We start from the raw sequence: 57,671 nt of genomic DNA, 5'->3' as shown, positions 1-57,671 counted from the left end.
GAAAACGTATACCCGAACGAATTGTCGGGCGGCATGGCTCAGCGCGCCTCAATCTGCCGTATGCTGATCACAGAACCAGCTGTACTTTTGTTAGACGAACCATTCAGCGCGCTGGACGAGCTGTCACGCGACATGATGAATATGGAACTGCAGCGGATTTGCCATGAACAGGATGCGACTGCTTTTCTTGTAACGCACTCTATTCAGGAAGCCGTGATTTTGTCCGACGAAATCGTCGTGTTGAAACCACGCCCGGGCAGGATTGCCGAAATTGTGAAGGTCGATCTGCCACGCCCACGCACGTTGGATATGATGACCACACCCAAGTTTGGCGCTATTGTAGACTACATTCGCGGACTCCTGGATAAGGGAGAAGAAATGTGAGCGACGTTCATAACTACTCACCTGCCCTAAAAGACGCCGACACCGCAGAAGACACGGTATGGGAACAAAAAGTTCACTTTATCGACTCGGTCCCACGCTGGCTGGCGATGACCTTTGTCTTCGTGGTTTTCGTCGGCACTTGGCAAATTGTTACGAGCCTTAAGCTGGTTTCCCCAATCATTCTGCCTACACCGTTGGAAACCCTGAAAGATATGATCTTCGTGGGACAAAATCTATTGACTGGCGGCTACATGCTTGGGGCGCTGTGGATCACAATCAAAGAGGTTATCTATGGTTTTGCACTGGCAATCGCGATCGGATTTTCGCTGGGCGTGTTGGTGGGGGAAACGGCATTTGGTGAAAAGGCAGTGATGCCTTACCTGGTGGCGATAGATACCATGCCAAAAGTGGCATTTGCCCCACTCTTTGTAGCGTGGTTGGGCTTTGGTATTGAATCAAAGGTCGCACTTGCTGCCTTTATCGCGACATTTCCAATCGTGGTCGGTACTGCGGCTGGGCTTCACGCCGCCGATGAAAACGCGCGTATGCTTTTCAAGACGATGGGCGCAAGTCGGATGCAGACATTGTTCAAGATGAAACTGCCGACTGGCCTGCCGCAGATTTTTACCGGCCTCAAGATCGGAGCAGTCGGCGTTATGGCCGGTGCGATCACAGGAGAATTCCTAGGCGGTGGCAAGGGATTTGGCGAACTTATTCGGGTTGCCGCCTCGCAGCTCAACACGCCGCGCGTCTTCTCGTTAATCCTGTATCTCAGCCTTGTCGGTCTGGTCGTATTTGCGTCCGTGGTTTGGACACAGCGTAAATTGGTGTTCTGGCACAAGGAACAGGTGGGAAGAGATGACTTCTGAGCCTTTGAAAATTGACTGCCACACCCTGCGTGAATTTGTGGCGGCCGCACTCGAAACTCGAGGTGCGCCAAAATCAGATGCGGACAAGGTGGCCTCGACGATGGTTGAGGCCGACATTTATGGCTATGGCACGCACGGTGTTTTTCGCCTGCGACAGTACCTGGCCCGGCTGGCGGGAGGTGGCTCCAATCCTACGCCAAAAGTCACGGTAGTACATGAGACCGTTGCAACCGCTTTGATCGACGGAGATGACGGCCTTGGCCATCTGGCTATGTCGGCGGCTCGGGATCTTGCAATTGAAAAGGCAAAAGAGGTCGGCATCGGATGGGTTGGTGTTCGGCGCGGCAATCATGCGGGACCACTGGCACTTTATGTACGTCCACAAGCCGAGGCAGGGCTGCTTGGTATGGCCGCGGCAGTGGGCAGCGCGAACCACGTCCCGCCGTATGGCGGTAGCGACTTGCTTCTTGGTACCAATCCCATTGCTTTTTCCGCCCCCGTCGATGGCCCCGACCCGTTTGTGTTTGATATGGCGACGACCGTAGCGGCGATGGGTAAGATCAAAACCCTGTTGCAGCAAGGCAAGCCTATGCCCGAAGGCTGGATGGTTGGGCGTGATGGAAACCCATTGACGGACCCCGCCCTCAAGTCAGAAGGGTTTCTTTTGCCGATCGGCGGTCCGAAAGGGTTCGGTCTTTCGGTGGCTATCGGGTTGATGGCCGGGGTCTTGAACGGCGCGGCCTTCGGCTCTGATGTGGTTAACTTCACCTCAGACACAACGTCGTCCACGAACACAGGGCAATTTGTAATGGCGCTTGATACGGCAGCTTTTGGATTGGACAAAGACTTTGCTTCTAGCGCAGCCCGCGTGTTTTCTGAAATGCGTGCATCTCCCCCCCTGCCTGGTCATGATCCCGTGCGCCTGCCGGGCGAAGGCAAAACGGCTGCCGCTGAGGCTCGCCGCAAAGACGGCGTTAGGCTCAACCCGGCCCTATGCCGGGACCTCAACAAACTTGCCTTGGACTGTGGGCTGACGCCCCCGTTTCTTGGTCTAAAGACTGACTAGCGGCGTATCCGAGGGTAGCTGACAGGCGCATTCGACCAGTCTTTAACTAAGCGTCTCATCCTCAGCCTCCAGCGCTTTCACAAGGGCCGAAAGTTTGTTCATCATGTGAAGTTTCATGGACTTTCCAAGCCCATCTGCATCTCGGTCCCGGAGCAACCCCATCATGGCTTCATGTTCGTCAATGGCCTGTGCCCAGCGCTCGTCCGACAAGTTGGCCATAAAACGTGCGCGGCGGACCCGTGCGGCCAACAGCTTGTGGTGGCTTTCAAGGATATCGTTTCGCGCTCCACGTATCAGTGCCTGATGAATGTCCTGATTGGCCTTAAAATATGCCTGTCGGTCATGTGAACTATAGGCTTTCAGCATATCGGCGTGGCGACTTTCGATTAGTTCAATTTCAGCGGAATCCATGTGCTGACATGCCAACTCTCCCGCCAGTTGCTCAAGCGTCGCAAGCACTGGAAACGTATTCTCCAATTCCTCTCGCGTGACACTTGCGACGCGGGCCCCCCGGTTGGCTTGAAGTACCACAAAGCCTTCTGATGCAAGCACCTTTAAAGCTTCTCGCAAAGGTGTCCGAGAGACTCCCAACGAGTCGCAAAGCTGTTTCTCGGGCACTTTTTCACCCGGCTTTAAAACATCTTCGACAACCAGGTTACGCAGCCTTTCGACTAATTCTTCGTGAAGGGTCGGGCGATTAATGCTGTCCGTCAGGTTCATTTCCATTTCCTAAACATCAAGAACCATATCCAAGAGGCGCGCGACGTGCACAGCTTGATGCTGCGTACCTTCCGCGATTTGATGGCGGCAAGATGTCCCGTCTGCCACGATAACTGCATCTCCGGGCGCTGCTTCCAATGCCGGGAACAAGTCGAGTTGTGCCATCTTTATCGAAACATCGATAGTGTCGGGCGAATATCCAAATGCCCCTGCCATGCCACAACAACTGCTTTCAATCATGTGAACTTGTGCCCCTGGAATACGCTTCAAAAGGTCAAGCATCGGTGTGACGGCATCGTGTGCTTTCTGGTGGCAATGCCCATGCAAATAAATCGGGCGGTCCAACGGCTTCAGGGGCAAGTCCGGCTGATCGGCCAGAAATTCCTCTAAGGTACACGTTGCGTTCGACAACATCTCCGTTTCCGGCCCCGGGCAAAGCGCTAAAAATTCATCCCGGAAAGTGAGGATAGAGGAAGGTTCGAGCCCGACCACTGGAACACCTTTTGCAACCGCCTCTCGTGTCGCGTCAATCACGCGTTGTGCCTCGTGTCGCGCGTCGTCCACGCACCCCATAGCCAAGAGAGTACGTCCGCAATCCAAAGCACTGTCAGATCGATCGTCTCGCGCCACGGCCACCCGAAATCCTGTTGCCCGCAAAACCCGGACGGCAGCGCGCAAATTTTCCGGTTCGAAATACCGGTTGAACACATCGGCAAACAGCAACACCTGCGGATCATTGTCCTGAGCCTCGACATCACGGAACGGAGCAGAAGACCACACTGGCAGATCGCGTCGCGCTGAAATACCAGTCGGTCCCTCCAATAGCTTACGCGAGAGTCCAATTTTGTTTCGTAAATTCACAAGCCACGCGACTTTCGCGGCTTTTGGCGCATATCGGGGCAGGTAAGCTATCAATTTGTCTGCCAACGTCAGCCCATCTTTTTTACGCTTTGCTGACAATACTTCGATTTTCATTCGCGCCATGTCGACGCCAGTCGGACATTCCCGAGCGCAAGCTTTGCAGGACACACAGTACTTCATTGTGTCCAACATGGCATCAGACGACAAACCGCCCGGCATCTGCCCGCTAATGGCAAACCGCAACGAATTTGCCCGCCCACGTGTAGCGTCTCGCTCGTCTCGGGTCGCTCGGAAAGAAGGGCACATAACGCCGCCCTTGAGCTTGCGACATGCACCATTATTGTTGCACATCTCGACGGCGCCCTGAAACCCTCCTCCGACACCCGGCCAAGCAGACCAGTCCAGCGTCGTTTCGAATTCAGGAATCGAATAGTCCTGGCCGTAGCGGAACAGTCGGCGGTCATCCATGGCAGGCGCGTTCACGATCTTGCCGGGATTCATCACCCCGTCGGGATCAAACCGGTTCTTAACCTGCTCAAACGCAGAAGCGATACGTTGACCGAACATCTTTTCATGAAATTCTGATCGTACGATCCCGTCACCATGTTCACCTGAATGAGATCCTTTATATTTTTTGACCAGATCAAATGTTTCTTCGGCGATCGCCCTCATTGTCCGGACGTCTTTGTCTTGCCGCATGTTCAGCACAGGGCGCACGTGCAAACACCCCACCGAGGCATGCGCGTACCATGTTCCCTTTGTGCCATGCCGGGCAAATATTTCGGTTAGGCCAGCGGTGTAATCGGCGAGGTCGGACAACGGGACGGCGCAATCTTCGACAAAAGAGATCGGTTTGCCTGCCTCTTTCATCGACATCATGACATTCAACCCGGATTTTCGGTACTCGGCGATAGCATTCTGCAAAGAGTTGTCCGTAACAGAGACAACGCCGCCCCACCGGTTTTCCGCACCGCTGAAAGCAAACCCGAGATCTCCCATCAGTTGCGAAAGCTCGACTAGTTTTGCAGCATTGGCCTCGGCGCTGCCCTCGGCGAATTCCACCAGCAGCAGGGCTTCGGGATTGCCTTCAACAAATGCATTAATCGTTTCGCGAAACAATGGGATTTCACGCCCCAAGGCAATCATGGTGTCGTCGACCAACTCTACCGCCTGCGGGTTGAGTGTCACGATGTGCTGGGTGGCTTCCATGGCAGCACGGAATGTCGGGAAATGGCACACACCGGTAACTTTCGCGCCCGGCAGATGAGCCAGGCTTAATTCCAGTTCTGTGAAATAGGCCAATGTGCCTTCTGACCCCACCAACAAATGGGACATGTTAATGTCGTTACCTACGAGCGCGTCGATATTGTACCCGCCCACACGGCGCTGGACTTTAGGAAAACGAGCGTCAATTTCAGCAGCCTCGCGACGCCCAAGAGCGCGCATATCACCAACAAGATCCGCATAATCGCCTGATGCGGCCGTATCAGCGCTGAACCGCGCTTCCGCGCCGTCAACCGTGATTGCGTTTATCGCACGGACGTTGTCTCGCATGATCCCGTATCGGAGAGACTTTCCGCCTGAAGAATTGTTTGCCGCCATCCCCCCAAGAGTGCAACGGGACGCTGTTGAAGGATCCACGGGAAACCACAGGCCATGCTGCTTCAACGCTTGGTTCAATTGATCCAGAACAACACCGGGCTGAACGCGCGCAATACGCTTCTCAACATCTACGTCTAGAATACGATTCAAGTGTTTTGTGTTGTCCAGCACAACACCTTGATTGACCGTTTGCCCGCATTGCGAGGTGCCGCCGCCGCGAGGCAGAACCGAACTTCCCTCGTCCCGCGCAATGGACATTACAGCTTGGACATCTTCAGTGGACCGAGGGATCACCACGGCGTCCGGTGTCATCTGATAGATTGAGGCATCTGTCGAGTATCGAGCAAGCGATGCTGGATCTGACATCACCTCTCCCCGTACATCAGACAACAGTCGGCGGTACAACGACCCATTCTCCACCATCAGGTTCGCCTTCCCTTCCCTTCACGTCTTATAAAACGCTTCACTTCACCGTTGACTGAATAATGAATTCATAATTAACTTTTGCAATAGGTAATAGCACCTCTCTATTGGCACCAGCGTAAGGATGAGTTCAAATGCGTCAGGCGGGCAGACACTTTTTGCAGATTCCAGGGCCGAGTTCTGTGCCAGAGCGCATCCTGAAAGCCATAAGCACGCAGACCATTGATCATCGAGGACCCAATTTTGCAGAAGTCGGGAACAAGGCCCTCGATGGCATGAAATCAATTTTCAGGACAAAACAGAACGTCTTTATCTATCCTACATCCGGCACCGGTGCATGGGAAGCCGCACTTGTGAACACGGTTTCGCCTGGCGAAAAAGTTCTGATGTTCGAAACAGGGCATTTCGCCTTCATGTGGTGCAACTTGGCTGGAAAACTAGGATTGCACCCAGAGCTGATTGAAGGGGATTGGCGTGGCGGCGCGGACCCCAATCAGATTGAAGACCGTCTACGTGCGGATGAGCAGCACGACATAAAGGCGGTTTGCGTCGTTCACAACGAAACGTCCACCGGGTCAGTCTCATCAATTGAGGAAGTGCGCAGGGCCATGGACGCAGCAAAACACCCCGCACTTCTAATCGTGGACTCCATCTCCGGCCTTGCGTCGATTGATTTTCGGTTCGATGACTGGGGGGTCGATGTGTGTGTCTCCGGCTCGCAAAAAGGACTGATGTTACCGCCTGGTTTGAGCTTCAACGCCGTGAGCGATCGGGCTCTGAAACACTCACAATCCGTGACCACGCCGCGAAGTTACTGGGATTGGCAAGATATGGTCGGACCAAATCAGAAGGGGTTCTTTCCTTACACCCCCGGCACCAATCTTCTCTATGGATTAAATGAGGCCATCGACATGTTGCACGAGGAAGGGTTGGACAACGTTTTTGCCCGTCATGCCCGACACGGAGCCGCGACACGGGCTGCCGTGCGCGCCTGGGGTCTTGAGGTTTTGTGCACACATCAAGGTCAGGAATCGGGCGTCTTGACTGCGGTTAAGGTCCCAGAAGGTCACTCTGCCGATGCGTTTCGTGCTACGGCGCTGGAGCACTATGACATCTCACTAGGAAATGGTCTGTCCAAGGTAGCCGACAAGGTGTTCCGCATTGGTCATTTGGGCGACTTCAACGACCTAATGTTGATGGCCACCCTTTCTGGCGTAGAAATGGGGCTAGCCAAGAACGGTATGCCTCATAACAGAGGCGGCACTCAGGCCGCCTTGGAGCATCTAAAGGCTGCGTGACGTTGGACTGAATTTTTAAGAAACTCAAACCAATCACGACCCTATGATCTGACGATTTCTCACTTTCGACCACCAACTCATCGGGAGATTCACCATGACTCGCATGACGGCAAAAGACTTCGACCAGGAACTTTTGGACCTGTACGATTTTTACGCGCACGGCAAGATCACTAAGCGTCAGTTTCTGGATCGCGCAGGTAAGTTCGCGGTTGGCGGTTTATCTGCGGTCGCGTTGCTGAACATGCTCAGCCCGAATTATGCATTGGCCGAGCAGGTGTCATTCAACGACCCCGATATCCATGCAGACTACATCACCTATGCCTCACCAAATGGGACCGGCGACGTACGGGGCTACCTTGTCCGGCCTGCCGGTGTGGACGACCCTCGCCTGCGGTGTTGGTAATCCACGAAAACCGCGGCCTTAATCCCTACATCGAAGATGTGGCGCGACGCTTGGCGAAAGCAGGCTTTATGGCTCTGGCTCCAGACGGTCTGACGCCGGTTGGAGGATACCCAGGCAACGATGCTGATGGGCGTGAGCTGCAAAAGACGGTCGATAGGGTCGAGCTGATGAATGATTTCTTCAATGGCTTTGAATACCTATTGAACCGAGAAGACTGCACCGGGAAGGTTGGCGCTGTGGGTTTCTGCTATGGCGGTGGTGTGGTCAGCGCAATTGCGGTGGCCTACCCGGAACTAGCGGCGGGCGTGCCGTTCTATGGCCGTCAGCCAGCAGTTGAGGATGTGGCCAAAATTCAGGCCCCGTTACTAATTCAGATGGGAGAGCTTGATGACCGCATCAACGCAGGTTGGCCAGATTTTGAAGCCGCCCTGCAATCCAACGAAAAGGTTTATGAGGCCTACATCTACGAAAATGCCAACCACGGTTTTCATAACGACAGCACGCCTCGTTATGACGAGGAAATGGCAAACCTAGCCTGGGACCGCACCATTGATTGGTTCAACACTTATCTGAAGTAACTACCGCGTACGGCGAAGCGAGCATTGTGTTTTCATAGCTTCGTCCCAACCCAAGGTTCATCCTGGCCAAGCCCTCAGTGGCCTTAGAAATTTGACTTTCGCAGACTGCGTTTCCGCGACCAGGTCTTGGCCTACTATCCCAAACATTGGATGTTTTTTGGTGTTGAAACGATTGGAAAGTAATGTCGAAGCAGATTTAGGTGAAGCGATCCATCTTTAGGTGTTCAGCTCATCTGCGGGTTAAGCACACTATCACTTTAATGCCGCTAATAGCAGCCATTGATCATGTGTTCGGAGAAAGGCTCCTCTTAGATTGAATTAACCAATTCTATAATCACCAACCGCTACCAGATTTTTGATCGAGGTGCCCAGTCAGTTCTGTTTGAAACTCGGCTGGGCTTTTAAACAGTCACAGCAGATTGGATCGGATAAACGTGGACAACTGCTATCGTTTCTATGCGTAGTTAGCCGTTCTTTTGGTTCTTTTCGGCATCCCGAAACCGCCGCACGAGATAATCTACGAACGCGCGGGTTTTTGGTGCCAGATTCCGTCTTTCGGCAAACATTACGACAATATCTGTGCTGGGTGGTGCATACTCAGGCATGACGTGGACAAGTTCGCCGGAGCTAAATTTAGTGTTTGCCATATAGCAGGGCAGCCGTGCGATCCCGATGCCAGCAAGAGCGGCTCGAAAGACGACATCGGTGCTGTTTCCCTCAAAACTTCCCGTTGCTTCAAATTTTTCGCCTGGGTTCGGTTCGATGCTGTTCCAAGCGTTCCGTTGGCTTCTCCCAGCAACTCTCAAGCAATTGTGCTCAGCCAATTCGGCAAAACTCGACGGTGTTCCAGAACGCTCAAGGTATTCAGGTGAGGCACATAGCACCCTTCGACTCTGCATAATGCGCCTGATGACCATATCTGGATTCTTGCGTTGTTCCGCAAAGCAGATCGCCGCATCGAACCCTTCACTCCGAAGATCAATTTCTCGGTCGGTCAGATCCAGAGACATTTGAACCTCTGGGTTCTCATTCATGAACTCTGGCAGGGCAGGAATCAGTTGGGACTTACCGAATGCAACAGTCGACGCGATCCTGAGTTCTCCACGTGGGACACCGTCAAAGCTGTGGATCATCGCTTTGGCTTCATTGAATTTGTCAGCCATTGCTTTGCATTTTTCATAGAAATCTTGGCCTTCTCGCGTCGGAGAGACACCCGTTCTGGTGCGATTGAGAAGGCGGTAATGCACCTGATCTTCAAGTAACCCGATCTGCTTACTTACTGCCGATGGGGTCTGCCCCATTGATCTAGCAGCCGCAGAGATGCTGCCCTGCTCGACAACCGTCGTAAAGATTAGCATTTGCGCAGAAATGTCCATGTCGTGACCTTTGCTGTTCCAATATGGCATGTGGCCTTTGCCAAATTGTCGAATTGTGAGCGCTACCAAATACCCTTATCTCTGCATTGCAGCATAAATACTGCATTGCAGCAACGGACGAGGCAATATCATGGCAATTACTCGATCAAACAGCGGGCTAGATGTCGTTTTTGAAGCTGGGCGCACGTTCTTTCATCAAAAGCTGGACACGATACGCAGGGCACAGGCCAAACGCAGGGTTTATCGCGCAACGTATTATGAGCTCTCGGTGCTATCTGACCGCGACTTAACAGATCTGGGTATTCCGCGCAGTGGCATCAAAAGACTTGCTATGGAGGCTGCGTATGGCTGCTAACACCGAAACGGCTGGTACAGATCGTGGTCACGCCATCGGCCTATCAATCAGCTTCTTGGCGTGGATCGGAACCACGGCAAATGCTGCCTTGAAGGCGCTTCAAATGGCCCGGATGCTCTCCACACTTTCGAATATGAACGACTATCAGCTCGCTCAGATCGGAATTTCGCGATCCGATATCCCGGAATATGCCGCGAAATTGATGGCTGACGAATAGAGAAGTAGACCCTCAGGATAGAAGATTGCACGAAATTTGCTGGTCCTCGCTCCTCCCAGAGTAAGCCAGCAAAAGCGGCGGCGAAAAAGCCAACAGGGAGCGCCAACGCAAAGGGCCAGCATTTTCACCTCCTCCCGAAAATGCTGGCCCAAACCACCCTGCCAAGCAGGAGCCGCGAAAAATGAGAGGTAGGAGAGACATCATAATGGTCAGGATTACCGTCACCACCGAGATGAAGATGTGAAACCGGAAGGCGTATGTGTCGCCTCAAACCATCCCGCTGGTGTCCACAATTTGTTGAATTCAGTGGTTGTCTCGAGGCAGTGACTTACGCGCGATGTCGCGATAGGCGTCAGCATTGCGTAGGTTCATACCCTTGTCAAAAGGTTGCACCAGATCACGGAAATACTGTTGCCAAGGAGATTGGCTTTCGGGCACGGGATATCCACCGTTGTGGATTAACAGTTCCTTGCGCCGCTCAAGTTCCGCATCGGAAATCAGAATGTTGACTGTGCAGGTGTTAAGATCAACGCGGATCCGATCCCCTGTTTGCAGAACTGCTAGGCCACCATTGTCGGCGGCCTCTGGTGCAGCGTTAAGGATTGATGGCGAGCCAGAGGTGCCAGATTGGCGCCCATCACCTATGCAGGGTAATTCCTGAACGCCTTGCTTCAAGAGATAAGATGGCGCACGCATATTCACGACTTCTGCTCCACCGGGATACCCTTTGGGGCCGGTTCCGCGCATAACGAGAATGCAACGGGTATCGATATCCTGAGAAGGGTCGTCAATGCGCTTGTGAAAATCTTCGGGTCCATCAAAAACAACTGCACGACCCTCAAACGCGTTGGGATCATCGGGATTGGAAAGATAAGCTTTTGCAAATTCTGGCCCGATGACACTGGTTTTCATCAACGCGCTGTCAAATAGATTGCCCTTTAGATTGATAAACCCTGCCTTGTCTTTCACCGGGGCATCAACAGATTTGATGACGTTGGAATTTGTGCTGCGCCGGCGCGTGCAGTTGTTGGCTATGCTGTGCCCGTTGACAGTTTTGGCCTCTGCATGAGGTAGGCGACCAGCTGCAATCAGCTCTGCGATCACGGCAGGAACACCGCCAGCGCGGTGGTAATCTTCACCGAGATATTCGCCTGCGGGCTGTAGATTGACCAAAAGTGGCACATTGTGCCCCAAAGCCTGCCAGTCATCATTGTCAAGCGACACACCTAGATGGCGCGCAATTGCATTTAGGTGAATAGGCGCATTGGTGGATCCGCCAATGGCGGAGTTAACCACGATAGCATTCTCAAAGGCCGCGCGCGTCATAATGTCAGACGGGCGCAGATCCTCCCACACCATTTCAATGATGCGTTGTCCGGTCTCATAGCTGATCTGACCGCGTTCGCGGTATGGGGCCGGAATGGCCGCCGCGCCTGGTAGCTGCATGCCGAGTGCTTCGGCCAAGCTGTTCATGGTGGTGGCGGTTCCCATGGTGTTGCAGTACCCCACCGAGGGAGCAGATGCTGCGGCGGCATCCATGAATTCATCAGCAGAGATTTCTCCGGCAGCAAGGCGTTCGCGAGCTTTCCAAATAACAGTGCCAGACCCTGCACGCTTCCCCTCGTGCCAACCATTGAGCATCGGCCCCACAGACAGAGCGATGGCTGGAATGTTGACCGTTGAAGCTGCCATCAGAAGTGCCGGTGTCGTCTTGTCACAGCCAATCATCAACACCACGCCATCAATCGGGTAGCCGTACAGCGTTTCAACCAAACTCAGGTATGCCAGATTACGGTCGAGCATGGCGGTGGGTCGTTTGCCAGTTTCCTGAATGGGATGGACCGGCACTTCGATGGCTGTGCCTCCTGCTGCGATGATTCCGTCGCGCACCCGTTTGGCGAGCTCCAGATGGTGGCGATTGCAAGGGCTTAGGTCGCTGCCCGTCTGTGCAATTGCGATGATAGGTTTACCGGATTGCAGTTCTTCGCGCGTGAGCCCGTAGTTGAGATAACGTTCCAAATAGAGCGCGGTCATTTCCGGATCGCTCGGATTGGCGAACCATTGACGTGATCTGAGGTTCTCGGGCTTAATACGCGACATGCGTGCCTCCTAAGTCTTGGTCGTGTGTCGGTTAGATCTTTCGACTTTTGAACATACCAAACAGCGCAAAGGCGGATCCTGATATTGGAGCCGCGCACAGTAGCGGAAACTTGTCTGGCTCCACGTTTTTGAAACGCGCTTCCCAAAGTTCACCGCCAACAGACTATGACAGTCCACCACGCACCTGGGCCAAAGCGTCTTTCGAAGCAGCAGCCATCAAACGGGCATCCGACGCGATTGTGACGAACTGGAACCCCATTTCGATGCGCTTCAAAGCGTATTCCGGTGTTCCGTTATGGCAGCCAGCGAACTTCCCATACTCTTTTGCCTTGGCGGCTATCAGTTCAATGGCCTCGGCCACGGGGGGCTCGACCTCATCGAATACCGGGCGGCAACCTAAAGCCAGGGAAAGATCGGAAGGTCCGATGTACACGGCATCGAGCCCTGGAACCGACAGTATGTCTTCAAGGTTGTCGAGACCTTGCAGAGTCTCGATCATCGCAAAGACGACGATCGTGTCATTGGCATGCTGCGGGTAGTCTGAACCTCCGTACAAGAGGCCTCGGGTCGGCCCAAGACTCCTTGTTCCGTTGGGCGGGTAGTGTGTCCACGCCACAAGATTCTCGGCATCTTCGCGGTTATTGATCATTGGGCAAATAACGCCGTAAGCCCCGGCATCGAGCACCTTCATCAAAATACCGGGCTCGAGCCACGGCACGCGCGTAACTGGGACGGTATCGGTTGTCGAAATTGCAGTGAACATCTCGACCGCCTTTTGGTAGTCGATTACGCCATGTTGGATATCAACAGTAAGCGTGTCCCATCCCTGATGCGCCATGGTTTCGGCCGAGAAACCGCTTGGGATCGCCAGCCATCCATTAACTACAGGCCGTCCGGCGGCCCAATGCTCTCTAATTTTGTTTGGTCGCATCAGTTTACCTTTTCAGAATGTCCACCCTTATGGGCTGATCGGATTGGAGCTATTCTTCAAGAATGCCCTGACCACAGAACTCTCCGCCCTGATAAACTGCGGAAACTTCGTCTTTCGCAGGTGGGGTGCATTCGGCATCGATACGGGCGCGAAACGTCTCGGAGTTGTCTTTTGGCTTCCAGCCCAGAAAGCTTGTTTCACGATTGTCCCACCAGGATGCGTCGTTGTTCGAAGCACCGTAGACAATCGGACATCCCAAGCGCGGAATAGTGAAAACACTCTCTATAAGAGATATCAGATCATCGTAACTCAACCAGGTTGCAAGCATGCGATGGTTCTTTGGTTCCGGAAAGGATGAACCGATGCGGACCAATGCCGTCTCGATCCCAAACTTCTCAAAATAGAGCCTTGCGAGAGCTTCTCCGAAGACTTTTGACACGCCATAAAGACCATCGGGCCTTACCTGTGCATTTGCATCAAGCCGCGTTGTCTGTTCGTGAAAGCCAATCGCGTGATTTGAACTGGCAAAGAAAATCCTCGGCGTAACCGACGATTTTCGGGCCGCTTCATAGAGATTGAATACACCGTCGATATTGGATTGTTTTATAGTTTCCCAAGGTGCTTCGATCGATTGCCCCCCCATGTGAACAATCCCATCGCACCCTTCAACCATGGCCTCAACCGCATCTTTGTCGCCCAAGTCGCAAAACATAATTTCTTCATTTGCACCGGCGGGGCCCACATCCTCCCGCGCGCCAAGGCGAATCGTGGTAGCGAGGCCGTGTAAGCGAGACCGGCAAACCGACCCTAGTTTGCCGTCCGCGCCCGTAATCAAAAGTTTGTTTAGCATATTGAATATCTCACTTTTTGCAGGCGGCGATCACGTCGCTACAGATTGGAAACCGTATAGTTCTTCGGCGTTTTCTACGAGAGCGAGGTGACGCGCGCGGTCGTCTGGAAACCATTTCAGAACCGTGTCGAGCAACGCGGCGTCGTTAGGGTAGTCCGAGGTTTTTGTCGCCGAATTGTGAGGAAAATTCGTTCCCCACACAATGCGCTCGGGGGCATGGGCTGCCATGATCCTCGAAACTTTAGCTACATCTGAATAATGCGGTTCGCCTTCGATGGAGGACTCATAGCAACCAGCAAACTTGAACCAGCATCTACCGCCGTCGACAAGGCGTTTGAGCATTCCGACTTCATCGCCATCAGACGCGAGACCCCTTAAGAATTTCCCATGGTGGTCCAAAACCCATCTGGACCGTAGTTGTAAGAGCCTCTCAACATGGTCCGAAATATCTGAGCCATCGAACTGAATCGCAATCATCCAGCCCGCGGCAAAAGCACGGGCATCGACCTCTTCGAGCTGGTTGAGACCAACCGCGCCCCCTGGCAGATCCACGATACGCGTCCCAACGGCCCCTCCATCCTTGAGCATTTCAAGTTCTGCGTCAGAGGTCTCACCGTCTATTGCGGCGACCCCGCGTGCCTCCCCCCTGGTTTCATTGAGCGCTGCCAGCAAATTTGCATTGTTTGTCTGATGTGCATTTCCTTGCGTGATGACAAACCTGTCGATGCCAAGCCAGCCCATGACTTGTCGGTACTCTGATAACCCAGGCTGGCCCTCTGGTAGGCCGGGACCATTTGGCAGTGCTGGAAACCCGGAAAGATAGACGTGAAGGTGTGTATCAATGGCGCCTGCAGGCAGCTTGATCTCAGGGGTACGGCCAGAGAAGCTGCGTTCGATCATTCGAGGTCTCCTATGGCGAACTCTGCCAATGCATTACGGTTTATCTCAATACCCAGACCCGGTTTGTTCGGAATTGCGATTACACCGTTTTCATGTTCGATCGGGTGGGTGACTATCGCCTGCCTGAATGGGTTGTGCGTTCGATCAAACTCAAAAATCGGTTCGATTGGATTGCGTCGTGGCGGGTCTGGTAGTAGGGCCGAAACAAACTGAAGGCTCGCAGCGATTTGCACCGCTGTTCCCCAAACATGCGGAACAACACGTACGCCGTGAAGAGCCGCCATATCAACGACCCGGCGCATCTCCGAAAAACCACCAGTGCCACACAAGTCTGGCTGGGCGATATCGATACATCCTGTTTCCAAGGGCTCACGGAACGCAAATCTGCCATGCCAAGTTTCGCCGCCAGCAACCGGAATAGGTTGACCGGCGCGAACACGACGGTACGCGTCAAGTTGTTCTGGAATGACCGGTTCCTCGAACCAATCGATATCGAACTCTGCCGCACGGTTGCCCAGAATGATCGCTTCTTGGATCGAGTACCCGTGATTTGCGTCAATCATCAGACGAGTATGCGTTCCGATCGCTTCACGCACCGCCTTGATGACTGCAAGATCTTCTTCCACCCCAAAGCCAATCTTGATTTTAACTGCGTGGAACCCTGCAGCGACATGGGCTGCGCATTCCTCGGCATTGTCCGAAATACGATCGACCCCGTCGCGCCGAAATGACCCGGTCGCATATGCCTTTACTGTGTCCCGAACACGTCCCCCGAGAAGCACCGAAACCGGAACGCCAAAGTGGTGACCCTTGATATCCCACAAAGCGACATCAATTCCTGAAAGTGCGGTCATTGTGAGACCGCGCTGCCCTTGGTCTCGTAGGAGATTATACAGGCCTTGCCAGAGAACTTCCGTATCCAGCGGATTGCGGCCAATTAAATTGGGCGCATAGGCCTTTACGATCGCAGCGTTTGGCTGCGCTGGCCCCAAGCACTCGCCCCAACCCGTTGTTCCGTCGTCACAGATAATCTCGACCAAAACATGTTGGCGTCGCGTGAAACGAGTTGCTGCGCTCTCGAAGGCGGTCTCAAGCTTGTAGTCAAGAAGATGTGTATGAACCTCGGAAATCTTCATTTACACATCTCCAACTGGGCCGCGTCCCGAGCCAGAGTTTCGATACCCGCCCAATCACCCACGGCGATAAGATCTTTGGGCGCCACCCAACTGCCTCCAGCACAAACCACGTTCTTCTGCGACAGATATGAGCCTGCATTCGCCGCGCTGACCCCACCCGTAGGGCAGAAGGAAACCTGCGGCAAAGGCCCGCCAATAGCCTTGAGTGCCGATACCCCGCCCGAGGCCTCGGCTGGAAAGAACTTGAGCATATCATAGCCTCGCGCCAAAAGACGCATCGCCTCAGACGCAGTCGCGGCCCCGGGCAGGAGCGTCAATCCTTCGGCTTCACAAGCCGCAAGAATTTCATCGGTTGCACCCGGAGAGACACCGAAGGTAGCGCCGGCCTCTTTGGCGGCCCTAACATCTTCGGGGGTTTTCAGTGTGCCAGCCCCCACATGTCCACCCGGGACGCCGCTCATGACCCGAACGACCTCGAGAGCGGCAGGGGTGCGCAACGTGACCTCCAGCGCGGGCAAACCGCCTGCGATTAGTGCCTCGGCCAATGGTCGGGCTGTTGCGACATCATCAACCACCAAAACCGGTACAATTGGCGCGAGCGAACAGATTTCTCGGGCCCGTAAACTCGCTGCCTTTGGAGAAACAGTCATCTGGACAAATTATCCTTTAGGTGGTTGCATCGTGTAACCGATCCGACTGTGAAGCGGTACGAGTTGCACAGCGCGTTTTCTAAGCCAGACGAGACAGTTAAAATTTTGGCGGCGGTCGCCGAGTTGTCAAGCAAGCCGGATCCCGTAAATTCAAACGCTGCAACAGCTGTCTCTCTCGGCGACCCGAATTCTCTGTTAATCCGTTTCTGCCCCAGTTCATTGCAGTAATTTAAGCCCAACGCGACGATCCTCTTAGCGGGTGAAACCTGAGGGGAATTGAATTTGTCCCTGTTTTGGACAATGCGTGGCTGCGATTCAGACATCAGTCAGAGAGCCGTGCGCGCCAGACCTCAAATCGTTCAAGAACGTCTGGGTCGGTTGCAGGATAAAGCCCGATTACGGAGGTGTTTTTTCGCACCTCTTCCAGAACGAAGCGTTCGAACAGCTCCATTGGGCCTGCCTCGATCGCAATGTCATCTGCAAGGTGACGAGGGATAATCATGACACCATCGCTGTCACCCAGAACGATGTCACCGGGATAGACCGCCACGCCGCCACACCCAATTGGCAAACCGATATCAACTGCATGATGTTTCGTAAGGTTGGTCGGGGCAGACGGTTTTGCAGCAAAGACTGGCATCTCAAGTGCTGCGGCACCGTCGGCGTCGCGAATGCCACCATCCGTGACAACGCCCGCTGCTCCGCGCATTTCCAGTCGCGTTAAAAGGATCGAACCTGCCGAGGCCGCCGTGGCGTCCTGCCGACAATCCATTACCAATACAGCGCGTTCAGGACATGTTTCCACGGCCACGCGCTGCGGGTGATCTGGCTCACGAAACGCCTCGATCGGATCGGTGTCTGGCCGTGCAGGAATGTAGCGCAGTGTAAAAGCCGGGCCCACAAGGGTGGGCTTGCCCTTGCCCAATGGGGCAACGCCTTGAACATAGGCGTTTTGATAACCGCGTTTGTAAAGCAGCGTTGCCACGGTTGCCGTGCTGACCTTTGACAAGCGATCAAGCGTATCCAGATGCAGTTTGATTGTTTCGGCAGGCTGAGGGTTCGGCATGGGCTGGATCCTTCTGCTAGGGCTGTAGGCAACTGTCGAGCAGGCTTTGGTTGATGGGAACAAGTGCACCTTTGCCTTGCACGACATGCCCTGCCAGTTTGCAGGCCAGCGCTATGCTGTCAGGCAAGGGTGTGTCCGTTGCCAGCCCCGCCAGAATGCCAGCGTTGAAACTGTCGCCTGCAGCAGTCGTATCCACAACCGAGGCCAGAGGCGGAACATGGACTGAGCCCTCTGCGCCGCCGGTACGATACAGGACCGTTTCTGCGCCATTCTTGACAACGATCGTTTCCGCGCCCGCCCTTGCATAGCGCTGCAAAGTGGCCGCGGGTTCCTGATCGCTGAACCAACGTGCCTCGTCCTCGAACGATGGCAAAGCGATATCGCTAACTGCGGCGGCCTGCATGATGTTCTCGGTCATCTCAGAGGGACTGTCCCAAAGATGCGGGCGCAGATTGGGGTCGAAGGCAATCCGTTTTCCGGCGCGCCGCGCTGACTGAGCAACGTCGAGCAAGGCGGCGCGCCCTTCAGGGTTCAAGATTGCCAGAGTGATGCCCGAGAAATAGATGAGATCTGATTGCGTCATGGCGCGGGCAAGTGCTTGCTTGTCTTGGGCCAACAGGCGTGCGGCCGACTGGCCGCGCCAATAGGTAAAACTGCGTTCCCCGTTGTTTAGCGTGATAAGATACAACCCCACTGAACGGTTTGGCACGATCCGCACCTGCTGGGTGTTGACCCCGCTTTCGCGCATCGCATCCAGCATACGGGACGAGATGGCATCATCTCCGACGGCGGTAAAATAGGACAAGGGCGTTTCGGGTGTGAGTTGGGCCAGATACCAAGCTGTATTGAACGTGTCTCCGGCGAACCCCATTTGATACGTGCTTGGCGCGTCAGTTGGGGCCATTTCGGCCATGCATTCACCTATCGCGAGAATTCGCATATTCCGGTTTCCAGTACTTCGAAGTTTGACAAACGGTAGCGTTCGACAATTAGGTAACCTGTTCTGCAGTGGTCACGAGAACAGCATCCCACCATTGATATCGACATTGGTCCCGGTCAGATAAGCCGAGTCCTCGCTTGCCAGAAACGCCACGAGGTTCGCAACGTCCTGAGACTGGCCTTGCCGCTTGAGCGGCGCAGCGGCTTCTAGCCCCCGACGGCCTGCATCGGGAGTATGGATGTTATGGAAATCCGTGTCGATCATGCCTGGGCAGATTGCGTTGACACGGATATCAGGACCCAGTTCTTTTGCAAGACTACGGGTGAGCGTCATGACCCCGCCTTTTGACGTTGCATAAGCCGACGCACCCGGGCCACCACCGTCGCGACCCGCCTGACTGGCGATGTTTACAATGGCCCCGGATTTCATATGCAGCAGTGCCGCTTTGACCATAAGAAACGTGCTGGTCAGGTTGAGATCCATGACAGCCTGCCAATGCTCAAGCGACATCTCGGCGATTTTCTTGCGCGCGATCAAACCTCCGGCATTGTTCACCAGAATGTCCAGGCTGCCATAGGTATCGACCGTCTTGGCGATCAACGCATCGACCTCTTCGGGTTTGTTCAGGTCGCCTTGCATTGCAAACGCCTGTCCACCGATCTTTTTGATCTCGGCTACGGTTTCCTCGGCGCCGGCACTACTGGCGAAGTAGTTCACCGCGACATTCACCCCTTCGGCGGCGAGTTTGACAGCGCAGGCGCGCCCGATATCGCGGCCACCACCCGTGACAATTGCGGTCTTACCCTGAAGTCTCATGGTTGCTCTTTCCCGTTCAATTGGTGCTGCTATGCGTGACTGATGGATCTGACGCTAAAGCTTGGCAAAATAGTCGAAGATTTCCGGCACGTTGCCGTCGCCCATGCCTGCGTCCGCGGCTGCCTGAAGGTTGTTCGCGGTTCCTTCAGCGATCTCGGCACGAGTGCCCACGTCCTCGGCCAGCTTCAGGAAGTATCCAAGATCCTTGTTGGCGTTGTTAATCGAAAACCCCAAATCGCTGACACCATCCACCGCGTAGTTCTTACAAAACTGCATAAAGGGGGAATTGGACGGTCCAGCTGACATGATGTCAAAAAGCTGCTGTTTGTTAACCCCTGAGCGTTCAGCCACAGCAAAGGCTTGGCTCATGGTGCAAGCTGTCGTCATGCCCATATAATTATTGATGAGCTTGGTCACATGGCCCGCACCCAGTTCGCCGAGGTGAAAGACATTTTCCCCCAGTACATCCAGGACAGGTTTCACCTTCTCAAAGGTGGCTATATCGCCTGCTGCCATGATGTTCAGCAAACCATCCTTGGCGTGCGCGGGTGTGCGTCCCAGCGGCGCATCAATCATACCAGCACCTTTTGCGGCCAAGTCTGCGCCGATTTTGCGTGTGGACGCTGGGATCGAAGTTCCAAAGTCAATGACCACAGCACTATCTTTGATGCCTGCCAGGATGCCGTCATCTCCGTAGATCAGGCTTTCGACGACATCGGATGTTGTTACACAAAGCATCACGATATCGCTGTTTTCAGCAAGCTCTCGTGGCGTTTTAACCTCTACAGCACCGCGGTTGACTGTGGCTGCGACGGCTTCCTTGTTCCGACCCATAACAACCAGATCAAAACTGTTGTTTTGCAGGCACTCTGCCATGTTACCGCCCATAAGACCGAGGCCGATGAAACCGATGACGGGTTTTGTCATATCTGACTCCTTAAACTCTTTCCAATTGGGCTTCGCAGAGCGCCGTGACCCCTGCCTGCGCAACTTCGAGATCCTGAGCTGGCGAGCCCGAGCTGACACCGATCCCGCCAACCACCTGTCCGTCGACGGTCACGGGAAGGCCACCTGCAACGGTCACCATTCGTCCGCCGAGCGTTGAGGAAATTCCGTGTGCGGCCATGCCAGGCTGATTTGCTTCACCAAGAGCATCGGTTCCTTTTTGGATACCGGTTGCAGTGAAACTCTTGTCGATGGCCAAAATGATGCTGGTAATCTTGCCACCATCCATCCGCTCAAACGCGATGAGGTTGCCGCTTTCGTCTGTAACGGCAATACACATCGGTACACCGATTTCCTGCGCCTTGGCTCGCGCTCCTGCGATCAACTTGCCCGCGTCATCGATGTCCAGGCGTCTTATTGTCAGCATCGCCTCATTCTCCTTTGATTTAGGGACCAATGATCAAGTTCGGCAGTGTCAGCGATATTGCCGGTACAAAAGTGATCAGCATGAGCGCGGCAAAGATGGCGAGGTAGAAAGGCCAAATCGTTTTGACCGCTTTCTCCATCGGTAGTTTTCCAACAGCACACCCTACAAAGAGACAGGTCCCGACAGGTGGTGTGCAAAGACCAAGACCGAGGTTCACCAAAAGGATCATGCCGAACTGTAGCGGGTCGATGCCCAGCATGTTCATCACCGGCAGGAAAATCGGTGTGCAGATCAGGATCAACGCGGCCATGTCCATGATCATCCCCAAGAGCAACAGCACAGCGTTGATCATCAACAAGATTAGGATCGGGTTTTCTGTGATACCCAACAGGAATTCGACTGTTTTTGTCGGCACCCGGTTGAACGTTAGCATATAGGCAAAGGCACCGGCGCAGGCGATCAGGATCATCACCATAGACGTTGTGCGCACCGAAGAGATAACGGCGGTTTTGAAGTTTTTCCAGGACAGGCTGCGATAGACAATAAGCGTCACCACAAAGGCATACATTGCCCCGAACGCGCCGGATTCCGTGACCGTAAAGACGCCTGACAAGACCCCTCCAACAATGATCACGGCCGTCAACAAGCCAGGGATCGATCCAACAAAGGCGATGGCCAGTGCGGTCCAACCCGGAAACTGTTCGGCCTGATAGCCGCGCTTGACCGCCACGACATAGGCGGCAATCGCAAGGCAGCAACACATAAGGACACCGGGCACAACTCCGGCCAGGAACAGTTTTGAGATTGAAACTGCACCGCCTGTTGCAAGGGCAAAGATGATCATGTTGTGGCTGGGCGGGATGATGATCCCGGCAATTGATGATGTCACTGTGACGTTCACCGCATAATCGGCATCATAGCCTTTATCCTTCATCACCGGGATCAGGATCGACCCAAGCGCCGAGATATCGGCAATTGCCGATCCGGAAATGCCTCCAAACAACATGGACGAGAAGACATTGACGATACCAAGCCCACCGCGCACAGCGCCTACGGCGGCCTGCGCGAACCGAACCAACCGGATCGCGATACCACCGTGAAACATCAACTCGCCCGCAAAGATGAAGAACGGGATCGCCATTAGGGAAAAGACGTTGATCCCGGACACGATACGCTGGAATCCAACAAACATCGGCAATCCTTCAAACCAAAAGGAAGCCAATGCAGCGATACCAAGGGCGTATGCTACTGGCGCGCCGATGATGACACAAAGGGCAAAAACCCCCAACAGAATCATGAGTCCCATGACTATCCCTGATCTATGTTGTCTTGGCGTTCGTCTCGGCCCAGAAACAGGCGGATCAAATGGCCAGTGGAAAAAAGGAACACCAAAGCGCCGCTGATTGTCAGAGGCAAGGAGCGCAAGCCTTCTGACCATTGGATGAGCGGGATCAGGGTGTTCCATTTGAATATGGTCAGCTCGATCCCGTACCAAAACATCATGCCACCGAAACCTGCCATCAGGACATCAGTGAGCACGACGAAAACCGTTCGCACAGAGGGTGGGACTAAATTGCGGAACACGACAACAGAGAGGTGCGTGTGATTGTGCACGCCCGCAGCCGCACCGAGAAACGCGATGACCATGACCAACAGCAGTGAAACCTGCTCGACCCAAGTGGGCGTGTTGTTCAGAACGTAGCGGCCAAATACCAGCCAGGCAAAGATCGCTGTCATTACAACAATGGCAACGCCAGACAGCAACATGCAACCTCGTGCGAGCAGATCAAGAATCCTGTCCATGTTGCGCATGGCGGCAGGTGGGGTATCGGGCTCTTGCATTGGATTTCCTCTGAGACAAAACGCCCGGCATCCAATTGGCGGAGCCGGGCGCTCAAAGTTGGACTGTTACGACAACTTATTCAGTGGCTTGCGCCATTTCTACCAACGCTTTCATGTCAGGATTTGCAGCCAAGTAGTCTGCATAAACCGAATCCATTGCGGACTGGAATGAGCCCTTGTCGGCGATTTCATTGACGGTGATGCCGGCCGCTTCAACATCTTTACGCGCTTGTTCAGAGCCAATTGCCCAAAGCTCACGCTGGACCAATGCGGCTTCTTCTGCGGCACCGCGCACAGCGGCTTGCAATTCAGGAGACAGCGCATTGAATTTGGCCGTGTTCACGCAGATGCACTCGGGGATAATCAGGTGCTCGGACAAAGAATAATTTGTGGTCACTTCATAGTGACCGACATTCTTGAACGACGGGAAGTTGTTCTCCGCACCATCAACAACGCCGGTTTTCAGCGCTTGCTGAACTTCGGAGAATGCCATTGGAGACGGGTTACCGCCCATAGCTGAAATCATAGATGTATAAAGATCGTTGTTCATCACACGGATTTTCAGACCTTCGACATCTGCGGGCGTGTTGATCGGCTTTTGGCTGTAGAAAGAACGCGCACCGGCATCAAACCATGCCAGTGGCAGAACGCCTGCTTCACCCATCGCAGCTGAAACAACCTCACCGGCGTCGCCGTCCAGCACGCGGAACATGTGCGGCACATCTTTGAAGATGAAAGGAAGCGATACAAGGTTAGCTTCTTTCACCATTGGGCCAATAGGACCGAGGTTGAAGTTACCGACCTCGATTGCGCCGATACGAACCTGTTCTAGGGCATCCGGTTGGGAACCAAGAACACCACCGTGGAATACATCGACGGTAACTTCGCCGTCTGTAGCGGCGTCAACCAGTTCGGCAAACTTGTCCATTGCAGCCGTGTTGGGATGGCCGTCGTTGTGGATATTCCAGGCTCGCCAGTTTTCGGCTGAAGCTGACGTTGCAATGAATGCCACAGCGGTCGCAGTTGCAAAGAACGATTTCGTGAAAGTCATGGGTTCTCCTCCCCGGTTATTTTTGGACAGGATTTGGCTTTCATGGAATTTCAGAGACCGTAAGCCACGTAGCTTTCGATTTCCCCCAAGAACCAGAATCGCTGCTGCCCTTAAAGGGACACTAGTATCCAAGTTATGTCAACTGTAGGCTTTTAGTATGTCAGATTGCTTGACAGTCGAAAGCGCAGGGCATTTGATAGGTGACAGGCCTACATTGGTTCACTCAAGCAAAACAAAATAGAATATTCTATTTGTTTCAATGCCATAACAGTGGATCTGTAATTTGAAACGTGACTAAGACAGAGGGCGCAAGCAACATACCGTGGAAGAAATTGTCAGACGAACCACAACCGATGCGGTCTATGAAGCGCTACACGACGAGATCGTTTCGCTTGAAATTCTTCCCGGTACAAAGCTATCCGAAACAGAGGTAGCCAGCCGATTCGGCGTATCACGCCAACCTGTTCGCAACGCATTCACAAGGCTCGGCAACGAAGATCTGCTCTTAATACGACCACAAAAGGCGACCGTAGTTCGAGGGTTTTCTATGGAGCGTGTGGCTCTCGCGCGATTGGTTCGAATGGCGGTGGAGCTAGAGATCGTCCATCGAGCAATGGAAGTTTGGGACGCAGCAAGTGAAGCAAGACTTGAAGAAAATCTCGCCTTACAAGAGCAGGCGATCAGTGACGGTGATCTATCGGCGTTTCACTCGCTGGACTATGATTTTCACAAACTGATCTACGTGCTCAGCGGCAATCCGATGGCATTTGATGTAATGCTAGAATCCAAGCAAAAGGTTGACCGGCTTTGTATGCTCAGTCTTGAAAAGGGCAGTGCCGCAGACGCCATCCTCGCCGATCACCGAGAGATTGCAGAGACCATGGCGGCAGGAGACCATGACCAAGCGCAAGCCGCTGTCAGAAAACACCTGTCCCGCCTCGACGAAACAATCGACTTCATTCACAAGACGCACCCAGGCTACTTTGAGTAACCGAGGCCATGCGATCTGGTCGTCTCAGGCCGTTCCTCGTTCCGGACGATCATTATCAATATTGAATTTCATGCCGTCCAAAAGCTCTTCCAAATCGGGACGTGCCGCAGGGCCGTTAGAGATATCGGCCAGCATCAGCGTCCCATTCGGACGGATGGCAAACGCGCCAGGTTCGGCGAACAGACCCGTCGTTTCTGCATCAGATAGAGGCGATGACACGTAAAGACCAAGCGCGCGCATTTGCGCTTCAGTCATTCCATAGCAAAGATCAAAATCCCAGCCGAATTCTGCTTTGTCTGCCGCAGCTTTTTCTTTGTTGTCGGCAGAGACAACGATAACGTCCATAACGTCAGCCCATGCTGACAGCGCCACATTCAACTTGTTCAAGAAGCGCTTGCAGCGAGGACAATGCTTGCCTCGATAAACAAACAACATGGTCCAGCGGTCTTTTTGTTGACCGATCGTAACCTTGTCATCAGACCCCAGCCTTAAAAAACTCATTTGCTCGATTTGCGCGCCGACATTTGGTTTGGCTGAGGTCATGAGTCGTTCCTTTCTTCTACAAACAAGGCTTTGCGCGGATACCGTTGGCTTAGTTCATGTCACGTCAAGGCAATGATTGAAACCAAGATCGCGATATCATTGGGTGCTTGAAAGGCACGCTCGATCTAAGTTTGCTGTTAGTTAACGAGGAAACACCGATACCTACCCGCCGTCACTCTACGGCCCTCATTGCAGGCGGACGTCTAATGCCGCAACAGGTGTGAGCGCATCCAGCGTATCTGTATCGAATTCAACGCGACCTGATCGCATTTGGCCCCAAGAAACCTTTACAATCGAGACAAGAACGATCAAACGACCAGCCTCGTGAAATCCGCCACGTCACCGACAGCGCTTTACTGTAAACGCGAAGAACTGCTGCGTATTCACTACCTGCAACCGCAAAAGTCCGCTTAGGCTGCATTGCGGTCTTCGTCGACCCGGATCTCGAATGGCAGGTTTTGCGACCACCGCATGAATTGCAGCATCATACCGAAACGCAAACTTCACTGAACGGGTGTTATGTGAAGCGATCTCTGGTTGAGTGGTCCGTCCGTCCACAGCCTACCGGCCCAATCACCTAACACCACATTGAGCGGCTTTTTCCCGCCCCATTGATCTTGTTCGCCCAGTCCGATATTCAGTTCGGCTGCGTTTTCGGCCGTCTATCCGAGCCCAGCCCAAAACCAACGAGCCAACCGATGGAGGGTGCCATGTAGTTCAGAAACTGCATGAAAGGCCAATGACATGGCCCATTACAAACGCAAACGTCCCCGTACCGTGCTTGGGAACGGGTACTCACGCCTAGGTCTGAGCCGTCGTCTCGGAAAAGACCCGGATGATGTCCGGTGGCTTGGCAATTGGCCACGCTATCACGACATCACCTGTCACACGCGTCCAACGAGACGCAAATCCAAGGCTCTTGCGTTCGGCATCCTGAAAGGCGCTGATCCTGACGACCTAGTCTGGCCCGATGGGCGCAAGCCCCACCACTATTATTGGTGAGTATGTGCGGCGGAAGCATTCCATAACTCCGCCGCGCACTTTGGCTCAGGTGGCCGTTGAGACGACCGAAGCAGTTTGGCCCGTTGCGGCCATCGTTAGATCACGAACCGAGTCCCGCGTCTTTTCTCACTATGTGCCGCAGCAAGTTATTGCCCTCGGTCGTGAGGTCGTGGCGATCTTCGTTCTTTTTCACCACGGCTGCCCACGCCATCTGATCTTGTATGAAATCGTCAACGATCGCTATACGTTGTCCACGGCCCATTTCCTTGGTTTTACTTTTCAACGTCAAAAGCCTGTCAATATGCCCCACTAGGTCGGGTGGCAGGTCCTGATCATTAATGAGATCATGCAGGTTCATCGGCGGCGGCGTATCGGGTATCTGCCTGATCCACGAGATCGCCAAGGCGGGTCTCATTATGTAGAAATACGCCTTGAAGCTCACCTCCTGGCTCTCACCAACATGCTTGTCCCACTGTTTCTGTGCCAGGTTGCGATAGTGGTGCAGGCAGGACTCGCCGTAGGTCGTCTTGGCTGCGAAGGCAATCAGCTGTTTGCATATCGGGTCATTCCATCTGTACCTGATCGGACTGGATAACCATTCCAACATCACAGGGTTAGGTTTGATCAACAAACCAAGCGCTTTGCGAATATCCCACCCGTTTATGTCCCAATCGCCCTCAATGGGCAGTTCGATGACATCGCGACCGGGCTCAACACTCAGATACCAGTCTGGCCGATGTACATAGATGAAGCGTACATCGTAATCACTGTCGGGAGACGGGAAACCCCATGCGCGGCTACCGCTTTCAATGGCGAACAACACTCGGACATCGTAATCCGATTCCAAAGCGGTGAGCTTAGATTGGATGACCTGCTCGATCTGAGGCGAAACGCTAGAGGTGAAAGTTGGACGGGTCATTGTGTTTCTCGCAGTCTCAGGACAGCCATCTGGGATGGTACAACATAGTTTTTGTCAACAAGACCTAGGGAAGCAACCGCGGAACTATGGCCATCGGAGGCGGCATTATCATGTCCCAAACCTTGCTATTATTGGTGAGCATGCGCTGTAGAGTATCTGGCCAATTCCGCCGCGCACTGGTTCAAAAATCCATCGAGACCATCAAGTCAGATTAACTCGTTACTCTGGTCGCTAGTTCCCGAACCACATCTCGTGTCTCGTTCGGGTAGGCACGAACAAACCCAGCCTCGCAGGGGATTGTCTCAACTTTTCTACGATCCAGTGCCGGACCCAAATGGATCGCGGCGATCTCAAACTGCTCTGCCATTTGGCCCAGCGTTACGTAGGACACTTCAAACGTCTGAATACTCTCTTCGGTGATGTAGTAACGATAGTGCTGCGTGTCCGGGTTTCGCAGTTTTATCTGGTTCAGGTATCCGCCATCCCGCAATAACCGGATTGACCCGACGCTAATTCTCAAGCGCGCCGCCGCATCCAGAAGAGACAGATCACCAGAAAACACGCGCTCCGATTTTTCCAAGATCTCAGCGCAGTCTATAAGAATTCCAGCCAACCCCTCTACGTCCGGATCTCTCCAAACGCCGGTCAGTCGGCCTGCTGCCAAATCGGCGACAACGCGAGCTAGGGCCACCCCGCTCTGTCGGCTGTACTCCGAGAGGGGCAACCTATGACGTGCCCGAGAGGCAATGCGCAGGCCTTCAAGCCTAGTCAGCAAGGTCTGTACCGAGGACGATGGAACATAGCGCAGAGACGTTCCAAAACGATAGGCTTCCAGAACATTATGCCGGATCAGTGCCTTAACATGGACCGGATGGATATTCAGCTGGACTGCGGTGGATTTGGTATTCTGCAACCCAGACCAGAAGTCGAGCACCGCAGCCAGATCCTCATGGCTGACATCCTTCATGTATGACAGGTCGCTCGCATTTATACCGCGAAGATGGGCGAGAATACCTCGCACCCGAACCTCGCCGACCCCATGTAGCTCCCGCACGCGTTCAAGCGTGATGAGTTTGGGCGCTGAGATTTCCGTACCCAGAACTTTTGCGCCGGTCTGCAGCGGATAGTTTTCACGCACAAAATCCTGCACACAAGCCCTGAGGACTGCTGTCGCCGGGTCCTCTTCAGTTTCCTTAAGCCAGGTGTAGAATTCGCCCATATCTGTCGTGAAATAGGACCGCTTGGCGGAAGACCGGCGCCTGGCACGCTCCAACTCAGATTTCAGGGCTTCCGGCCCAGTCTTCAGAACCTCGAAACCAGCCGACATGCAAGTACGCTCTTGTTCGAAGTCCAAATCCGAGCGGCCGACGCCGCGGCCCATGGAAATCGCCATACCTAATGTCAGAGCGGACTGATGAAGATGCGTCAGCTCCAGCGAGTCCAACCAGTCACCGGCGACCCCAAACTCAATACGACGGCTCAGGTAAGTTTCAAACGAGGATCGCCCAAGCGATGTCGCGTCTTGAGCGGCTTCAAAGATCAAATCTTGGTGACGCGTCACTTGTTCAACCACATCATAGGTGCGATGTACGTATGACGCGTTGGGAAGCTGGAGCAGCGGAACGCCGTGTTTTGCGCAAGTCCCAATCGGAAGCACCAACCACTCAACAAGTTGAAACGCGTTCTCAGGGCCCGACCTATCAATGACATCCACAATACACTTCGGACAGATTCGGGTGGTAGCCCGACGGAACGAACCTGTGGTGGCAAAGGAATTCCCGACGCGGTACCGACAGGGGCCAACCAATCTGGATGCCGCCAATTCCAACGCCTCAAGTGGCACCCCAGCCAGTTGTGACAGCCGCTCCAGCTGATCCGGATGGGCCGAACAGATATGGGGCCATCTCAGACCTAGGTCTGAGCAGAACTCCCTCGGAATACTGCGATTGCGGCGTGACAGGCGGGCGACATAAGAGGCAGGGGTTTCCATGTGATGATGAGTCAAAGTCAGAGCAAGTAGTGCTGTCATGACAATCCTCCATCCGGCGAAGGGTCATCGAGATCCAACCAGCCCATGATGGTTCTGACATCAATGCTCAGGTAGTCTTGGGCAAGGAACGGGTTGAATGCAGGGATACACCCCGACTTGCGCCGGAATGCCTCTGCAAAATGTGCAAGACGGAGTTGGGTATCACCGTCATAAAGTGCCTCTTCTATCCCGCTCAGACACATTTCGATGAACAATCCAAACTCATTGCCACCTGCATGGACCAGCCGCTTGAGAAACTCTCTCTGTTGAAGTTCGATGGAAGGTATCAGACCAGATTTCACAACGAACTCGCCAAATATCTCTGTGATTTCGGGTTCATGGGATATCCAGCTCACTGCACCCAGGTGCACAACATCTATGCGCCTTTTAAGCTGAACATCCGAATTGATCATCTCGATCAGATCGGGCGTGCCAGACAGAACGCGAAGGTCACACTTGATCTGCTCATGTTTAGCTAGATCGACTACCAAATTTCCTGCCATGTCAAATGTTCCGACTGATTCCAGTAAGCGAAACCTAGCAAATGACCTCAAAGATGTCATTTTTATTGTTTATTTTCTGATGTTTACGCATTCGCGCCTCAAAAATTCAATGCAATGTCAGGCGGTCATCAGTTAAGCTGCTGTAACGCCAACAGCTTTGCGCCAACCGGTGCAAACAAAGATATCTGACTTTGAAGAAACTGGATAAGGCTTGAACACAGTATTCGAAATAAAATGTGGCAGAGTTCCGACTATTTTCCTGCGAGAGACGCCAAATGCGTGGCAGCCATACCTGCGCCGCAAACTCCTCGCTCTACTCAAACTTAGCAAAACCCATAGGGAATTTGCTGAACGGCTCGGAATTAACCCGTTGGTGGTGCGTCGGCTCTTGGATTTGCTTGGCGTCGACTATGTTCAACGCCTCTATAGGCAATATCAAAGGGGAAAGACCTGTTCAGATATTGCCAATGCAAACGGGATGAAGCCAGCAACGCTGTCCAAACTCTTTAGGGAACGCGGCTTTGAGGTGCAGCGCGGGGTTCGCAGGCCCAAAGTGCCAAAACATAAGCTGCGCCGTATTTGGACAGAGACCCAAGTAATCAACAGGGTGGCGCGAAAACTCAAAATCCGCTGGGAAACGGCGCTACGTCTGCTCGAGGATGAAAAGCTGATCGTGGGTTACAAAGGTCGACCGAGAAAACTCTCAAAATCATCACGGCCGCCTTAGGTTTTTCGTATGCACCTCAGGGGCGTTTTAGAAAATCTAGTTTAGTCACGGCCGGCCCTAAGCAGTCACCTGAAAACAGTCTTCGATGCTGCGCAGCGGCGCGCCAAAGGAGACATTCGCGGTCAACGCGAAATTCGAACACCGGGGAGGTCTTGAGCGTAGAGCGACGCCATCCTCGGACTGAACCGCCAGAACCGTCAACCAAGCTTAACCAGATATGTGGTGTCGAGCGAAGGGATCCTGCGTGTTCTTTGAAAGCCAACCTAAGCACACCGCTGTAATACTCGAGAACCGCGATTCTACCCCAGTAGTTCTTGCAGGGAATTCTTCGTTTTGTCGTGACTCAATTTCGAATGCTCGGCGATTAAATCAGCCAACTCTGGCCGACATGAACCGCAGTTCGTTCCCGCACTAAGGGCGCCTCCGATATCGTCCACATTGATCAAACACTTGTCGTGAATGGCGCGGATAAGGGTTTTTAGCCCGACTTCGAAACACGAACAGACGATTGGGCCGCAGTCCTCAGAATCAACAGATGACTGGCCAGACAGAATTTGCTGAGGCGTTACCTCAGGCAAAGTTGCCAAATAGCCTCGCATCAGGGTGATAGGTCGGCGCGAGACGAAGAGCACTGCCAGAATGCGCTGACCGTCTGACAGCGCAATTCTATAAGAGCCGCGTTTGGGATCTTCTACTGAAGTCGCCGTTGCATCCGGTAAACTAAACCAAACGCGAGCGGTCTTTTCCCAGTCTTCAATAATCTGGTTCCCAGCCAACTCCATCCTGTAGCCGTTGGTTGTTCTGGCTGTCGCCGAATACTCTGCTTCAGGGAACGCTGCATCGGCTGAAACGGCGAAACCGTACCATGCTGCTCTCATACGTCGAACAGATACCGCTGTTGATTTGCTTTCCGGCTGACCAGAAATCGGGTCAGTTACACAGGGAATTATCTCGTTTACACGGGCCGACGGTGCCGTTTCTCCGGTCCAGTGAATGGGCGCAAACACATTGCCACGCGCAATAGATTCCGTAATGCGAAGCCGAAATATGCCGCTGCCGACTGAACTACTAACTTCGACCAAATCGGCAGGACCAAGCCCCATTTGATCAACGTCCTTCGGGTTCATTTCCAAATAGGGCTCGGCAAGGTGGGCCGATAAACGAGGCGACAATCCGGATCGGGTCATGGTGTGCCACTGATCCCGATTTCTCCCTGTGTTCAACAGGAAAGGGTAGCGTTCTGATGGCTCTGCCTTGGGCGTTCGATGGGTGACCGGCACAAACCGCGCCTTGCCATCAGGATGAAAAAACTGCCCGTCTCCGAAGAAACGACCGTCAGTTTTCCGCGATGCCGTGGGCCATCGTGTCGGGCACATCGCATCATAATCTTCGTCGTTGATGTCCGAAAAGCCAGCAATCTCAAAGTCTTTGCCAAATGAGACGGCAAGCGAGGACATGTTCGCATATTCCCTAAAAATCTGCGCCGCAGACTCATAGCTGAAGGCCTCGGCCCAACCCATGCGGCGGCCAACCTCGGCCAAGATATCCCAATCCGCACGTGCCTGTCCCGGAGGGGTCAGAACGGCTCGTTGCCTGCTGATCATGCGGTCGGAATTGGTTACTGTGCCGCTTTTTTCGCCCCATCCTGCTGCTGGAAGCAATACGTCTGCGAGACGCGCGGTGTCTGTTTGGGCAGTCAGGTCGCTTACAACGGTGAATGGGCAGTTTTTGATCGCCGCCTTGACTCGATCGGCGTCCGGCATCGTGGCCGCTGGATTGGTGTGGATGATCCAAAGTGCTTTGATCTGGCCATCTTTAACGGCGCGAAACATGTCGACAGCTTTGAGCCCCTGCTTTTCTGGCAGGATGGGCGCTTTCCAAAAGTCCCGGACGGCTGCTCTGTGGGCCTCGTTTTCGATATCCAGGTGACACGCAAGCATGTTGGCCAGACCGCCGACCTCTCGACCACCCATGGCGTTCGGTTGGCCGGTAACCGAGAACGGGCCCATCCCTGCGCGTCCGATGCGCCCCGTAGCCAGATGGCAGTTCAGGATCGCGTTGACTTTGTCTGTTCCGCTGGAGGATTGGTTTACGCCTTGACTGAAAATCGTAACAACCCGCTCGGTTCCAATCCACAGATCGCAAAACGCTTCGATTTCACCTGGGGTAAGTCCGGTCTCATCCGGATCATCAAGCTGTGCGAGTTCGAGGACTTCAGTGTACCCTACGCTGCGATCCAGAAAATCCGGTGCCACATGCCCAGATTGGTGAATTCTGCTCAGCAAGCGGTTGAACAATGCCACGTCACTGCCGGGTTGCAACGCCAGATAGAGATCGGCCTGATCGCAGCTGGCTGTTCGGCGCGGGTCGACAACCACAATCTTCGTACCGCGCGCCTGACGCGCAGCTATGACGCGTTGATAGAGAACGGGATGGCACCATGCGAGGTTTGAGCCAACCAAGACAACCAAATCAGCCTCATCCAGATCCTCATAAGTCCCGGGCACGGTATCTGTGCCAAAGGCGCGTTTGTGTCCGGCCACAGTTGACGCCATACACAGTCGAGAATTGGTGTCGATGTTGGCCGACCCCATAAAACCCTTCATCAGCTTGTTGGCGACGTAATAATCCTCTGTCAGCAACTGCCCCGAGACGTAAAATGCCACGCTGTCCGGTCCATGGTTCTTGATTGCGGCAGAAAACCGATCTGCGACCAGTTGCAGCGCGTTGTCCCAGTTTGTGTCTCGGCCGAAGGCGCGAGGAGCCAGCAACCGATGTTCCAGCCCAACTGTTTCTCCCAAAGCCAATCCTTTCGAGCACAAACGCCCAAAATTCGCTGGATGATCCGGATCGCCGCGAACGGTCAAGCCTCCGGCCCCATCGGGCCGCAAAAGCACACCGCAGCCGACCCCGCAATAGGCGCAAGTCGAGCGAACTTCAGGCAGACCACTTCCGTCCATCAGGCGGCGCTCCGCCGGGTAACTGCACTGTCGTCTAACAGGATACGGTCGTCTTCAATGCGCACGGGATAGATGGTAATGCGGCCATCATCCGCGCCTTGCGCCTCGCCCGTATTCAGGTCAAATACCCAATTGTGCAAAGGACAGGTCACCGACTGCCCGTGCACGATACCCTCAGACAAAGGACCGCCCTTGTGCGGACAGCTGTTAGTCGCAGCATAGACCTCCACCTCGGCAGTACGGAAGACAGCGATGCAGCCGATATGCGTCTTGACCAGACGCGCCCCACGCAAGGGAACCTCGTCGATATGTCCGATGTCGATCCAGCTCATTCCGCGGCCTCCAATGTGAAATCTGCAATTGGCGCGTAGGTTTGCGCTTTTTCTTTGACGTGTTCGGCCCAGGGGTCTTTGCGGTAGATGTTTTGCGACAGTTCGAACCGCGCGACGAGGGCCGCGCGATTTTCAAGGTCGTCCACGACCTGCACCTTGACCCAGTCCATGCCCACCTTACCCAGCCATTTATATAAACGGTCCAGATACTTGCCGCCTTCGCGATAGGCTTGCGTGACGGCCATCACGATCTCGATCGCTTCTTCTTCGGTGGGAATCTGACAGAGTAGCTCGGTCTCTTTGACATCCATCCCTGCGGCCCCGCCGATGCTGATCTGATAGCCAGATTCGACGCAGACCACGCCGATGTCCTTGCAGGTCGCCTCGGCACAGTTTCGAGGGCAGCCAGATACGGCCAGCTTCAGCTTGTGCGGCGTCCACGACCCCCACAGGATTCTTTCAAGCTTTATGCCAAGCCCGGTGCTGTCCTGAGTACCAAACCGGCAATGATCGGTGCCGACGCAGGTTTTGACCGTGCGCAAACCTTTGGAATAGGCGTGGCCAGAGACCAGCCCGGCTTTGTTCAGGTCTGACCACATGGCGGGCAGATCTTCGCCTTTGACGCCCAGCAGATCGATCCGCTGACCGCCCGTGACCTTGACGGTGGGAACATCGTATTTATCCGCCGCATCTGCAATGGCGCGCAGTTCGTCGGGCGTGGTGATCCCGCCCCACATACGCGGTACAACGCTGAACGTGCCATCCTTCTGGATGTTGGCGTGTTTGCGTTCATTGACGAAACGGCTTTGTGGGTCGTCTTGGTATTCCAGCGGCCAGTCGGCCAGCAGGTAGTAGTTGATCGCGGGCCGACAGACATGGCAGCCATTGGGCGTCGTCCAACCCAGTTCCTGCCAGACGGCAGCCTGACTTTTTAACTCCTGCCCTTTGATCAGGCGTCGCACATCCTCATGGGTCAGGTCGGTGCATCCGCAGACCGGCTGCGCGGCAGGCATCTGGAACGCGTCGCCCAGAGTGACCTGCAACACTTGCTCAACCAATCCTGTGCAAGTTCCGCAGGATGCACTAGCCTTGGTGGTCGTGCGCACCGCGCCCAGATCACCCGCCCCCGCATTGATCGCCTCGACGATGTCACCTTTGCATACGCCGTTGCAGCCGCAAATCTCCGCCTCATGCGGCAATGCTGCAACGGCTGAGAGAGGGTCCGCAGTGTCGCCCCCCTGATATGCGGGTCCGAAGATCAGCGTCTCGCGCATTTCTTCTACGCTGGTGCCGTCTTTGATGAGGCCAAAGAACCAGCTGCCATCAGTGGTGTCACCATACATGACCGCGCCGACCAGCCGATCCTCTTCAATCACAAGCCGTTTGTAGACCCCGCGCGAGGGGTCGCGGAACACGATATCCTCGCGCCCCGGCCCATCCGCAAAATCCCCCGCACTGAACAGATCGCAGCCGGTGACCTTCAACTTGGTGGAGAGGGTTTTCTGAGCAAACGCAGCCTCTTCACCCAACAAAGCCTGCGCAGCCACTTTCGCCTGATCGTAAAGCGGCGCGACAAGACCGAAGACCGCCCCGTCATGTTCGACGCATTCACCTACCGCAAAGACATCCGGATCCGAAGTCAGCATCTGGTCATCCACATGGATACCGCGCCCGGTGGCCAGCCCAGCCTGTTGCGCAAGAGCTGTGTTGGGGCGGATACCCACGGCCATGACAAGCAGATCACAGGGCAATTCGGTCCCGTCGTCCAGAAGCAGCGCGCGGACCTTTCCGTCCTGTCCGAGGATTTCTTTAGAGTTCGCCTGCAGGCAAATCCTGATGCCTTTGTCTTCTAGCGATTTCTTCAGCAGGTAGCCTGCGGCCTCATCTAGCTGTCGCTCCATCAGGTGGCCCATGATATGCACCACCGTCACGTCAACGCCATGGGCAGCCATACCCGCGGCGGCCTCGAGCCCCAGCAAGCCGCCGCCGATCACGACCACCTTGTTGTCAGGGCCCATGCCTATCATCTGCTCGGTGTCTTCCAGATCGCGGTAGGCAATCACGCCCTCCAGATCATGCCCTGGCAGAGGGATCATGAACGGGTTAGACCCGGTCGCAATCACCAGCTTGTCATAGGGAACGTGGCCGTTCTGACCTTCGACCACCTTCATCTCGCGGTCGATCTTCGCGACCTTTTCACCAAAGCGGCAGGCAATGCCCCGCGCGGCATACCAGGCGTCGTCATGGGTGACGATCTCTTCATAGGTTTTCTCGCCCGACAGTACCGGGCTGAGCATGATACGGTTGTAGTTCCCGCGCGGCTCGGCGTTGAACAGGGTGATGTCGAACGCATCCGGCGCGGCTTCGGTCAGGTGTTCCAACACCCGGCCTGAGGCCATACCCGCGCCTATGACAACAAGTCTTTGCTTCATGATTTCACTCCGCTGCAATCGCCTTGGGGGCGGGTGTTTTTGGCTTGGCGCCATGTTCATATTCTTCGAGGAAATCGAGGACTTCCTGCCGGTAAGCATAGTAATCCGGGTGCTCCAGCAGCGCTTTGCGCGTGCGCGGACGCGGCAGCTCAACCTTGGTGATCTTGCCGATCGTTGCCTGCGGACCGTTGGTCATCATCACCACGCGATCAGCCAGTAAGATCGCCTCATCCACGTCGTGGGTAACGCAGATCGCAGTGACCTTGGTGCGGGACCAGACCTCCATCAGGACTTCCTGTAATTCCCATCGGGTCAGGCTGTCGAGCATGCCGAAGGGCTCATCGAGCAACAGCAGCTTGGGGGACAGGGCAAAGGCGCGGGCGATGCCGACGCGTTGCTTCATGCCGTTCGACAAGTCGGAGGCGGATTTGTCCATAGCATCGGCCAGTCCGACCCGTTCCAGATAGTATTCGACCACATCCTGACGCTCGGCCATGCTGGCCTTTGGATAGACCTTGTCCACCCCAATCGCGACGTTCTCCTTGGCGGTTAACCATGGGAACAGGTTGGGGGATTGGAACACCACCGCGCGTTCGGGATCGGCCCCTTCGACGTGACGGCCATCCAGCTTGATCGCACCCTTCGAGATGTCGTTCAGCCCCGCCGCCATGGTCAAAACCGTGGACTTGCCACAACCCGAATGGCCGATCAGCGAGATGAACTCGCCCTTGTCGATCTTCAGTTCGAAATCCTCGACCACGGTCAGAGGGCCTTTGGGCGTCGGATAAACCTTGTGAAGCTGCGAGAAGTCGAGGAAGCGGTTCTCGATCAGCCCCTTTTGCGCCTCGGCCACCGCCGTTGGAACACCGTGGATTGGGGTGACATCCGGGAGGATACGCGAGCCTTCGACCTTGGCCTCGATCCCCACATCCATCAGGTATTTGGTAACGTCCGCGCGCAGGCGTTTGAAAGTCTCGTCATTGTTCATCGCAGCGCGTTCGCGCGGACGCGGGATTGAGACAGGGAATTCCTGCCCCAGCGTGCCATCTGGGTTCAGGGCAATGATACGGTCGGCCAGAATGATCGCCTCATCAACGTCATTGGTGATGAGGACACAAGTTTTCTTGTCGGCTTCCCAGATATGTTCGATCTCATCGGCCAGATTGGCGCGGGTCAGCGCGTCGAGCGCCGACAGAGGCTCATCCAGCAACAAAACCTCGGGGTTCATCGACAAGGCACGCGCCACGTTGACCCGCTGGCGCATCCCACCCGACAGCTCTGCCGGGCGGCGGGACGCGGCGTGACTGAGGCCGACCATCTTGACGTAATGCGCGATTTTTTCGGCCTTCTCGGTCTTGCTGAGACCCGGAAAGACCGTATCCACCGCCAACCCCACATTGCCACTGACCGTCAGCCAGGGCATCAGCGAGTAGTTCTGGAAGATCACGCCACGCTCGGGGCCCGGCCCTTTGATCGGAGTGCCTTTGAAGGTGACCTCTCCGCCGGTTGGGGTGTCCAGCCCGGCCATTAGATTGATAAGGGTGGTTTTGCCGGTGCCGGAAAAACCGAGGATCACCAGAAACTCACCCTCTTGCACGTTAAGATCGATGCCTTTCAGCACATCCGTGCGAGCGGTACCTTCACCGAAGGATTTCGAGGCGTTCTTGAAACTTAGGATGCTCATCGCACTCACCGGTTGTTTGTGAAGGTAAACAGGGATTGCAGCGCGTACATCACCCGGTCCAGCAGGAAGCCGATGATACCGATGGTGAAGACCGCAACCATGATCTTGGCGAGCGAACTGGAGGAACCGTTCTGGAACTCATCCCAGACGAATTTGCCCAGACCGGGGTTCTGCGCTAGCATTTCCGCCGCAATCAGAACCATCCAGCCGACGCCCAGCGACAGGCGCAGGCCGGTGAAGATCAGAGGCAGGGCAGAGGGCAGCACCAGCTTGGTGATCTTTGTATAAGTATTCATTTTCAGGACTTTGGAGACATTCACCAGGTCCTTATCGATGGAGGCTACACCCAAAGATGTATTGATCAATGTGGGCCATAGCGAACACAGGGTCACGGTAATGGCCGAGATCAGGAAGGATTTCGCGAACCAGCCGTCATTGGTGACGTAAACGGCCGAGACGATCATAGTGACGATCGGCAACCAGGCCAGCGGCGAGACCGGTTTGAAGATCTGGATTAGCGGGTTTAGGGCTGCATTTGCAGTCGGAGACAGGCCGGCTGCGATACCAAGTGGGACCGCGATGACGGTGGCGATCAGAAACCCAAAAAACACTGTTTTGATCGAAGTCCAGATTTGCTGATAATAGGTCGGAGCACCCGTGAAGGCGACCTCTTTCACTTTCTCCGGCTGGCCAGCGTCAATGAATTTCTGATTGCGCTTCTCGACCATGGCCTCGAACTTCGCGCGTTTGGCCGCTTTGGCCTTGGCATCCTGGTTCAGGCTGACCATCTCTTCCCAAACCTGCGCCGGCCCCGGAACCGCGCCGAGAGAGGTCTGCACCTTGGGGGCCAGCGTTCCCCACAGCAACAAGAAGGCGCAGATCGACAACAGAGGCACGATCAGCAACCGCCAGATCTCGGTCATCTGCGTGCGCGGGTTGTCCCCAGCGGCGGCTTTCAGGACCGGGGTCGCCCAGCTGAGACCCAGAACCTGGAACCATTTGTCGGCTGCATTGATGCGGGTGAAAAGGCGGGCGCGACGTTCCTCTCGGGCAGCGTCTTCGTTGAAATCGGGATCGACCGTTGTCATCTGATGTGTCCTTGCGATGGCGGGGCACTTTGGGGGCTGCGCCCGGCGCGGGCCGGGCGCGGGATTTGGGGAATTAGCCTTGCACGTCCGAGCCGATGATCTTCTGCTCGCCCTTCAGGCCTATGGACAGGCTTTCGAGATAGGCGTTGGGTGTGCGTCCGTCGTAAGCGATGCCGTCAATGATATCCTCGGCCGGGGTCGGCGCTTTGTAACCATCCCTGTCCCAGGGGAAGTCGGCTTCTTTCGCCAGACCTTCGTCGACCAGCAAGCGGGCGGCTTCCAAATAGATCTCGGGTTTGTAGACGGACTTGGCGACCTCGTCATACCAGCTGTCGGGCTTGGACTCGGCAATCTGCCCCCAGCGGCGCATCTGCGTCAGGTACCAAACGGCGTCCGAGTAGAATGGATAGGTCGCGTTGTAGCGGAAAAACACGTTGAAATCGGGGACCTCACGCTTGTCGCCCTTCTCATACTCGAACGTGCCGGTCATCGAGTTGGCGATAACCTCATAGTCCGCACCCACATATTCAGCCCGGCTCAGAATCTCGACGGCTTCAGGGCGGTTGGCATTTTCGTTCTCGTCCAGCCACATCGCCGCGCGTATCAGGGCCTTAGTCACGGCCAGAGTAGTGTTGGGGTACTGTTCTGCGAACTCGGCATTGAGACCAAAGACCTTTTCGGGGTTGTTCTTCCACAGCTCGTAGTCGGTAATAACCGGAACGCCGATACCCTTGAACACAGCCTGCTGATTCCACGGCTCACCCACGCAATAGCCATAGATCGTGCCGGCCTCCAACGTGGCAGGCATCTGCGGTGGAGGGGTCACCGACAGGAACACATCCGCGCCAATCTGACCGGTCACGTTTTCAGGGCTGTAGTAACCCGGATGCAGACCACCGGCGGCCAGCCAATAGCGCAGTTCGTAGTTATGGGTCGAAACCGGGAAGACCATGCCCATGTTAAAGGGCTTGCCTTCTGATTTGTACTTCTCGACGACCGGGGCCAGAGCCTCGGCGCTGATCGGATGCTGGGGACGGCCGTCGTCCATCACCGGGATGTTCGGCTTCATCTCTTCCCAAATCTCGTTGGAGACGGTGATGCCGTTGCCGTTCAGGTCCATTGAGAATGGCGTGATGATATGGGCTTCGGTCCCATACCCGATGGTTGCGGCCAATGGTTGTCCGGCCAGCATATGTGCGCCGTCAAGCTGTCCGTCAATCACGCCATCCAACAGCACCTTCCAGTTTGCTTGTGCTTCCAGCGTCACGAACAGGCCTTCGTCCAGAAAGTACCCATTCTCATAGGCGACAGCCAACGGCGCCATGTCGGTCAGTTTGATAAAGCCAAAGGTCAGCTCGTCTTTTTCCAGTTCCAATTCGGCCAGTGCTGGAGACACAAGCGCCGTCGTCGCGGCGAGGCCTAAAAGAAGCTTTTTCATCTCGATCCCTTTCGGTTCAGCCCAACCCCATGGGCAAACAAAAAAGCCGCCGACACAGTCCGCCGGGAGGAGGTGGCGGATGGTCGAGCGGCTTTGCTCTTCTAAGGTGCCCTGGATTGTGGGCGAATTCCGTCGGTGGGCGTCGTTGCCTTCCGATGTCCCGATTAAGTCAGACGCGCAGTGCGACGTCATCATTTTTTGACATCTTCAATTCGAGAATTCTGCAGCGCAGCAAAAAGAGATGCTGCGCTGCAAAAAAATTGTGCAATCTTACCCTGCGGGCTCGAAAATGCGCCGGTCGAAGAAGACGTTCCGAGACAGAATCAGGCTGCCATGGGCCGAGGCAACTGCCGTCGACTCAGACAAAGCTCCTTCAAGTTTCTCGGATGCGCCGGGTGTTTCCACACCAAGCCCTTGCAACTCGCGACGATAGAGATCACTTCGAAAGACTTTAGCTGCTTGTCGTTCCGCTGTCCCGACGTCCAGCCCGTTTCTTAGCGCCAATTGATGCGCGATCCATTTTGCCTGACTACGCCACGGGAAGGTGGCAGCACCGTCAAAAAACTCGACAAACCTTTCCACACTGCGTTGCTCGCCGCGTGCAGATATGGCGAACTCACCCATTAACGCTCGGTCAATCAGCTCGGGTGAGACATTGAGGTAGGTTTTGCGTGACAGCATCTCGGACGCGGTTGTTCGGCTGTCCAAGTTTGACAGCCAGCGTCCCGCACGCCATACGGTCCGCATGAGACTTCCCAGCAAATGCGGTTCCGTCTCGGCCCAGTCGTTTCTGACTGCCAACACCTTTTCAGGTGCACAAGTCCAGATCGCCTTTCCGGGCAACAGCAGTGCGCCAACACTGTCGTCCACTGCGAAGGAGCCCCAAGGCTCGCCCACGCAAAAGGCATCGATCTCGCCTCCCGCAAGCGCCTGCGCCATGAGTGGCGGCGGGACGGTGCGGATTTCGACCTGTTTTGAGGCCAGTTTGGTTCCCGCAATCCAATAGCGCAGCAGCTCGACATGCATTGAAAATGGGAAAGGCACGCCAAACACCAAGACTTCATCGGCAGCTTTTGCCAGTGCAGCCCCAGCCGCAGCGGCATCGGTGAAATCAAAACCATAGCCCTGGTCGATCAGTCGCTCGGCCAATTGCGTTCCAACACCTATAACATTGCCGTTCAAAGACAGGACAGATACCGCAGATAGCGGTGTCGCGATTCCACCAAGACCCAAAGCCATCGCAACGGGGACAGGCGATAGTAGATGCGCCGCGTCCACATGCCCAAAGGCCAGCATATCGCGCAGAGAGGACCACGATGGCGCCGGACGCAGGTCCAGCGAAATGCCTTCAGCATGGTCGAACCCCATCTCGCGCGCGACGATCAACGGGGCCGCGTCGACAAGCGGCATATACGCGACGGGCAGTGTTACGGTTCTCATGACAACAACCCCGAAGCAGTGACCAAGGCTTCGGCCACCTCGGCGACGCGGCGGTTTTGGTTCATCGCGGTTTTTCGGAGTAGCGCATAGGCTTCGTCTTCCGAAATGCCCTTCGCTTTCATCAGCAAACCTTTTGCGCGGTCGATCACTTTACGCTCTTCAAGCGCACGGCGGGTTTCTGCAAGTTCAGTCCGCATCTGGCGCAGCACCTGAAACCGAGCGATGGCGGTATCGATAACAGGTTTAATTCGCTCAGCTTGCAATCCATCGACAACATAAGCCGATACACCGGCCTCAACGGCAGCTTTTGCCAATCCGCCTGCGGCGCCTGAGACGAACATAGCCACGGGTCGTTCCAATGGGCCCGAAGCAACGGTAAGTTCTTCCAACATATCTCGAGAGGGGTTGTCGATATCAATCAGGACAATATCTGGGCTATGAGTAGCAATTTTCCTTGCCAGCCCGGAGACATTGCCGATTACAGAAACGTCTACGTCTCCGGCCTCTTTAAGAGCATCTACAATCGCAAAGGCTCGTTCTTGGTTCTGCTCGACTACAACGACAGTTAGATGTTGGTTCATAGGGTCACAAGTGAGGCCAAGGCGCATTGGTAGCAATTCCAGCGCCATTTAATGATTCATCAGGCTGCCGTTCGCCCAATTTTTCAGCTTGATTTCATACTTAGCGGAATACCTGCACAGTTTTTCTACATGCCATCAAAGAAATCCGTGATAGCATATCGCATCATTTTTTTGGTTTTTCAGTTGCGCTACCAGTTTGCTTGAGGCACCAGATTCCACTTCCATCTGCGGATCAAAACCGAAGGTCCGCTTTGACAACTAAAGCAATGTGTTCCCGCGCCTGCAGCAAATGGCCGCTTTCCGCCCGATTCATTAGAATAACAACGCGTTCTTGCGCAAATAGTAAAGGCGAAGCCTGCTCCGCTGCACCTGTTTTGGGGCAGCGGGATTTGGACAAGCCAAACGCCCCTGGCCATCAGGGGTAAGGCGCTGCCTTCCCCCTCGGGCAACCCTATTAGACAACACCGTGTCCTCGGCTACGCTTGCGGGCCGCACCACTATTGTCGAATAGCATTGCCTCGCCCCCATCCGCGTTCGCCACGTGGCAGATCAGCAGGAACAGGCGCCTTCGGCGTCTGATCTGCAAATCAGCCCTGATTTTCCCAATGGAGAAGTCAGGATCATTGAAAACGGTCTAGGTGCTGGATGAAGGATGTGAGGCGAAAATGGAAAGGTTCTGTCGCTGGTGGCAGAACTATGTGTCGCCTGACACAGGAAACCAGTGGCGGACCGAGGATCCGCCGCCCGACTTTCCAGTGCATTCCGAGAAATTCCAAATAACTTATATTTTGCAATTATATAGAGGGTTTCCATTTCCGTCGCAGTCCATCATAGTCCCGGGGGTTCCGTTTTCTATTGGGGGAAGGATTGGGGGAAGAGATGGCAAGCCACCTGAACCGCAGGCCTGTAAAGGCCCTGACCGCGCAAGCAGTCAGAAATGTTACTGAGCCAGGCAAGTATTTCGACGGGAACGGGCTCTATCTCCGCGTCGACGCTAACGGCTCACGCTATTGGGTTCAGCGGATCACAATTCGCGGCAAACGACGCGAACTAGGACTTGGCTCACCTTCGCTTGTATCATTGGCTGAGGCGCGCGAGATGGCCCAGCAGAACCGCAAGCTGGCCCGCGCCGGTGGCGACCCGCTGCAAGCGCGCCGCGAAGCGCTGGCGATTTTGACCTTCGAGAAAGCCGCGCGGAAAGTTCATGCACTTCACCTGCCGACGTGGAAAAACAAGAAACACGCGGCACAGTTCATTACAACGCTTGAAACCTATGCCTTTCCCAGGCTGGGAAAGCTGAAAGTGCAGGATGTTACAACTGCCGACGTGCTGGCGGTGCTCACCCCAATCTGGACAGAGAAAGCCGAAACCGCCCGCAGGGTGCGGCAGCGTATCGGCACGGTGATGAAATGGGCGATTGCGCAAGGATGGCGGCAAGATAACCCCGCAGAAAACATCTCTCAGGCACTACCGAAAATCACCCGCTCTCCCAAACACCGGAAGGCCCTACCCTATTCCGAGGTTTCCGGTTGCATCGCGGCGGTGAAGCAATCGCAGGCCGGGCTATCAACCAAACTAGCGCTGGAATTGCTGATTTTGACCGCCACCAGATCCGGTGAGGTTCGCAACGCTCGATTGAGTGAAGTCGACCTAGAAGGGGCAGTTTGGGAAATCCCAGCCGAACGAATGAAGATGAAGCGCCCGCACAGAGTGCCCTTGTCACCGCGTGCCGTGGACATTCTGAAAGAGGCCAGGACGATTGCAGATGGATCTGAACTGGTATTCCCCGGAACACTTAAAGGCCGCCCGCTGTCGGACATGACCCTTTCGAAGCTGGTTAAAGAACTGGGCTTCGAGGCCGACGTTCACGGGTTCCGCACATCCTTTCGAACATGGGCGCAGGAAAAGACCAATTTCCCGCGCGAGGTTGCCGAAGCAGCCCTTGCGCACCTGTTAGGTGACGAAGTGGAGCGGGCATATGCCCGATCTGACCTGTTTCAGAAGCGTCGCAAGATGATGGAGGCCTGGGCTGCGTTCGTTCGCGAACAATCTGCCAATGGTGGAAATGTGATACCGATTGCGTCGACGCTACCGTCGGCTCCGTGACCTTTCGCTCACGATATGGCTTGCGATTTGTTCAGTATTAGCCCTCCTTCGGCACAGTCAAATTGCTAAGGAAAGCTGGCTTTGGTTAGAACAATCCGCTGCGGAGTCTAAAGCCTCTCTCACTTGGCCAACAACGCCTGTAACGTGTTATGGCCTCCCGGGCGTTCCGAGCAGGACCAAGCGCATGTTGCAATTTGTTGAGGTCAGACAGGGTCGCGAGCTGGATCTTGGCACCGAAAGGTCCATATGTGGTGTTGCAAAAGGCAACGCTGCCTATATGTGCCATTTTCTTCTTGAAGTGACGACGGGTGGCCTTTAGCGTCTCATTAAGGCCGACATCGTTAAGGCCCTAGTCGCGCAAGATGTGTCGACGGCATTTCCATCCCCAAATGGGGCTATGGTGCCGTTGTGTCTTGCACCGACACCTTTGCCCCGAAGCTGAAAGGGCAAAGACATATGAATCATAACTATCTGAGCGCAAAAGTATTGCGTCGCGCCGATGTTGAAAGGATGATCGGGCTATCGCGCAGCACGATCTACAAAATGATTGCTGACGGCGATTTCCCCCATCCGATCAAAATTGGCGCACGCGCCGTGGGCTGGCTTGAAAGCGACATCTGCAAATGGCTGAATGAGCGTTCCGGGGGGCGATTCACGTTATGACAGCAAAAGGTATCGCGCCGTGCAGCGGGCAGGCTGGCACGGCGCGGGAGCGTTCCATTGCGGCTGCGATGAACTTCCCGAAGATAGCATTCAAGACAGTTTCTGAGAACCCAAAAACCACGGACCTGGAAGAGAAAGGTGGTGTGCAATGACGAAAGCACAACATCTTTCCAAAGCTCTAGGCGGGCGCTGGCATGGTGTCTATGGCACCGCCCCTTGTCCAGTCTGTCAACCCGAAGGTCGCAAGGGGCAGAATGCCTTGACGTTGGCTGATGGCGGAGACGGGCGGTTGCTTGCTCACTGCAAAAGGGCAGGCTGTTCCTTCGCGAACATCGTTGCGGCTGTGGACGTTGGTCCTGGGGACTATCGACCATCGAATCCGAGAGAACGCGTTCGCCGCGAAGCGGAGCGGCAGGCCGAGGCCCGGCGTCGCGCGTTTGCTGCGTCATCTTGCTGGCGACAGGCTCGGCCGATCGAGGGCACACCCGCCGAACGCTATCTTCGTGGGCGGGGCATTATCTGCTTCTTGCCAAAGACCTTGCGGTTTCATCCCGAATGCTGGCACGGGCTGACCGCAACCCAACATCCGGCACTTGTCGCTCTGGTGGCGGGCGGCAAGGGCTTCGCGATACATCGCACCTACCTGCGCGCAGATGGATCAGGCCAAGCTGATATTGTTCCCGCAAAGACCATGCTCGGGGCCACCTCTGGCGGCGCCGTGCGCCTCGCTGAGGGGCAGGGGCCGCTGGTCGTAGCCGAGGGCATAGAAACCGCCCTGAGCCTTGCCAGTGGTCTTCTGGACCGCCCCGCGCGTGTCTGGGCGGCGCTGTCAACGTCCGGGCTGACCGGCCTGCGCCTACCGAGCGGATTCCCCGGCGAACTGATCGTCGCGACCGACGGAGATAAACCTGGCAGATCCGCCGGGCATGACTTGGCCGCGAAAGCCGCAGCCCTTGGCTGGCAGGTTTCGCTCCTTCCCGCCCCGGATGGGGCTGACTGGAACGACGTTCTTCAACAGATGAAAGGGGCCAGCGATGAACGCGCCTGCTAAGCCTATCCCGTTCAATGCCGAAGGCCCGCAACCGCTGGCTCGGGAAATCCCGCCAAGCGAGACTTACCCCATCAAGGCGCTAGGGCCGCTACAAGAGGTCGTACTGGCGGTTCACGACATGACGCAGGCCCCGATCGGGATCGGAGCGCAATCCGCACTGGCTGTAGCCTCCCTCGCCGTGCAGGGCTTTGCCGATGTTGAAACTCTTGGAGGTTATACACCCTGTTCGCTTTACTGCCTGACCATTGCGGAAAGCGGCGAGCGGAAATCGTCCTGTGACCGGCTTTTGATGCGCGGGGTGCGCGAGCATGAACAGGCAGGGATGGAAAACTACCGCACCAAAATCAGCGAACATGAAACCGCCCGCGAAATCTGGGCAGGCAAGCGCAAACGTTTGTTGAGCGAGGCCGCCGGACCTGACAAAAAAAAGACAGCAAGGGCCGACGCCGACTTGCGCGCACTTGGGCCGGAACCCCACCCGCCGCTCTACCCGAACTTGACAGCGCAAGAACCCACATTCGAGGGACTTTTGAAGCTCTATCAAACCGGGCGCCCATCGCTGGGTCTGTTTTCGGACGAGGCAGGCGGCTTCATCGGCGGCCACGCCATGAACTCGGACAATCGGTTGAAGACGATTGCCGGGTTGTCGCAATTCTGGAACGGCGACACGGTAAACCGGATCCGATCCGGCGATGGGGCGAGTAGCTATCCGGGGCGTAGGTTGTCAATGCACCTGATGGCGCAGCCTGTCGCCGCACGCCCCTTACTGGCCGATGCTCAGGCATCGGGCCAAGGCTTCCTGGCGCGGTTCCTGATTACCGAGCCGCCCAGCGCAATCGGAACCCGTTTGCGGCGCGACCAGGATCCGGCCAGCGAATTTGCCATTTCTGCATTTACGGGTCGGGCAATTGAACTGCTGAATACGCCACTTCCGACCGGCAAGGATCCGCAGGAACTGACACCTAAACAGCTATCCCTGTCAGAGGACGCAAAGGAATTGTTAGGGCAGTTCTATAACACAGTAGAGCAGGCTCAGAGCCCTGGTGGTGAACTTGAACACGTCAGGGCTTATGGCAGCAAGGCCGCAGAGCAGGCAGCAAGGATTGCGGGGGTGCTGACCCTTTGGGGCAACCTGAACGGAACCGAGGTGACACCCGAGGTGATGGGCTGGGGGATTACACTGGCGCAATTTTACCTTGGCGAAGCCCGGCGGCTGGCCGAAGCCGGGTTGGTGTCCGAGGAAACCTCAAAGGCACAAAAACTGCTGAACTGGTTGCAGGACAGTTGGCAGCACGAGGATGTGACGCGCCGCGAAATCCTGCAATTCGGGCCGAACGCTCTGCGGGAAAGCAAGGCGCTTTCGGCACCGCTGGCGCTACTGGTTAAACACGGCTGGCTTGCGCCGTTAGAACCCGGAAGCCTGATACGCGGGGCCCAGCGAACGGAAGCCTACCGGATTGTGAAAACTGGCAATGCTGTTTGACGTGCAATCAGCCCTGGCCAAAATCCTGAGCGATGAAAGGCATCAGGGGCCGCTACAGTCGCTACAGCCGCTACATAACGTGGCATGTGTAGCGACTGTAGCGGGTGTAGCGGGTGTAGCGGTAGTAGAAGGGGGAGTTTCAGCCCCCGCTGAAGCCTTGGCCCGGCCAGTCATACTCACGCCTTCGCGGTTAGAGGCCGAGCCGGAAATCTATCCTTGCGGGATAAGCGCCGGCGGCAACCCGCGAACATGGACAGGCCGCGTCGTTTCCATCGAGGAATGGCGGCGGCTGTCTGATTGGAACAAGCATGGTGGCACTAGCAAGTTGTGGAACGGCATTTCCCGCCGGTGGGAGCCAATGAGTGAGCAAGAGAAACCGGTGGGCGAAGCATAAACCGCGCGCAGCGCCGCCATGTATTCTCCTAGGTTCGAATGAAGTTGTGATCGGTCGTATCATTGAGCATCTTCGGCGAGCATTTTCTCATTCTCAAGCCCGCTGGCTGATTTGGAGTTGTTTCGGTACCAATCTTTTCTTTCGAGTGTAGTCGTAGAGAAAAACGTCGACCGTAAAAGAATTATCCTCTCGTCATGGGGTTTGCCGACTATGTTAACAAATGATGGTGTTTTTTATGGGACGACCGACAAAACTGGAAGTTATGATGCGTTCGCTCACTCAAAGCGACCCCATCGATTGGCGGGCACTACAGTCACGCTGGAGGCCTTGCCCCGCGGAAGCGCACAAACACCGGAACTACCAGAGGGATTGTTCACAGTGTCTTGGATTGAACTGCAAGAGGATGGCGGAGATGGGATTGAATGATAGCGGGGAACCGTTACCCAAGTCCGAGCGCCCTAAATGTGGGGCAAAAACCCGGACCGGGGGCCAATGTCAGGCCCGGGTAGTACCAGGTAAACGACGCTGCCGATTGCATGGTGGTCTCAGTACTGGTCCAAAAGGGAAGCGAAAAATAAAAGTCAATCTTGAACCAGAGGGTGACTGAAGGGAGGTGGTGAAATGCCTCCGTAGTACTACCGGTAGAGCACGCAATCCGTAAGTAGTGGGTCCATCCGCAATTGACGTTCGAGGCCAGTAGGTCACGCTAATCCCAAGCTTCGAGAGCTAATCGAGCCAACGATTCAAGGATGCATTTCTGCAGAACTGCACAAATGAAGTTGCCACCGAAAGCGGCGGTTGCCTTCGTCGGCGCGCCTGGGCCGGTAGTGATCGGACCGAACCAGCCGCAGCATTCGCCAGCTTAGATTGCTTGCCGAACTCATCCATATCTTGGGCTTGCAAAGCTTCCAGCGAAAGCTGTTCGTGTATGGCAGCTCGCCTATGGGCGCCAACTACGGTGGCAATCATGTTCGCATCGGCAGGCCAAATGCCGGACTGCACGGAGACAATATCTGCGAGCTGCGAGAAAGCCTCCGCCCATTGACCAGTCAGGTCCGACGCGCAAACCGAGACCTCGTCAGCCGAACCTTCAATTTCGGCAATTTTTACGATGTTTCGAGACATGGCTCGAAGTATAACGCCTGGAAAAGCTTAGAAAATACTACATGATTTCGAGAAGATATACCGGAATAAAGTCATTTTTACGTTTAGCGGGGGCGTGCTTTGCGGAGTCAAGGTTTTTTGTTTTCGATCAACCTCCCGATACCGCGTCCCGCTTCCATTGCTGGATCGGCTCGGGTACTGCCTCCCGAGAGAAGCAGAACAATCTTATCGTTGTCTTGCAATACCGCTTAGATCGGCTTCTTACGCAAACTATCCTGCTCCATATAGCCAGACCGCCGCCGAGGACCTAGTGAAGATTAGAGAGTCAGGCGCATTCAGACCTATGAAGATTTGAAAATGCCGAGTACTCGCGAAAACAACTACCCACTTTATTAGATCCATCGAATTATTAGATCCATCGAAGCAGCTCCATAAAGCGCTCTTGAAAACGTTAATGTTTTTTTGTTGCTAAACCGCAGGCCAGAAAGTAATTTCATGACTCATTGCTCGGCGTCGTTGGACCATTAATGCTGTCTAACCTCGCCTCGTTACCAGTTGTTTGAGTATTAGTGGGGGAATGAAATGCCGACAGTCGCTTTGCCTTTTCATAGAGACATTAACTTTGACGGAACTGATGATTATGTTCCGGTATCACAGTATCCAGGCGGCTCAACATCTCATTACGATACAGTTGTTGTAAACGGCATTACAGTAACTGGTTACTCCCACAATGCATATGATTTCGCACTACCAGAAGGGGCCGACGTTCTGGCGGTGACCGATGGAACTGTAGTTTTTGTTAGTCGAATTACACAGAATGATCAGAATCCGCCGAGTGAATCCATTTCATACTACAATGAAACAGTTATCGATCCGTCCGGTGGCGCCGGAGGATATGGCAATTATCTAATCCTTGCCCACGAATATACCGATGATGAAGGGGACACCCAGACATTCTATACGATGTATGCACATTTGGATGGCGGCACTATCGCTGTCGAGGTTGGTGACACGGTTAATACAGGCGCAATATTGGGAGAGGTTGGACAGACTGGAGTACGTGACAGTGTCAGTGGCGGTGATGGCGCCCACCTTCATTTCCAGTTTGGAACCTCACTGTTTCATCCCTTTGGGGGCAGCGGTCAGAACATATTTGGGACTACCACCATAGTTGATGGTCGAAGAAGCTCTCTTGGTGAGGTATCCGCAGAAGATTTCCTGGTATTTGAGGGGTATCCGGACGGTCTGCTGCCCCTCGTTAGAAGTACGACCTCGTTTAGCTATGCGTTTCCAACAGAACCAAAGTCTTTCCAAGATATTCTTGATGAGTACGAGCGGTCCCGAACGCTATTTGACACCGACGTCCAAATCAATGGATCGGTTGTCGATGAAATTGACGAGTTGGCAGAACTAATAGTTCAGCATTACTTGGGTCATAATGTATACAATGTTGAATTTAATGGGTCCGGTGCAGCCGCTTACTTGGTTTCGGACCTAGGAATAGCCGAGGATTTGGGCCTAACCGACCGCCTGCGCGACGGCATTCTATTGACGACAGGTGGATATCCCGATGACTTAAACGACAACTCTGGCTTCACGGTGCCCAACGGAACCGGAGGAGATCCCGATCTAACGACCTCAGCCCAGTTGGCGTTTGGCGGCTCAGGGGCAACGCAAGATGCTGTTACAATTGAGTTCACTATTAACATCACAGACCCAGATATTAGATCGATGGAGTTCGACGTCGTATTCGGGTCTGAGGAGTATCCAGAATTTGTCGATAGTTCATTTGTTGATATTGCAGCGATTTATGTAAGGAACAGCGAAACCCTTGATGACAATGGCGAACAAGTTTTTGAGAACTTCGCTTTATTTGACCCCGATGACGTCACGGCACCGTTAAGCGTAATTCAAGACAATATCGACTTACACTTCATTGATAATACATCAGCGGCGCTACCAATAGAATGGGATGGTGTAAGCAACCTGCTTAATATTGGCGTTCCCTTGGTGTTTGGATTGAACACTATCAAGATAGGTGTGGCAGATACCGGCGATTCTTCACTAGATTCCGGATTGTACATTCACGACATGAAGCTTTCGACGTCAGTGGTATCAAATCAAGGTGTGTTGACCGTCAGACAAGATGACTTGGATACTTCCACGGTAATCTCTACTGCCGCCAATGAACTGATCGTACTCGCGGACGACTCCAATACCGTCGCTGGCAACCCAGAAGACCTAGATGGTGATAGGATTGTCAACTTTGGACCTGACGACCTATTGCAATTGTACAATACATTGATCGCGTTAAGCGATATATTGTCCACCTTTGGTTCTCTTGTGTTGGATATTGATACTGACGGTGACGGCGTCTTTGATACAAACATCACGCTGGAAGGTGACTACACAGGTGCAGAATTGAATGTCGAGAACGTTGGCGTGGACTCATTTATTTCAGTGGTGTACAACTCTACTCCCGAGGCTCTTGATGATGAATTTTCCGTATACGAGGATGAGTTCCTAACTGGTAACATCCTTGATGATAACGGGAACGGCTCCGACAGTGATCCGGATGGCGATGCCTTGATGGTTTCGCTGGTAAGCGGTCCAGCGGAAGGAAGTCTTGTTCTGAATGACGACGGATCATTCACCTATGAGGCTGATGCAGATGTGTTCGATCTTGCCACTCCCGGTGAGGTCATCACCCAATCCTTCACCTATCAGATTAACGATGGGAACGGCGAAACCGACCAAGCAACCGCTACTATCAATGTTACGGTTCAAGATGATGGCCAGGTCGTCGGCGGAACGAACAAGCGAGATGTGCTCAAGGGTACTGACGGTGGTGAAGACACTATCTTCGGTGGCAACGGCAAAGACATACTCTACGGTTTCGACGGTGCAGATGCGCTTTACGGCGGAAATGCAGACGATTTCCTGTTTGGCGGTGAAAGCGTTGATAGCCTATTCGGTGAAAGGGGCGATGACAAACTCTTCGGCGAACAGGGTGAGGACCATCTTGACGGCGGCAGAGGTAACGACTTGCTTCGCGGCGGGTTAGACGATGACATTCTAGTAGGTGGGCGCGGAGACGATGTGTTCGTTCTTGCTCTCGGCGAAGGTACTGACACAATCCTCGACTACGGTGTCGGCGGCGACCACATTGGCCTTGTCGGTTTGAAATTTGAAGATCTCTTGATTGAGCAATCTGGTGATGATGCGACTATCTCAGCGGATGGCGAAATCCTCGCTGTTCTGACCGGGGTTGATAGTCTGATGTTAGGGGAATCCGATGTATTCAATTTCATCTAAGCTCACGTAGCTCCAAGCGTGAAGTATTCAAAGTCGTCCTTCGGTTTCACGAGGTCAAGGGCGACTTTGTTGGTGTGCGTCCGTTGAAGCCGACCTAACGGCGTCGCGGAGAGTGATCTAAGTGTCCACCATTGATAGTGGACACTGTGAGGCAGTCTATGAGCAGGCGTAAGAAACGGTTTTGGGCTGACGAGGAGAAGCGTGCACAGGCGACGGCACCGGGGATGTCTGTTGCGCAGGTCACGGATTCAACACGTTGGCCGCGCAGGCGGAGATCCTTGTAGAGCATCGCGATTTCAGCGCGGTTAAAACGAGCGGAAAAGCAAAGTGCCTTGCTTGGAAAATAGTTGAGAAAAATCGTCCGCTCAGCGCCGTTTTGTGGTATAATCTAGCTATATATTAGCGCAGCACGAGCTGCGTATAATATATTGTAATTTCAGGAAAACATATGAACAAAAGTAAAGTCATCAGCGGCTTAATCGCCCTGTGCTATGTAGCTCTATTTTTCTGCCCAGTTAAGTATCTGTACTTGCTAATCGCAGCGCTACACATTTGGCACGAATTTTTCGTCTAAACAAAGAAATGCAGCGGCTTTGACTTGAGGTTGCTGCATATCGAACGGGCCAGGGGCGGCGCTAAGCACGGGGTCGAAGGGGAAGCGAAGAGCTTAAGCCAACCTTGAACTAGAGGGCGACTGAAGGGATGCGGTGCGATGCCTCTGTAGACTACTGGTACCCGCCTGCTTATCTGCTACGGTGTAGGCGTTCGCTCATTCAGAAACGTTTAGATGAAGAAGCTGGACCAGGACTATTTTTCTAACAGTGTTCTTTAGGAGCCAAATTAGCGATGCGTGGGACCTTACGCCGGATATGCGAATTACAAACTGATTATTCTTCGAAGAATACTCCGGAAATGCAGGAACGTGGCCACCTTGTACGCCAGGTCCTAACCGGCGAGCTCCGAGGGCTTCAGAATACGCTGTGTGAAGCCCTTGGCCCATTCGGCAGCGACTTCCACGTGGATGCCTCGGATGGGATCGGCAACAAAACGGAGCTCCCATGGGCACGGTTTTGCTCCAAAGAGATGTCCCCAAAGCCGACCGATGGCTTCTATGTCGTCCTGCATTTTTCGACGGATGGCTCGGGCGTAAATATCGCCGTAGGATGCAGTTCTTCGAAGTTTCATAATGGCTATTCGATTGTCTTGCCGCCGGAAGAACTCGCCAAGCGCACGGTATGGGCCAGACGCATGGTCCTGGAAGATCGCGGCTCATTGGACCCGTTCACAGATTCCAATGATTTTGGCGCGCGTCTGCCACTCCCAAAATCATTCCAGGACGCAAGCGCACTTGTGAAGAAGATCGATTACGACGAGATCGACGACCGGGTGGTGACGGAGCACCTTGTCCAGGCCGCTCAAATACTCAGGGCTATATATTCCGCCCAACGTCAAGGCCGCGAGCTATCCCCTGCCGATCAGACCGAGCTTGAAATATTGAGCATCACCCGGCCGACATCCACCATCGCCAAGAGCCAAGGCTTTGGATTGACAGCCAAGGAACGCAAGGCCGTAGAGCTTCAGGCTATGGCGATGGCCGAAGACTGGCTTCGAGAGCAAGGCTACAAGCCCAGAGACACCTCAGCCAAAAAGCCCTACGACTTCGAAGCCAAGAAGGGCGAAGACGTTATCTTTGTTGAAGTCAAAGGTACGACGAGCGATGCGGCCGAGGCGATAGCCATGACTCATGGTGAAGTTGCCCTTCATCGAGGCAAGAAGGGCCAGACAGCGCTTATGATCGTGACAAGCATACGCCTTGAGAAGGATGGAAGTAGCCCAAAGGCATCAGGCGGCATACTTGAGCCACTGATCGGCTGGGACATAGATGAATGGAGCCTTCAGCCCACAGCCTTCCGTGTCGCCCGCAACGCCAAGGTGTGAGCACTCGCATGACATGCGTACGAGAAATCGACATTATTGTAAGATGCTGAAACCAATAAATTATCTCGCACAGACTCATCCTGTGACGGCGTCTTCGTCGGTCCAGCAATACCCGTCCCAGGTGCCACCACCTAGAGGCGGGTTAAGGCAGCAACGTTACGGGCTTTACTCTAATGAGTAATTTCTACGCTGCCTTTGCACGTTACCTGCAATAACCAGCCCGCTTTAAACGCGATTTTGCTGCCGGGGTCTCCAATTGCCGGTAGCGCCCACCCGAGTACCTGGCGCAATCCAGAGCATGTCCAGCCGCTATCACGGCAGCTCCAATGTCTTGTCCATTCGCGTAACAAACACCAACCCAGCGATCATGCGTGCGCTCACCATTTAGTTTGCACTCTACGTCCTTGCCTCGAAGGAAATTGACCATCCAGCGCTTTGCGTCTTGACCAGAACGAGTGCCAAGCTCGGGCGCATCCACGCCGTTCAAGCGCACAGGAGTGCCATCGACAACAATTGTGTCTGCATCACGTACTTGGAGACCACCCGCAGTGGCATTCGTGGCGAACAGCGCCGCAGCAATGGTTAGCTTCTTGAACAAGGCCAAGTCCTCTGTTTTGTGTATTAGTCGACTATTTGAGTAGCTATTCGGGTATCCACGAGTTCTTCCTCGATAAGCGCATAGATTTCCTCGGGTGGCGTGTTCAGCGAGTACAGCATGAGCGCCGGGTCTACACCCATGTCGATGAGATGCCGCATGGTTTCTCCTTGCCCCTTTTGGATTCCCTCGACGGCGAAGACGGCTGGTATCAGGCGCGGCTGTTCGTAGTAGTGCTGATGCATCCCCACAATACCCCGCAGCGAGACTATGCGTTCCTCGCCGCCTGCTAGGATGTAAGGACATGACGACACGCACATGGTGCTAGCCAGAACAGCAGAAGACAGCTCAGCCTCCCTTAGCTGCTTGCCAATCGACAGCGCCTCGGTGACCACGCCCCCAGGGCTGTGAAGAGCCACAAGATCCGGTTTCTCCTGCATGTCTGACAAATACGAAGCGAAGCGAGACGAGTCATTCACCTCAATCTGTCCGCTGAGGAGCAGTACTCGCCCTAGCCCCTCCACTTCCTGTACAGAGAAGTCCAATCGGTCAGGAAACACTACTGGTACGAGGACATCTAGTGGCCCGTCTTGAGGCACAAGCGATGGATCACTGCGATCAGTGCGGTACTCGCGACGCTGATCACCGGGAGATATAGGCCCCTTTGGGAGTTCAACGCGCTTTTTAAACGGGCTGGGAAATACACCAAGAACGTCCGACGCTATTAGAACGCCCGCAATCGCTAGCTGCAATATCAGAACGTAGCGCACCCCAGAGCGTGGATCGAGACGACGTAGCAGGCCCATCACATTTCATCTTTTTGCGGTGTGGCGCGGTTGAGGATGGCTGCGTCTGCCACACCCATTGTCGCCTCGACGTCCTTCATCGCATTCATTGCGGCTCTGAGGTCTGACAGCGTCAGAGTATCTTCGATGCTCATACCGTCCTTGCCACTGCGGATTGCGGCTTGGGTGATAGCCAGTACAAAAACTAACACGGCAGGTAACAAGTCGATTGCTATAGCTCCCGCCCACGAAGGGACGAAGTTGTGGGCGTACTTGATCACCGCATCGGCACTAGAAATCGGGTTGTATGCCGTCTCAATGGGCGGTTCCATGTCCAACACCTCGTCAGCAGCGTTCTTGAGTGTCTTGCTGCGTTGGTCCAACGCATTCAAAACGGAGTTGATTGTGGTTGATTGCGCGTTTCGTACGTCGGAACTGCGTCCATCAAGCTCTGGAAGAACTACCGAGGATGGCAAGTCCTCGGCAGCACGAGCAACAAGTGGTGCCACGCTGTATTGGTTGAGGCGCGAGATCACACCCGCCAACTTCACGCTTTCCTCAGAAAACTGTACCGAGCGGCGGTCCACTGGCCCGGGCGCTACAGTAAGCTCGCGCATCTTTGCGAGGATTTCGTTGCCTTGTTGGAAGGCCTCCTCGATAGGTTCCTGCTGTGCCGCAATCTGCTCTTCAAGATTGCGTAATTCTTCAGCCTTTTGGGTCAGTACGCGAAACACTGCGCCTCGGCCGGCGGTTCCAGAGAGGTCTCCGGATTGCTCCAGTTCAGCGAGTTCCTCGAAACTTTGACGGGCGCGTTCCACCTCACGACCCAAAGCTTGGCCGCTAAGGGCTATGTCGTGGGCTTGCTCGAGAGCGGCTTGGTAGTCTCGGACAGTGTTTTCCAAGTGTTGTTCGACTGCGGCGGAGCCTGCGAGGGCGGCGGCGTTAAGCCAGCTGGACATAGCGATAATGGCGACAGAGCCAACAATTGTTGAGATCGTCAGACCAATGAAGCCACTAGCCGTACGCATTGAAGGCAGCAGCCGGAGCATATAGCTCCAAAAGACGAAGATGCCGACAGAGACGGCGATTGAGTACGCAACGGCCGCGAAGAAAGAGACTGCGCCGTTATCTTCGAGCAATGAGGACACGCCAAGATAGGTGTAAATACCAGATGCAATGGCCAGAACACCCAAGGCTGCGGGCGTAAACGTGTCTAACCACGCTAGATGACCTTCTAGTTCTTTAGCGGTTCGAAGTCCCTTTGCTTCCTCAGCCGTCAAGCGATCCTTGTTCTCCGTCATATTACGCCTTGCTCCACACTCATCACGCGATAGTTCATCACTTAATCATTCGTTAAGACTTTTCACCCTGGGTTTCACATCTGGACCTTACGAAACGATTGCTTGCGCGAAGCTGCCATTCTTCTGCAAGTTTCCGCCAACTTGTGCCGCGAGTCCTAGTAGACGTGAATAATATGAACTAGTTGAAATTCAGGTTGTTTTTCTGGGAGTTTCAATAGGTAGAGATCAGCTGCCTAGCTGTCCCACTCGAAAAGCGCTCAGCGGGGCAAATCCATCACATCTCTCTGAGTGAATATGAGGTATCCCTAGTACATCAACCCGAACGTGTGCTTGGGTCGATCCTGATCCAGAGCGACAATTATGATTGACCTAACTTTTGGAGGCCTGTCTCGTGGAAATCTTGATAGTTTTGGGTTTGGTTTTGGCTGGCGCGGTGTATTTGGCATTTCGCAGCAACAGGC

Annotated in this window: 50 protein-coding genes and 1 pseudogene (2 of these 51 running past the window's edge); 18 read left to right on the top strand and 33 right to left on the bottom strand. The window is 54.5% G+C overall.

Going from position 1 to position 57,671, the window contains the following annotated elements; genetic code table 11:
- The 3 genes in view from ACRZ91_RS06925 to ACRZ91_RS06915 are tightly spaced (each overlapping or abutting the next) and all read left to right on the top strand, a layout consistent with a single transcriptional unit that may run on beyond the window.
- Positions 1-384, top strand: partial view of an ABC transporter ATP-binding protein gene (locus tag ACRZ91_RS06925; RefSeq protein WP_170519487.1) — the final stretch only. It extends 426 nt beyond the left edge of the window; only the last 384 of its 810 coding nucleotides appear in the window; the start codon falls outside the window, past its left edge; the stop codon is at positions 382-384.
- Complete coding sequence (locus ACRZ91_RS06920) at positions 381-1,253, top strand: ABC transporter permease (protein ID WP_170512646.1); 873 nt, start codon at positions 381-383, stop codon at positions 1,251-1,253. Before ACRZ91_RS06925 ends, ACRZ91_RS06920 begins: the two co-directional genes overlap by 4 nt.
- Positions 1,243-2,319, top strand: coding sequence for an Ldh family oxidoreductase (locus ACRZ91_RS06915; RefSeq protein ID WP_480903602.1), 1,077 nt, complete (start codon positions 1,243-1,245; stop codon positions 2,317-2,319). The genes ACRZ91_RS06920 and ACRZ91_RS06915 overlap by 11 nt, the downstream gene beginning before the upstream one ends.
- Before the next feature lie 42 nt (positions 2,320-2,361).
- Here the strand turns inward: ACRZ91_RS06915 and ACRZ91_RS06910 are convergent, their stop codons facing one another.
- Both ACRZ91_RS06910 and ACRZ91_RS06905 read right to left on the bottom strand, forming a co-directional pair.
- Entirely contained in the window at positions 2,362-3,039 is a 678-nt protein-coding gene (locus ACRZ91_RS06910) for a GntR family transcriptional regulator (protein WP_480903599.1), read from the bottom strand.
- A 9-nt stretch (positions 3,040-3,048) separates the two neighbouring features.
- On the bottom strand, positions 3,049-5,868 hold the full coding sequence (locus ACRZ91_RS06905) for an FAD-binding and (Fe-S)-binding domain-containing protein (protein ID WP_480903596.1): 2,820 nt from the start codon (positions 5,866-5,868) through the stop codon (positions 3,049-3,051).
- Positions 5,869-6,059: 191 nt separating this feature from the next.
- On the opposite strand from ACRZ91_RS06905, the gene ACRZ91_RS06900 reads away from it, so the two are divergent.
- Complete coding sequence (locus ACRZ91_RS06900) at positions 6,060-7,223, top strand: pyridoxal-phosphate-dependent aminotransferase family protein (RefSeq protein ID WP_480903593.1); 1,164 nt, start codon at positions 6,060-6,062, stop codon at positions 7,221-7,223.
- A gap of 94 nt (positions 7,224-7,317) precedes the next feature.
- Positions 7,318-8,204, top strand: a pseudogene (gene yghX / locus ACRZ91_RS06895) (YghX family hydrolase).
- 464 nt (positions 8,205-8,668) lie between these two features.
- Here the strand turns inward: yghX and ACRZ91_RS06890 are convergent.
- A complete protein-coding gene (locus ACRZ91_RS06890) occupies positions 8,669-9,580 on the bottom strand; it encodes a LysR family transcriptional regulator (protein ID WP_480903590.1) in 912 nt (303 codons plus the stop codon).
- Positions 9,581-9,710: 130 nt separating this feature from the next.
- Between ACRZ91_RS06890 and ACRZ91_RS06885 the strand changes: the two genes are divergently transcribed.
- Positions 9,711-9,935, top strand: coding sequence for a DUF1127 domain-containing protein (locus ACRZ91_RS06885; RefSeq protein WP_366552209.1), 225 nt, complete (start codon positions 9,711-9,713; stop codon positions 9,933-9,935).
- Positions 9,925-10,152 carry a DUF1127 domain-containing protein gene (locus tag ACRZ91_RS06880; protein WP_480903586.1) on the top strand — a complete coding sequence of 76 codons (228 nt, stop codon included), beginning with the start codon at positions 9,925-9,927 and terminating at the stop codon, positions 10,150-10,152. The genes ACRZ91_RS06885 and ACRZ91_RS06880 overlap by 11 nt, the downstream gene beginning before the upstream one ends.
- Positions 10,153-10,455: 303 nt before the next feature.
- Here ACRZ91_RS06880 and ACRZ91_RS06875 read toward each other — a convergent pair whose 3' ends face one another.
- The 14 genes from ACRZ91_RS06875 to ACRZ91_RS06810 form a co-directional block, all read right to left on the bottom strand.
- Positions 10,456-12,252, bottom strand: a complete 1,797-nt coding sequence (locus ACRZ91_RS06875) for an IlvD/Edd family dehydratase (RefSeq protein WP_480903583.1) — start codon at positions 12,250-12,252, stop codon at positions 10,456-10,458.
- 163 nt (positions 12,253-12,415) lie between these two features.
- A complete protein-coding gene (locus ACRZ91_RS06870; RefSeq protein WP_480903581.1) occupies positions 12,416-13,183 on the bottom strand; it encodes an HpcH/HpaI aldolase family protein in 768 nt (255 codons plus the stop codon).
- Positions 13,184-13,232: 49 nt separating this feature from the next.
- A complete protein-coding gene (locus ACRZ91_RS06865) occupies positions 13,233-14,033 on the bottom strand; it encodes an NAD-dependent epimerase/dehydratase family protein (RefSeq protein WP_480903578.1) in 801 nt (266 codons plus the stop codon).
- Between the two features lie 30 nt (positions 14,034-14,063).
- Positions 14,064-14,933 (bottom strand): amidohydrolase family protein, encoded by an 870-nt coding sequence (locus ACRZ91_RS06860; RefSeq protein ID WP_480903575.1) that lies wholly within the window; start codon positions 14,931-14,933, stop codon positions 14,064-14,066.
- Positions 14,930-16,069, bottom strand: a complete 1,140-nt coding sequence (locus ACRZ91_RS06855; RefSeq protein ID WP_010437300.1) for a mandelate racemase/muconate lactonizing enzyme family protein — start codon at positions 16,067-16,069, stop codon at positions 14,930-14,932. The genes ACRZ91_RS06860 and ACRZ91_RS06855 overlap by 4 nt, the downstream gene beginning before the upstream one ends.
- Positions 16,066-16,719, bottom strand: coding sequence for a bifunctional 4-hydroxy-2-oxoglutarate aldolase/2-dehydro-3-deoxy-phosphogluconate aldolase (eda, locus tag ACRZ91_RS06850; protein ID WP_480903571.1), 654 nt, complete (start codon positions 16,717-16,719; stop codon positions 16,066-16,068). Before eda ends, ACRZ91_RS06855 begins: the two co-directional genes overlap by 4 nt.
- Positions 16,720-17,041: 322 nt before the next feature.
- Positions 17,042-17,785 (bottom strand): ribonuclease activity regulator RraA, encoded by a 744-nt coding sequence (locus ACRZ91_RS06845; protein WP_480903569.1) that lies wholly within the window; start codon positions 17,783-17,785, stop codon positions 17,042-17,044.
- A gap of 16 nt (positions 17,786-17,801) precedes the next feature.
- Positions 17,802-18,725: a sugar kinase gene (locus ACRZ91_RS06840; protein WP_480903567.1), complete on the bottom strand. Its 924-nt coding sequence runs from the start codon at positions 18,723-18,725 to the stop codon at positions 17,802-17,804.
- A gap of 72 nt (positions 18,726-18,797) precedes the next feature.
- Positions 18,798-19,541: an SDR family NAD(P)-dependent oxidoreductase gene (locus ACRZ91_RS06835; RefSeq protein WP_480683053.1), complete on the bottom strand. Its 744-nt coding sequence runs from the start codon at positions 19,539-19,541 to the stop codon at positions 18,798-18,800.
- A gap of 54 nt (positions 19,542-19,595) precedes the next feature.
- The gene (locus tag ACRZ91_RS06830) at positions 19,596-20,468 is read right to left on the bottom strand and encodes an NAD(P)-dependent oxidoreductase (RefSeq protein WP_480903563.1); all 873 of its coding nucleotides are present in this window, start codon (positions 20,466-20,468) and stop codon (positions 19,596-19,598) included.
- Between the two features lie 10 nt (positions 20,469-20,478).
- Complete coding sequence (locus ACRZ91_RS06825) at positions 20,479-20,913, bottom strand: GlcG/HbpS family heme-binding protein (protein WP_170519537.1); 435 nt, start codon at positions 20,911-20,913, stop codon at positions 20,479-20,481.
- A gap of 19 nt (positions 20,914-20,932) precedes the next feature.
- Complete coding sequence (locus tag ACRZ91_RS06820) at positions 20,933-22,219, bottom strand: TRAP transporter large permease (protein ID WP_480903560.1); 1,287 nt, start codon at positions 22,217-22,219, stop codon at positions 20,933-20,935.
- 2 nt (positions 22,220-22,221) lie between these two features.
- Positions 22,222-22,755: a TRAP transporter small permease gene (locus ACRZ91_RS06815; protein ID WP_170717413.1), complete on the bottom strand. Its 534-nt coding sequence runs from the start codon at positions 22,753-22,755 to the stop codon at positions 22,222-22,224.
- A gap of 76 nt (positions 22,756-22,831) precedes the next feature.
- Entirely contained in the window at positions 22,832-23,806 is a 975-nt protein-coding gene (locus tag ACRZ91_RS06810; RefSeq protein ID WP_480903557.1) for a TRAP transporter substrate-binding protein, read from the bottom strand.
- Positions 23,807-24,128: 322 nt separating this feature from the next.
- On the opposite strand from ACRZ91_RS06810, the gene ACRZ91_RS06805 reads away from it, so the two are divergent.
- Positions 24,129-24,797, top strand: a complete 669-nt coding sequence (locus ACRZ91_RS06805; protein WP_010437282.1) for a GntR family transcriptional regulator — start codon at positions 24,129-24,131, stop codon at positions 24,795-24,797.
- Positions 24,798-24,821: 24 nt separating this feature from the next.
- Here the strand turns inward: ACRZ91_RS06805 and ACRZ91_RS06800 are convergent, their stop codons facing one another.
- Positions 24,822-25,340 carry a redoxin domain-containing protein gene (locus tag ACRZ91_RS06800; RefSeq protein WP_010437281.1) on the bottom strand — a complete coding sequence of 173 codons (519 nt, stop codon included), beginning with the start codon at positions 25,338-25,340 and terminating at the stop codon, positions 24,822-24,824.
- A 744-nt stretch (positions 25,341-26,084) separates the two neighbouring features.
- On the opposite strand from ACRZ91_RS06800, the gene ACRZ91_RS06795 reads away from it, so the two are divergent.
- Positions 26,085-26,342 carry a hypothetical protein gene (locus ACRZ91_RS06795; RefSeq protein ID WP_480761593.1) on the top strand — a complete coding sequence of 86 codons (258 nt, stop codon included), beginning with the start codon at positions 26,085-26,087 and terminating at the stop codon, positions 26,340-26,342.
- Positions 26,343-26,442: 100 nt separating this feature from the next.
- On the opposite strand, the gene ACRZ91_RS06790 is transcribed toward ACRZ91_RS06795, so the two are convergent.
- From ACRZ91_RS06790 to ACRZ91_RS06780, 3 genes are all read right to left on the bottom strand, one after another.
- A complete protein-coding gene (locus ACRZ91_RS06790; protein ID WP_480903552.1) occupies positions 26,443-27,261 on the bottom strand; it encodes a nucleotidyltransferase domain-containing protein in 819 nt (272 codons plus the stop codon).
- A gap of 211 nt (positions 27,262-27,472) precedes the next feature.
- Positions 27,473-29,290: a TniQ family protein gene (locus ACRZ91_RS06785; protein WP_480903549.1), complete on the bottom strand. Its 1,818-nt coding sequence runs from the start codon at positions 29,288-29,290 to the stop codon at positions 27,473-27,475.
- Complete coding sequence (locus ACRZ91_RS06780) at positions 29,287-29,793, bottom strand: hypothetical protein (protein WP_480903547.1); 507 nt, start codon at positions 29,791-29,793, stop codon at positions 29,287-29,289. Before ACRZ91_RS06780 ends, ACRZ91_RS06785 begins: the two co-directional genes overlap by 4 nt.
- 211 nt (positions 29,794-30,004) lie before the next feature.
- Between ACRZ91_RS06780 and ACRZ91_RS06775 the strand changes: the two genes are divergently transcribed.
- On the top strand, positions 30,005-30,520 hold the full coding sequence (locus ACRZ91_RS06775; RefSeq protein WP_480903544.1) for a hypothetical protein: 516 nt from the start codon (positions 30,005-30,007) through the stop codon (positions 30,518-30,520).
- Between the two features lie 299 nt (positions 30,521-30,819).
- On the opposite strand, the gene ACRZ91_RS06770 is transcribed toward ACRZ91_RS06775, so the two are convergent.
- The 8 genes from ACRZ91_RS06770 to ACRZ91_RS06735 all read right to left on the bottom strand — a co-directional run bounded on the left by ACRZ91_RS06770 (position 30,820) and on the right by ACRZ91_RS06735 (position 42,475).
- Entirely contained in the window at positions 30,820-33,480 is a 2,661-nt protein-coding gene (locus tag ACRZ91_RS06770; RefSeq protein ID WP_480903541.1) for a molybdopterin-dependent oxidoreductase, read from the bottom strand.
- The gene (gene nirD, locus ACRZ91_RS06765) at positions 33,480-33,812 is read right to left on the bottom strand and encodes a nitrite reductase small subunit NirD (RefSeq protein ID WP_170392822.1); all 333 of its coding nucleotides are present in this window, start codon (positions 33,810-33,812) and stop codon (positions 33,480-33,482) included. Before nirD ends, ACRZ91_RS06770 begins: the two co-directional genes overlap by 1 nt.
- Complete coding sequence (gene nirB / locus ACRZ91_RS06760) at positions 33,809-36,244, bottom strand: nitrite reductase large subunit NirB (protein WP_480903537.1); 2,436 nt, start codon at positions 36,242-36,244, stop codon at positions 33,809-33,811. Before nirB ends, nirD begins: the two co-directional genes overlap by 4 nt.
- Positions 36,245-36,248: 4 nt before the next feature.
- Complete coding sequence (locus tag ACRZ91_RS06755) at positions 36,249-37,928, bottom strand: ABC transporter ATP-binding protein (protein ID WP_480903534.1); 1,680 nt, start codon at positions 37,926-37,928, stop codon at positions 36,249-36,251.
- Positions 37,929-37,933: 5 nt separating this feature from the next.
- Complete coding sequence (locus tag ACRZ91_RS06750; protein ID WP_480903531.1) at positions 37,934-39,016, bottom strand: ABC transporter permease; 1,083 nt, start codon at positions 39,014-39,016, stop codon at positions 37,934-37,936.
- Between the two features lie 73 nt (positions 39,017-39,089).
- Positions 39,090-40,454, bottom strand: coding sequence for a CmpA/NrtA family ABC transporter substrate-binding protein (locus tag ACRZ91_RS06745; RefSeq protein WP_480903528.1), 1,365 nt, complete (start codon positions 40,452-40,454; stop codon positions 39,090-39,092).
- Between the two features lie 270 nt (positions 40,455-40,724).
- Positions 40,725-41,894: an ABC transporter substrate-binding protein gene (locus ACRZ91_RS06740; RefSeq protein WP_480903525.1), complete on the bottom strand. Its 1,170-nt coding sequence runs from the start codon at positions 41,892-41,894 to the stop codon at positions 40,725-40,727.
- Positions 41,891-42,475: an ANTAR domain-containing protein gene (locus ACRZ91_RS06735; RefSeq protein WP_170513598.1), complete on the bottom strand. Its 585-nt coding sequence runs from the start codon at positions 42,473-42,475 to the stop codon at positions 41,891-41,893. The genes ACRZ91_RS06740 and ACRZ91_RS06735 overlap by 4 nt, the downstream gene beginning before the upstream one ends.
- An 879-nt stretch (positions 42,476-43,354) precedes the next feature.
- Between ACRZ91_RS06735 and ACRZ91_RS06730 the strand changes: the two genes are divergently transcribed.
- From ACRZ91_RS06730 to ACRZ91_RS06710, 5 genes are all read left to right on the top strand, one after another.
- On the top strand, positions 43,355-44,581 hold the full coding sequence (locus ACRZ91_RS06730) for a tyrosine-type recombinase/integrase (RefSeq protein ID WP_480903522.1): 1,227 nt from the start codon (positions 43,355-43,357) through the stop codon (positions 44,579-44,581).
- A 456-nt stretch (positions 44,582-45,037) separates the two neighbouring features.
- Positions 45,038-45,244 carry a helix-turn-helix transcriptional regulator gene (locus tag ACRZ91_RS06725; protein WP_480903520.1) on the top strand — a complete coding sequence of 69 codons (207 nt, stop codon included), beginning with the start codon at positions 45,038-45,040 and terminating at the stop codon, positions 45,242-45,244.
- 148 nt (positions 45,245-45,392) lie between these two features.
- A complete protein-coding gene (locus tag ACRZ91_RS06720; protein WP_480903517.1) occupies positions 45,393-46,295 on the top strand; it encodes a DUF7146 domain-containing protein in 903 nt (300 codons plus the stop codon).
- The gene (locus ACRZ91_RS06715) at positions 46,279-47,778 is read left to right on the top strand and encodes a YfjI family protein (protein ID WP_480903514.1); all 1,500 of its coding nucleotides are present in this window, start codon (positions 46,279-46,281) and stop codon (positions 47,776-47,778) included. Before ACRZ91_RS06720 ends, ACRZ91_RS06715 begins: the two co-directional genes overlap by 17 nt.
- Positions 47,779-48,392: 614 nt before the next feature.
- Positions 48,393-48,779: an HGGxSTG domain-containing protein gene (locus ACRZ91_RS06710; protein ID WP_480903511.1), complete on the top strand. Its 387-nt coding sequence runs from the start codon at positions 48,393-48,395 to the stop codon at positions 48,777-48,779.
- Positions 48,780-48,898: 119 nt separating this feature from the next.
- On the opposite strand, the gene ACRZ91_RS06705 is transcribed toward ACRZ91_RS06710, so the two are convergent.
- Positions 48,899-49,297, bottom strand: a complete 399-nt coding sequence (locus ACRZ91_RS06705) for a hypothetical protein (protein WP_480903508.1) — start codon at positions 49,295-49,297, stop codon at positions 48,899-48,901.
- A gap of 561 nt (positions 49,298-49,858) precedes the next feature.
- Here ACRZ91_RS06705 and ACRZ91_RS06700 point away from each other — a divergent pair.
- The gene (locus ACRZ91_RS06700) at positions 49,859-52,591 is read left to right on the top strand and encodes a choice-of-anchor L domain-containing protein (RefSeq protein ID WP_480903505.1); all 2,733 of its coding nucleotides are present in this window, start codon (positions 49,859-49,861) and stop codon (positions 52,589-52,591) included.
- Between the two features lie 846 nt (positions 52,592-53,437).
- A complete protein-coding gene (locus ACRZ91_RS06695) occupies positions 53,438-54,529 on the top strand; it encodes an MrcB family domain-containing protein (RefSeq protein WP_480903502.1) in 1,092 nt (363 codons plus the stop codon).
- A 202-nt stretch (positions 54,530-54,731) separates the two neighbouring features.
- Here ACRZ91_RS06695 and ACRZ91_RS06690 read toward each other — a convergent pair whose 3' ends face one another.
- The 3 genes from ACRZ91_RS06690 to ACRZ91_RS06680 all read right to left on the bottom strand — a co-directional run bounded on the left by ACRZ91_RS06690 (position 54,732) and on the right by ACRZ91_RS06680 (position 57,210).
- Positions 54,732-55,127, bottom strand: a complete 396-nt coding sequence (locus ACRZ91_RS06690) for a thermonuclease family protein (protein WP_480903499.1) — start codon at positions 55,125-55,127, stop codon at positions 54,732-54,734.
- A 23-nt stretch (positions 55,128-55,150) separates the two neighbouring features.
- On the bottom strand, positions 55,151-55,603 hold the full coding sequence (locus ACRZ91_RS06685) for a COG3904 family protein (RefSeq protein ID WP_480903496.1): 453 nt from the start codon (positions 55,601-55,603) through the stop codon (positions 55,151-55,153).
- A gap of 326 nt (positions 55,604-55,929) precedes the next feature.
- Positions 55,930-57,210 carry a hypothetical protein gene (locus ACRZ91_RS06680; RefSeq protein ID WP_480903493.1) on the bottom strand — a complete coding sequence of 427 codons (1,281 nt, stop codon included), beginning with the start codon at positions 57,208-57,210 and terminating at the stop codon, positions 55,930-55,932.
- Positions 57,211-57,601: 391 nt separating this feature from the next.
- On the opposite strand from ACRZ91_RS06680, the gene ACRZ91_RS06675 reads away from it, so the two are divergent.
- Positions 57,602-57,671, top strand: partial view of a thermonuclease family protein gene (locus ACRZ91_RS06675; RefSeq protein WP_480903490.1) — the beginning only. The gene runs 551 nt beyond the window's last position; 70 of the gene's 621 nt are visible here — the first part of the coding sequence; its start codon is at positions 57,602-57,604; its stop codon lies off the right edge, out of view.

It is taken from the genome of Ruegeria sp. O11, from assembly GCF_056535285.1.
This window is presented reverse-complemented; position numbering and strand designations above follow the sequence as displayed.

What these genes read in the sequence shown, in the direction of transcription:
- eda (WP_480903571.1), bottom strand. Translation starts at nt 16,719, where the DNA reads ATGACTGTTTCTCCAAAGGCAGCGAGTTTACGGGCCCGAGAAATCTGT.
- ACRZ91_RS06725 (WP_480903520.1), top strand. Translation starts at nt 45,038, where the DNA reads ATGAATCATAACTATCTGAGCGCAAAAGTATTGCGTCGCGCCGATGTT.
- ACRZ91_RS06705 (WP_480903508.1), bottom strand. Translation starts at nt 49,297, where the DNA reads ATGTCTCGAAACATCGTAAAAATTGCCGAAATTGAAGGTTCGGCTGAC.
- ACRZ91_RS06700 (WP_480903505.1), top strand. Translation starts at nt 49,859, where the DNA reads ATGCCGACAGTCGCTTTGCCTTTTCATAGAGACATTAACTTTGACGGA.
- ACRZ91_RS06740 (WP_480903525.1), bottom strand. Translation starts at nt 41,894, where the DNA reads ATGAGAACCGTAACACTGCCCGTCGCGTATATGCCGCTTGTCGACGCG.
- ACRZ91_RS06870 (WP_480903581.1), bottom strand. Translation starts at nt 13,183, where the DNA reads ATGCGACCAAACAAAATTAGAGAGCATTGGGCCGCCGGACGGCCTGTA.
- ACRZ91_RS06880 (WP_480903586.1), top strand. Translation starts at nt 9,925, where the DNA reads ATGGCTGCTAACACCGAAACGGCTGGTACAGATCGTGGTCACGCCATC.
- ACRZ91_RS06820 (WP_480903560.1), bottom strand. Translation starts at nt 22,219, where the DNA reads ATGGGACTCATGATTCTGTTGGGGGTTTTTGCCCTTTGTGTCATCATC.
- ACRZ91_RS06745 (WP_480903528.1), bottom strand. Translation starts at nt 40,454, where the DNA reads ATGAAAAAGCTTCTTTTAGGCCTCGCCGCGACGACGGCGCTTGTGTCT.
- ACRZ91_RS06845 (WP_480903569.1), bottom strand. Translation starts at nt 17,785, where the DNA reads ATGCCGAACCCTCAGCCTGCCGAAACAATCAAACTGCATCTGGATACG.
- ACRZ91_RS06830 (WP_480903563.1), bottom strand. Translation starts at nt 20,468, where the DNA reads ATGACAAAACCCGTCATCGGTTTCATCGGCCTCGGTCTTATGGGCGGT.
- ACRZ91_RS06860 (WP_480903575.1), bottom strand. Translation starts at nt 14,933, where the DNA reads ATGATCGAACGCAGCTTCTCTGGCCGTACCCCTGAGATCAAGCTGCCT.
- ACRZ91_RS06825 (WP_170519537.1), bottom strand. Translation starts at nt 20,913, where the DNA reads ATGCTGACAATAAGACGCCTGGACATCGATGACGCGGGCAAGTTGATC.
- ACRZ91_RS06790 (WP_480903552.1), bottom strand. Translation starts at nt 27,261, where the DNA reads ATGACCCGTCCAACTTTCACCTCTAGCGTTTCGCCTCAGATCGAGCAG.
- ACRZ91_RS06715 (WP_480903514.1), top strand. Translation starts at nt 46,279, where the DNA reads ATGAACGCGCCTGCTAAGCCTATCCCGTTCAATGCCGAAGGCCCGCAA.
- nirB (WP_480903537.1), bottom strand. Translation starts at nt 36,244, where the DNA reads ATGAAGCAAAGACTTGTTGTCATAGGCGCGGGTATGGCCTCAGGCCGG.
- ACRZ91_RS06910 (WP_480903599.1), bottom strand. Translation starts at nt 3,039, where the DNA reads ATGAACCTGACGGACAGCATTAATCGCCCGACCCTTCACGAAGAATTA.
- ACRZ91_RS06915 (WP_480903602.1), top strand. Translation starts at nt 1,243, where the DNA reads ATGACTTCTGAGCCTTTGAAAATTGACTGCCACACCCTGCGTGAATTT.
- ACRZ91_RS06730 (WP_480903522.1), top strand. Translation starts at nt 43,355, where the DNA reads ATGGCAAGCCACCTGAACCGCAGGCCTGTAAAGGCCCTGACCGCGCAA.
- ACRZ91_RS06855 (WP_010437300.1), bottom strand. Translation starts at nt 16,069, where the DNA reads ATGAAGATTTCCGAGGTTCATACACATCTTCTTGACTACAAGCTTGAG.
- ACRZ91_RS06905 (WP_480903596.1), bottom strand. Translation starts at nt 5,868, where the DNA reads ATGTCAGATCCAGCATCGCTTGCTCGATACTCGACAGATGCCTCAATC.
- ACRZ91_RS06900 (WP_480903593.1), top strand. Translation starts at nt 6,060, where the DNA reads ATGCGTCAGGCGGGCAGACACTTTTTGCAGATTCCAGGGCCGAGTTCT.
- ACRZ91_RS06865 (WP_480903578.1), bottom strand. Translation starts at nt 14,033, where the DNA reads ATGCTAAACAAACTTTTGATTACGGGCGCGGACGGCAAACTAGGGTCG.
- ACRZ91_RS06800 (WP_010437281.1), bottom strand. Translation starts at nt 25,340, where the DNA reads ATGACCTCAGCCAAACCAAATGTCGGCGCGCAAATCGAGCAAATGAGT.
- ACRZ91_RS06710 (WP_480903511.1), top strand. Translation starts at nt 48,393, where the DNA reads ATGATGGTGTTTTTTATGGGACGACCGACAAAACTGGAAGTTATGATG.
- ACRZ91_RS06780 (WP_480903547.1), bottom strand. Translation starts at nt 29,793, where the DNA reads ATGGCAGGAAATTTGGTAGTCGATCTAGCTAAACATGAGCAGATCAAG.
- ACRZ91_RS06735 (WP_170513598.1), bottom strand. Translation starts at nt 42,475, where the DNA reads ATGAACCAACATCTAACTGTCGTTGTAGTCGAGCAGAACCAAGAACGA.
- ACRZ91_RS06885 (WP_366552209.1), top strand. Translation starts at nt 9,711, where the DNA reads ATGGCAATTACTCGATCAAACAGCGGGCTAGATGTCGTTTTTGAAGCT.
- ACRZ91_RS06810 (WP_480903557.1), bottom strand. Translation starts at nt 23,806, where the DNA reads ATGACTTTCACGAAATCGTTCTTTGCAACTGCGACCGCTGTGGCATTC.
- nirD (WP_170392822.1), bottom strand. Translation starts at nt 33,812, where the DNA reads ATGAGCTGGATCGACATCGGACATATCGACGAGGTTCCCTTGCGTGGG.
- ACRZ91_RS06840 (WP_480903567.1), bottom strand. Translation starts at nt 18,725, where the DNA reads ATGCGAATTCTCGCGATAGGTGAATGCATGGCCGAAATGGCCCCAACT.
- ACRZ91_RS06890 (WP_480903590.1), bottom strand. Translation starts at nt 9,580, where the DNA reads ATGGACATTTCTGCGCAAATGCTAATCTTTACGACGGTTGTCGAGCAG.
- ACRZ91_RS06875 (WP_480903583.1), bottom strand. Translation starts at nt 12,252, where the DNA reads ATGTCGCGTATTAAGCCCGAGAACCTCAGATCACGTCAATGGTTCGCC.
- ACRZ91_RS06795 (WP_480761593.1), top strand. Translation starts at nt 26,085, where the DNA reads ATGGCCCATTACAAACGCAAACGTCCCCGTACCGTGCTTGGGAACGGG.
- ACRZ91_RS06815 (WP_170717413.1), bottom strand. Translation starts at nt 22,755, where the DNA reads ATGCAAGAGCCCGATACCCCACCTGCCGCCATGCGCAACATGGACAGG.
- ACRZ91_RS06720 (WP_480903517.1), top strand. Translation starts at nt 45,393, where the DNA reads ATGACGAAAGCACAACATCTTTCCAAAGCTCTAGGCGGGCGCTGGCAT.
- ACRZ91_RS06785 (WP_480903549.1), bottom strand. Translation starts at nt 29,290, where the DNA reads ATGACAGCACTACTTGCTCTGACTTTGACTCATCATCACATGGAAACC.
- ACRZ91_RS06695 (WP_480903502.1), top strand. Translation starts at nt 53,438, where the DNA reads ATGCGTGGGACCTTACGCCGGATATGCGAATTACAAACTGATTATTCT.
- ACRZ91_RS06680 (WP_480903493.1), bottom strand. Translation starts at nt 57,210, where the DNA reads ATGACGGAGAACAAGGATCGCTTGACGGCTGAGGAAGCAAAGGGACTT.
- ACRZ91_RS06755 (WP_480903534.1), bottom strand. Translation starts at nt 37,928, where the DNA reads ATGAGCATCCTAAGTTTCAAGAACGCCTCGAAATCCTTCGGTGAAGGT.
- ACRZ91_RS06770 (WP_480903541.1), bottom strand. Translation starts at nt 33,480, where the DNA reads ATGGACGGAAGTGGTCTGCCTGAAGTTCGCTCGACTTGCGCCTATTGC.
- ACRZ91_RS06835 (WP_480683053.1), bottom strand. Translation starts at nt 19,541, where the DNA reads ATGAGACTTCAGGGTAAGACCGCAATTGTCACGGGTGGTGGCCGCGAT.
- ACRZ91_RS06750 (WP_480903531.1), bottom strand. Translation starts at nt 39,016, where the DNA reads ATGACAACGGTCGATCCCGATTTCAACGAAGACGCTGCCCGAGAGGAA.